This is a genomic window from Streptomyces lasiicapitis (assembly GCF_014646335.1).
GTDB classification, from domain to species: Bacteria; Actinomycetota; Actinomycetes; order Streptomycetales; family Streptomycetaceae; genus Streptomyces; species Streptomyces lasiicapitis.
This window is the reverse complement of the sequence record NZ_BMNG01000001.1, coordinates 280,577-338,247: the sequence shown is the minus strand read 5'-3', so window position 1 is coordinate 338,247 and position 57,671 is coordinate 280,577. Positions and strand designations below refer to the sequence as shown.

Sequence of the window (57,671 nt, the reverse complement as noted above, 5' to 3'; positions counted from 1 at the left end):
GTCGTCCGGCTGCATCAGGGTGAGCAGGCGCTCCTTGTCGTCCTCCGGGAGCTCGGCGAGGAGGTCGGCGGCGTCGTCGGGGTCCATGGCCTCCAGGACGTCGGCGGCGCGCTCCTCCTTGAGCTTGCCGAGGATCTCGATCTGGTCGTCCTCCGGGAGCTCTTCGAGTACGTCCGCGAGCCGGTCGTCGGCGAGCGCGGCGGCGACCTCCACGCGCCGCTTCGGCGTCAGGTGGTGCAGCACGTTGGCGAGGTCGGCGGGGCGCAGCTGCTCGAAGGTGGCGAGCAGGCTCTCGGCGCCCTGCCCGTGCTCCTCCAGCGAGAAGCCGTCCACGGCCGACCAGTCGACGGTCAGCGTCTCGCCCTTGCGCCGGAACGCCCCGCCCTTGCCCTTGCGTACGAAGACCCGGTCCACCTCCCAGTCCCGGCGGGCCGGGAGCTGCCGCACCGAGACGTCGAGGACGGTGACCTCCTCGCCGGTCTCCACCAGGCGCACCCTGCGGTCGAGCATCTCGCCGAGTACGAGCCGCTCGGTGGGGCGCTGCTCGAAGCGCTGCACGTTCAGCACGCCGGTGGTGATGGCCTGACCGGACTCGATACCGGTCACCCGGGTGATGGGCAGGAAGATGTGGCGGCGGGTGGCGAGCTCCACGACGAGGCCGAGCAGCCGGGGCGGCCTGCGGCCGACGCGGAGCGTCGCGACGAGGTCGCGCACCCGGCCCACCTCGTCGCCGTTCGGGTCGAAGACGGCGGTGCCTGCCAGGTGCGAGACGAAGATCCGGGGCGCGCTCTTGGCCATGCGTCGCGCCTCCCTGCCGCCGTGCGCTACTCGTTCCGCTTCGGTCCGCTGATCGGTGTCGCTGTTTGCGGGCATTTATACGATCTTTCGTACGGGCTTCAGGCTAGCCCGTACCGGACGCATCCGGCCTGGTGGGACGTCCGGACGGACTGGCTCCGAGGCACGTCCGCCGCACCGGTACGCTGCGGTACGCCAGGCCCCGTGGCGTGCCACGGCCGGGGCAGTGGAGCAAGCCGTAGAGGACGTCCGCACGAGAGGCAGCGCCACCTGTGACTGCGATGCGACAGGCCCGCCGTACCCGAAGGACCGTCCTTGTGACGACGGTGTGCGCGGGGATCGTGGTGGGCGGCGCGGGCCTGACGGGATGCGGCGGCGGGGGCGAGGACCCGGACGCGGGCACGAACGGCGTGGCCAAGCTGTCGGCGACGAAGATCCAGAGCAAGACGCGGGCTGCCGCCAAGGGCGCCACCGCGGTCCGCCTGTCCGGCACGCTCGTCAGCAAGGGCCAGACGTACAAGCTCGACATGCGCCTCAAGGGCGCGGGCGGCACGGGCGAGGTCACGTCCAAGGGTGGAACGTTCCGGCTGCTGCGCGTCGGCGAGCACCTGTACCTGAAGGCCGACTCGGGCTTCTGGACGCACCAGGACGAGTCCGGCGGGCAGGGCGGCGGCTCCCCGGCGGACGATTCCGCGGCGGCGAAGCTCGACGGCAAGTACGTGAAGGTGCCCGCGGGCGACCCTTCGTACCAGCAGCTCAGCGGCTTCACGGACAAGGACGTGCTGCTCGACGGCACGCTCACGCTGCACGGCGCGCTGTCCAAGGGCGACCGGGCCGAATCGGCCGCCGGGCGCGTCATCAAGATCGCCGGCGACGAGGGCGCGGGCGGCACCCTGGAGGTGTCCCTGGAGGGCAAGCCCTACCCGCTGCGACTCCAGCGCGCGGGCGACGCGGGCACCCTGCGGCTCACCGAGTGGGGCAAGGACTTCCCGCTGGAGGAGCCGGGCAAGGACGAGACGGTGGACTACGGGAAGCAGCTGCCGAACTCCTAGGGCGTCGGCGGCGCGCCTAGCGCTTCGGCTTCTTCTTGCGCCCGAGCAGCAACCGCGGCAGCCCCGCCGGGATCGGCTGACGGGTCGTCGCCGTGGTCGGCAGCGGGGCCGCCGCAAGGGACCCGTCCGGCAGATCCGTACGCGCCTCGCCCGGCGTCAGCCGCAGCACGCGGCACTCCTCGGCCCAGCGGTCCACCATCCGCTCGCCGTCGGGCGCGTTCAGGCGCTTGCCCTTGAGTTCGGCGACGGCCGCCTCCCAGGCCTCGGAGCGCGGCGCGAGCTCCGTCACCGCCGCCGTCCAGGCGATGACGCGGCCGCCCTTGTCCTTGCTGCGCACGGTCACTTCGGCGCTCGCGCCGTCGACGAGGTCGGGCAGCGGCTGCTCGCCGGGGCCGTCGCCGACGATGTGGGCCGCGCCGTCGATCCAGACGTGCCACAGCGCGCGCACGGGGCCGGTGCCGCGCACCCAGATGAGGCCCGACTTCTTCGTGGCCTCCTCGACGAGGGCGCGGTCAAAAAGCGCGTCAGCAGTCATGCGGAGCAGCTTAGCGACCCAGCCCTCAGGCGCCGGAGGGGCATTTCATAGCCCGTCCGGCGATTGAGGACGAGCGCGCAGCGCGATGCGGCGCCCAAGGCTCACAGCCAGCCGTTGCGCTTCAAGGTGCGGTGGATCGAGTAGCAGACGACGCCGATGAAGCCGAGCACCATCGGGTAGCCGAAGCGCCAGTGCAGTTCCGGCATGTGGTCGAAGTTCATGCCGTAGACACCGCACACGGCCGTCGGCACGGCGATGATCGCTGCCCAGGACGTGATCTTGCGCATGTCCTCGTTCTGCGCGACGGCGGCCTGCGCGAGGTTGGCCTGGAGGATCGAGTTGAGCAGTTCGTCGAAGCCGATGACCTGTTCCTGGACGCGCGCGAGGTGGTCGGCGACGTCGCGGAAGTACTTCTGGATGTCGGGGTCGACGAGCCGCATCGGCCGCTCGCTGAGCAGCTGCATGGGCCGGAACAGCGGCTGCACCGCGCGCTTGAACTCAAGCACCTCGCGCTTGAGCTGGTAGATCCGCCCGGCGTCGACGCCCCGCGAGCCGCCCTTGCCGGTGGCCGCGAACACCTCGTTCTCGACGTCGTCGATGTCGACCTGCATGGCGTCGGCGACCGCGAGATAACCGTCGACGACGTGGTCGGCGATGGTGTGCAGGACCGACGAGGGGCCCTTGGCGAGCAGCTCAGGCTCCTCCTGGAGGCGCCGCCGCAGCGCGCGCAGCGACCCGTGGCCGCCGTGCCGCACGGTGATGAAGAAGTCCCGCCCGGTGAAGCACATGACCTCGCCGGTCTCGACGACCTCGCTGGTGGCGGTGAGTTCGGCGTGCTCCACGTAGTGGATGGTCTTGAAGACCGTGAACAGCGTGTCGTCGTAGCGCTCCAGCTTGGGCCGCTGGTGGGCGTGCACGGCGTCCTCGACGGCGAGCGGGTGAAGGCCGAACTCGGCGGCGATCCCGGCGAACTCGGCCTCCGTCGGCTCGTGCAGGCCGATCCACGCGAAGCCGCCGTCACGGCGCACCTGGAGCATCGCCTCGTGCGGCGTGAGGGTGTCGTCGCAGGCGACGCGGCGACCGTCGCGGTAGACGGCGCAGTCGACGACGGCGGATGCGGCGCTGGGGTCGCGGGTCGTGTCGTACGAGTACGAACTGGAGGAGGTGCTGTCCTTGCGCAGGGGCGGGCGGACGGCGTCACGCAGGTCGCGGATCATCGACATGGGCAGGCTCCTTCGACGAAAGGGCCGCCTGCGACGGGTGGAACTGCCCGGAATGGGGACGTCCTGCTGCGGGTTCTGGCACGTCCTCAAAGCGGGGAGCACCGCACTGTCGCGGTGGCAGCAACGCTACTGATGCAGATCAGGTGAAACGCGGTGCTCTTCCGTCTCGCACGGCACACGCCGGTTACGAAGGCGACGTACCCAGAAGCCGTGCGAAGAGCCGCAGCGACGCTGCTGCGGGGTATTCAGCGGGCGGAAGAGCGAGTGGTACTGCACGGTCGACTTCGATCCACTGCAGCCCCACCTCCTCCGGCCGGTCCCCCGTAGGGGAAGTCCCAGGCGCGACTAGGCGCCGTCTCCTGCGTCCGGGCTTGAAGGCGACGCTTCTGCGTGCTGCCCGGGCCAGCGGCCAACAGTATCAGCCGACTGGTGCGTCAAACCCCCACCTTTACCCATCACTGACGAGTTCTATGCTCGCGTCATGGCTGATGTTCTTGCTCTGGTCGAGGCCCGGCTCCACGGTGGCCTGGGGGAACCGGACGCGCGCGCGGCGGTGACGTTCCTCGGTACCGACCGCGTCGAAGTGCTGCGCTTCACGGACGGGGACGTCGTGCGGTACGCCACGCTCGGCATGTCCGCCCGCCCGATGACCGACCCCACGGCCGTGCTCGCCGACCCGGTGCAGGGCCCGCGCGCGGAGCTCGTCCTCTCCGTACGCGGCGGGCTCGTCGACACCGACAAGGTGCTGCGCCCGCTGGCCGTGCTCGCCGCCTCCCCGCAGGTGGAGGGGCTCGTGGTCGCGCCGGGCGCCTCCCTGGACGTGGGCGAGCCGCTGTGGCCCGGCGCACCGTTCACCTCGGTCCTGGTCGCCGAGCCGGGCGGCCTCGTCGAGGACCTGGACCTGGACGCGCCCATGGACCCCGTCCAGTTCCTGCCGCTGCTCCCGATGACGCCCAACGAGGCGGCGTGGAAGCGGGTGCACGGCGCGGCCGCGCTCCAGGAACGCTGGCTGAACGGCGGCACGGACCTGCGCGATCCACTGCGCAAGTCCGTGGCGTTGGACTGAACGTCCGCCTCGTCGGAGCGAGTTGGCGTCAGCCGGCGAACACGGTCACGCTGTCCTCCGTCGCGTGCCGGGTCTCCAATTCCTCGGCCTCGTGAGTGAGTGCGCTCCGGCGCACCCACACCACCACCGCGCCCAGCACCGCCGTGACGGCCGCGACCACGAACGGGATGTGGATGTCGCTCCACTCCTCGATCTTCGGCGCGAAGTAGGGGGCCGCCGCGGCGGCGAACCAGCGTACGAAGTTGTAGCCGGCGCTCGCCACGGGCCGCGGTGCGTCCGAGACGCCGAGCGCGAGCTCCGTGTAGACGGTGTTGTTCACACCGATGAAGGCGCCGGACAGGATGGTGCAGACGACGGCGGCGGTGTGGCTGCCGTACCCCAGCACGAGTACGTCCGCGGCGAGCAGCACCAGCGAACCGCCGAGCACCTTCAGCGAGCCGAACCGCCGCTGGAGCCGGGGCGCGACGAGCACCGAGAACACCGCGAGCAGCACGCCCCAGGCGAAGAACACCGCACCCGACTTGTACGGGGTCATGTTCAGGACGAACGGCGTGAAGGCCAGGACCGTGAAGAACGTGTAGTTGTAGAAGAACGCCGACGCGGCCGCCGAGGCGAGGCCGCCGTGGCCGAGGGCCTTGATGGGGTCGAGCAGTGACGTCTTGCGCGCGGGCTTGGGCTGCTCCTTCAGGAACACCGTGACGCACAGGAAGCCGACGGCCATCAGGGCCGCGGTGCCGAAGAACGGGTAGCGCCAGCTCGCGTCGCCGAGGAGGGCGCCGAGCAGCGGCCCGCAGGCCATGCCGAGCCCGAGCGCGGACTCGTACAGCAGGATCGCCGCCGCGCTGCCGCCCGCTGCCGCGCCCACGATGACGGCGAGCGCGGTCGACACGAACAGCGCGTTGCCGAGGCCCCAGCCGGCCCGGAACCCGACGAGTTCGCCGACCGACCCCGACGTACCGGCGAGGGCGGCGAACACGATCACAAGCGCCAGCCCGGCGAGCAGCGTCTTCTTGCCGCCGATGCGGCTGGAGACGAAGCCGGTGACCAGCATGGCGACGGCGGTGATCAGGAAGTACGAGGTGAACAGGAGCGAGACCTGGCTGGGCGTGGCCTGAAGTCCCTGGGCGATGGACGGCAGGATCGGGTCGACCAGGCCGATGCCCATGAACGCCACGACCGACGCGCCCGCCGTGGCCCACACCGCCTTCGGCTGCCGCAGCAGGCCGCCCGCGCCGGCGTCGAATGGGTCGCCTTCGGCGGGCTCTGCCGTCTCTCCTCGCGTGTGGGTGGTCATCCGCCGCTCCTTCATGCGTGTCTTCCGGGCGCTTCCCGGGGCAGATCGTTGACGTATACACACAATAAGTTAGATGAGCTAATTAATGCAAGCTACATCTAGTTTTGCCTGGTGGTGGGTACGTGGGGAGAGGCGGGGGAGCGGAGAGGAGGCGGCCTCCGGACGGGTGATCGTCCTTGACGGGGGGCCGAGTGGGGAGGACCGTTGGGCGCTATGAGGGGCGAACCCAGTTGCCCGAAGTGTGGTGGCCGGGTCAGGGCTCCCGGTCTCTTCGCCGACTCCTGGCAGTGCGGTGTGCACGGGACGGTGCACCCGCTTCAGCCCGTGATCCCGCCCAGCGTCGAGGCGCTCCAGGTCGTGGTGCACCGGGCCCAGGTGCCCGTGTGGATGCCGTGGCCGCTGCCCGTCGGGTGGCTCTTCACCGGGGTGGCCTGCGCCGGTGACGACCGCAGTGGTGGGCGTGCCACCGCCGTGGCGTGCTCGGGGCCCGCCCCGCTCGGGGGTGTCGGTGAACTCGTCCTCGTCGCCGAGGAGTTGGGCATTGGCCTTGGTGCGCGGTACGCCGGGATCGACGGGCCCGACCCTGGGCCCTCCATGAGTGCCGGCAAGCCTGCCCAGGCCAAGGTCCTTGCGGCCGGGCGGCCCACTGCCATGTGGCATGTGCCGGGGGCGCCGGACGACCGGGCCGTGTTCGCGGGTGAGGCTCGTGGGCTGTGGCTGTGGGCGATCGCCTGGCCCGAGCAGTCGGGGCTCCTCATGTACGACGAGCTCGTCCTCACGGATTTGCGGGACGCGGGCGCGGAGGTCGACCTGGTGCCTTGCGGGGCGCTGTCGCCGCGGCTGCTGATGCCGTAGGGGGCGGGTGCGGGTCCTCGCGGGGCGCCCCAGTCCCACCCCTTCCCGTAACCAGGGGCTGCCGCCCCTGGACCCCGCAATCGCCGCTTCGCGGCTCGTCCTCAAACGCCGGACGGGCTAAGACATCCAGTCGCACCGGCAGGGTTTAGCCTGCCCGGCGTTTGAGGGCGAGGCGCGGAGCGCCGAAAAGGGGGAGAGGGGCGGAGCCCCAGACGGGGAGCGGTGGCGCGGGCTGATGGGGGAGACAGCCCCTCCGGCGTTTGAGGAGTGGGGTCTGGGGCGGAGCCCCAGGAGGGAGGCGGGGCACGGGGTGCGGGCCGTTATTCTTGGGGGGTACCCCGTCCGTCCCGAGAAGCGTGGAGCCCTGCGTGCGAATTGATCTGCACACCCACTCCACCGCCTCCGACGGCACGGACACCCCCGCGGACCTGGTCCGCGCGGCGGCCGCCGCCGGCCTGGACGTGGTCGCGCTGACCGACCACGACACCACCCGCGGCCACGCGGAGGCGATCACCGCGCTGCCCTCCGGGCTCACCCTCGTCACCGGCGCCGAGCTGTCCTGCCGCCTCGACGGCGTGGGGATGCACATGCTGGCGTACCTCTTCGACCCCGAAGAGCCGGACCTCGCCCGTGAGCGCGAGCTCGTCCGCGACGACCGCGTGCCGCGCGCCAAGGCGATGGTCGGCAAGCTCCAGGAGCTCGGCGTGCCCGTCACCTGGGAGCAGGTCGCGCGCATCGCGGGCGACGGCTCGGTCGGCCGCCCGCACGTCGCGGAGGCGATGGTCGAGCTCGGCGTCGTACCGACGGTGTCGGACGCCTTCACGCCCGACTGGCTCGCCGACGGCGGCCGCGCCTACGCCGAGAAGCACGAACTGGACCCCTTCGACGCGATCCGCCTGGTCAAGGCCGCGGGCGGCGTCACCGTCTTCGCGCACCCGGCCGCCGCCCAGCGCGGCCGCACCGTGCCCGAGTCGGCGATAGCCGAACTCGCCGCCGCGGGCCTCGACGGCATCGAGGTCGACCACCCGGAACAGCTCGCGTACGCACCCGAGTCCGGCCCCCGCCTGCGCGCCCTCGCCGCCGACCTGGGCCTGCTCGTCACCGGGTCGAGCGACTACCACGGCACCCGCAAGACGTGCGTGCTCGGCGAGTACACCACCGACCCCGAGATCTACGGCGAGATCACCCGCCGGGCCACGGGAGCCTTCCCGGTTCCCGGCGCGGGCGGAGGCCCGGCCGCGTAACGCGCCACCGTCCGCTGTCTGTTGTCCGTACTCCACTGCCGTACCTCACGGCCGTGGACGTACTCCGCTCTCTGTACGACCCTCTTCTGCAAGGCCATCACTGTGTTCGACGTCGCCGTCTTCGGATCCCTCTTTCTCACCCTTTTTGTCATCATGGACCCCCCTGGGGTCACGCCGATCTTCCTCGGACTCACCGCGGGCCGGCCCGCCAAGGTCCAGAAGAAAATGGCCTTCCAGGCGGTGTGCGTGGCCTTCGGGGTCATCACCGTCTTCGGCATCGTCGGCCAGCAGATCCTCGACTATCTGCACGTCTCCACGCAGGCGTTGATGATCGCGGGAGGTCTGCTGTTGCTCCTCGTCGCCCTCGACCTGCTCACCGGCAAGAACGACGAGCCGCAGCAGACCAAGGACGTGAACGTCGCCCTGGTGCCGCTCGGCATGCCGCTGCTCGCGGGGCCGGGCGCGATCGTGCAGGTCATCCTCGCCGTGCAGCACGCCAAGGGCATGGAGCAGGTCTCGGTGTGGGTGGCGATCCTGGCCATCCACGTCGTGCTGTTCCTGGCGATGCGCTTCTCGCTGCTGATCATCCGTGTCATCAAGGACGGCGGAGTGGTGCTCGTGACGCGGCTCGCCGGGATGATGCTGTCGGCGATCGCGGTGCAGCAGATCATCAACGGCGTCACGCAGGTGATCCGGGGCGGTTGAGCCGCCCGGGTGACCCCGACAACGTACAGAGCCCTGTACGGCACCGGATCCACCGGTGGCGTACAGGGCTCTGAAGTGTGTGATGAGGCCGTTCGGCGCCGTTATGAGGCCGAGGCGTCGGCCGGACGGATGTAGAGGCGCTGCCCTATGGCGGCGGCTTTCTGCACGATCCGGTTGACGGAGGCGGCGTCCACGACGGTCGTGTCCACGGCGGTGCCGTCGACGTCGTCGAGTCGCATGATTTCGAAGCGCATGGGCTTCTCCCTTCGTCTGGTGATCCTCCTGAGGAGAACTGCTTTCTGCTTGCTACATACAGGTCCAACGGCTTGACTCGTTGAAACATTCCCTACGCTAAAGAAAATTTTCGCGAGGCTAATGAACGCCTTGTTTCGTGACTGTATCGCGGCTGGTTGTGTTCGCTGAGTGACAGCCACCGGTTGTGCCCGCCGAGTGACGGACGGGACAATGCGTTCCGTATGGACATGGACGAGACCATTGACGAGACCGGTGAGATCAGCGCTCGCCTCGCACGCACCAACGGACTGCTGGAGCGGATGCTCGCCGAGGTGGCGAAGACCCCGTCCACCCACGCGATCTTCGTCGACGCCGGCTATCTGTACGCGGCCGCGGGGCGCCTCGCGGCGGGCACCGAGGACCGGCGCGCCTTCGACCTCGACGCCGAAGGGCTGATCGAGGCGCTGATCGACAAGGCGCGCACGATCTTCGCGGACAGCCGTCTGCTGCGTGTGTACTGGTACGACGGCGCCCGGCGCCGCATCCATACCTCGGAGCAGCAGACGATCGCGGAGCTCCCGGACGTCAAGGTGCGCCTGGGCAACCTCAACGCCAACAACCAGCAGAAGGGCGTCGATTCGCTGATCCGCTCCGACCTGGAGTCCCTGGCGCGGCACCGCGCCATCAGCGACGCGGCGCTGATCGGCGGCGACGAGGACCTGGTGTCGGCGGTCGAGGCGGCGCAGGGGTACGGCGCGCGGGTGCATCTGTGGGGCATCGACGCGCCGGACGGCCGCAACCAGGCGGAGCCGCTGCTGTGGGAGGTCGACAGTCAGCGCACGTTCGACTCGGACTTCTTCAAGCCGTTCGTGACGCGCCGCCCCGCCGTGCCGTACGAGGGCCTGCCGACCGCGCCCCGGCCCTCACGGGACGACGTGCGCTTCGTCGGCGCCCAGATCTCCGCGAAGTGGCTCTCGGCGCGGGGCCGGGAGGCGCTGGTGAGCCTGCTGCCCGGCCATCCCTACCTGCCGGGCTCGGTCGACCAGGAACTCCTGGTGGAGGCGGAGCGGCTGCTCGACTACTCGCTGCGGGGGCAGTCGGACCTGCGGCGGGTGCTGCGGGACGGCTTCTGGGACCACTTGCAGCAGTGCTACTGAGCCCCCTGCCGCGCCGACTCCCAGAAGGCGGCGAGGGCGAGGGCCGTTTCCTTCGGGCGGTCGGTGTTGGGGGAGTGCTCCGCGCCGGTGATCACGGTGCGGCGGGCGCCGAGGCGGCGCGCCATGTCGTCCAGGAGCGGTACGGGCCAGGTGTCGTCGCGTTCGCCGGAGACGACGTGCTTGGGCAGGGGGAGGGCGGCGAGCTCGTCCACGCGGTCCGGCTCGGCGCACAACTGCTTGCCGGTGGCGATGAGTTGGGCCGGATTGTTGCGCAGCCAGCGGGCGCGCAGCTCGGCACCGTCGATGTCGGCGTCCTCGGGAGGCCCCATCGCCTGCATGGCATCCCACACCACCTCCATCGGGTGGGCGGCGACGGCGTCCGTGAGGAGCTTGGCGCGGGCCTGCTGCGGCGGGGTGACGTGGGCCGGGCCTGAGGCCATGAGGGTGAGCGAGGCGAAGGTGGCGGGCGGCGCGAGGAGGACTGCGGCGCGGGCGACCAGGCCGCCGAGGGAGTGGCCGAGCAGGTGCGGGGGCTCGTCGCCGGGCTCACGTACGGCGGTTGCCTGAGCCAGCACATCCTTCGCCAACTCACCCTGGGCGTACGCCGATTCATCATCCGGCCCGTCGGATTCGTACTGCCCGCGGCCGTCGACCGACACCGTCCGATAGCCCGCGGCGGCGAGCGGCTCGAGCAGCGCGACGAAGTCCTCCTTGCTCCCCGTGAACCCGGGAAGCAGCAGGGCGGTGCCCCTGACCTCGCCGGTCGGCCGGGTGTCCAGCACGGCGAACTCACCACGGGCGGTACGGAGTGGGTACGCGAGGGTGCCTTCGGGCGGGATGAAGGTGGGCGGCCTGCTCATGTGGTCGAGGCTACTGGCTGGCCGGGGGCCCCGGGTGTGGGGTGCGGCGACGCCTACCTGTGGGGTGTCCCGGTGGGGGTACGACGACGCCCACCCGTGCCCGGGGCTGGTGCTCCGGGTGCGGGTGGGCGTGCGTGCGTGGGTCGGGCTAGCTGTCGGCGGAGTCCGCGGGCTTGCGGGTGCGGCGGCGGCGCGGCTTGGCCACGGGGGCCTCCTCGGCGTTCGCGGTCTCCGGCGCGGCAGCGGTCACCGCGGTGGTCGCGGCCGACTCGCCACCCGCACGGGTGCGGCGGCGACGTCGCGGCGTACGCGGCGCCGTCTCCTCGGCGGCGGCAGGCGCGGGGGCCTCGGCCACGGCGGTGGCGGCTCCAGCGGTCGCGGCGACGGCGGTCGCGGCTCCGGTGGACGCGGCCACGGCGGCCTCGGTCCCGGCCTCGGCAGCGTCCTGCGTCACCGCGGACGCGTCGAGCGGAGCACCCGCGCGCGTGCGGCGCCGGCGGCGCGGCGTGCGCGCGGGGCGCTCGGTCTCCTCGGCCTGCGCCTGGTCACGGTCCTGCGTGCGGCCGACGGCGGCACGCTCGCCACGACGCGGCGCGCCCCCACGCGAACCCGAGCCCCCGCGAGATCCGCGGCCACCCGTCTCGCCCAGGTCCTCGACCTCTTCGGCGTCGAGCCCGGCCCGGGTGCGCTCCGCGCGCGGCAGGACACCCTTCGTACCGGCCGGGATGGAGAGCTCCTCGTACAGGTGCGGGGAGCTGGAGTACGTCTCGACCGGGTCGTTGAACTTCAGGTCGAGCGCCTTGTTGATGAGCTGCCAGCGCGGGATGTCGTCCCAGTCGACGAGCGTGATCGCGATGCCCTTGGCGCCCGCGCGGCCGGTGCGGCCGATGCGGTGGAGGTACGTCTTCTCGTCCTCCGGCGACTGGTAGTTGATGACGTGCGTGACGCCCTCGACGTCGATGCCGCGGGCGGCGACGTCGGTGCACACCAGCACGTCGACCTTGCCGTTGCGGAACGCCCGCAGGGCCTGCTCGCGCGCGCCCTGGCCCAGGTCACCGTGCACGGCGCCGGACGCGAAGCCGCGGCGCTCGAGCTGCTCGGCGATGTCGGCGGCAGTCCGCTTCGTACGGCAGAAGATCATCGCGAGTCCGCGGCCGTCGGCCTGCAGGATGCGGGAGACCATCTCCGGCTTGTCCATGGAGTGCGCGCGGTAGACGAACTGCGCGGTGTTCGCGACGGTCTGGCCCTCGTCGTCCGGCGCGGTGGCGCGGATGTGCGTGGGCTGCGACATGTAGCGGCGGGCGAGGCCGATGACGGCGCCCGGCATCGTCGCGGAGAAGAGCATCGTCTGACGCTTCACCGGAAGCATGTTGATGATCTTCTCGACGTCGGGCAGGAAGCCCAGGTCGAGCATCTCGTCGGCCTCGTCGAGGACGAGGCACTTGACGTGCTTCAGGTTCAGCTTGCGCTGTCCGGCCAGGTCGAGCAGGCGGCCCGGGGTGCCGACGACGACGTCGACGCCCTTCTTGAGCGCCTCGACCTGCGGTTCGTAGGCACGGCCGCCGTATATGGCGAGGACGCGGACGTTGCGCGCCTTGCCGGCGGTCAGCAGGTCGTTGGTGACCTGCTGGCACAGCTCGCGGGTGGGGACGACGATGAGGGCCTGCGGCGCCTCGGTCAGCGCCTCGGGCTCGGCGCGGCCCGCCTCGACGTCCGCGGGGACGACGACGCGCTCAAGGAGCGGAAGGCCGAAGCCCAGCGTCTTGCCGGTGCCGGTCTTGGCCTGGCCGATGACGTCGGTGCCGGAGAGCGCTACGGGGAGCGTCATCTCCTGGATGGGGAAAGGGTTGATGATGCCGACGGCCTCAAGGGCCTCGGCCGTCTCGGGAAGGATTCCGAGCTCTCGGAAAGTCGTAGTCAGGGCAATGCCTCTTCTGTGAGACGCGGCGCGAGGCGAACGCTGGGGGTCGTGACCGTGCCGGGGACTGCCGGCCGCCTAATGGGGAACGAGCCGGGCGAGCCGGGTGGCACGGGACCACTGCCGACGCTCGAGCGCTCACACCGCTGAGGGGGTCCCTCCGCATGCCGTACGCACGGTGCGCACCGCCCTGGAGGGCTGTCTGGTCGGAGCCGATCGGGCCACCGACCGGGCATCCTCATTCATGCGGCCCGTCGAATATTCGGCGGGCGCATTACCACTGTACCCCGGAATCTCGCATGCGTGTCCGGCGATTTCGTCACGTCGTGGTCGTCACAGTGGCTGACCAGGCCCTTACGCCCTACGGCAGGCGGGCTATTGTGCGCTTCATGGAGACGCCTGACACCGCCGCGCAGCCCCCCGAAACTCCCGAATCCGCAGAATCCGCCGAAGGCGCCGAGACCCCCACCGGGGTCGCCGCACAGACCTGGGTGAAAGCTTCCGCCGAGCCGCAGTACCGCGCCGCCGTCGTGGACCTCCTCGGCGCGCTCGCGTACGGCGAGCTCGCGGCGTTCGAGCGGCTCGCGGAGGACGCGAAGCTGGCGCCGACGCTCGCCGACAAGGCGGAGCTGGCGAAGATGGCGTCCGCCGAGTTCCACCACTTCGAGCAGTTGCGGGACCGGCTCGCGGCGGTCGGGCAGGAGCCGACGGAGGCGATGGAGCCGTTCGTCGAGGCGCTCGACGGCTTCCACAAGCAGACGGCGCCGTCCGACTGGCTCGAGGGCCTGGTCAAGGCGTACGTCGGCGACTCGATCGCCAGTGACTTCTACCGCGAGGTCGCGGCGCGGCTCGACGTGGACACGCGTCAGCTCGTCCTCGGTGTCCTCGACGACACCGGGCACGCCAGCTTCGCCGTGGAGAAGGTGCGGGCCGCGATCGACGCCGATCCGCGGGTCGGCGGGCGGCTCGCGCTGTGGGCGCGGCGGCTCATGGGCGAGGCGCTGTCGCAGTCGCAGCGCGTGGTCGCCGACCGGGACGCGCTGTCGACCATGCTGGTCGGCGGCGTCGCGGACGGCTTCGACCTCGCGGAGGTCGGGCGGATGTTCTCCCGGATCACCGAGGCGCACACCAAGCGGATGGCCGCGCTGGGCCTGGCGGCCTAGCCCTCTGGGGCGCTCGGGCTTGGCTTCCCCGGACCACCGCCAGGGGCCCTATGCGGGTACCTGGCGGCGGTGCAGGCGGCGGGTGGGGCGGAGCAGCAGGGACTGCAGCGCGGCCGAGACGGCGAGGGCGCCGACGAGGGTCGCGGGGGTGTGGCCCGAGCCCAGTGCCATGTGCGTGATGAACGCTCCGATCAGCGCTCCGCCGGTCCCGGTCGCGAGCACCAGCGTCCGTGCGGGCAGCCGGTGGGGCAGACGGCGGGCCGTCGCCCAGGCCAGGGCGAGGCCGATGAGTGCGGAGCCGAGCGCTTCGAGGATCACGGTGTGTTCCCTCCCTCGTGGCCAGGTGCAAAACGGTCGTAGCCGGTCTTACCCCCGCCCGTCGGAACGCAATCCTCCACGCACCGGCGTCCGGGGGTGTGTTGAGGAGCGCGGCACCACGCGTTCACGAGTACGGCCATACATACGGAACGGCCCGGTGGCAGTCGCCACCGGGCCGTTCCCCTGTGCTTGAGCGTGCGCGGTCCTACAGCGCGCCGAAGCCCACCTTGCGCACGGTCGGCTCGCCGATCTCCACGTACGCGAGGCGGTCGGCGGGCACCAGGACCTTGCGGCCCTTGTCGTCCGCCAGAGCCAGCAGCTTGGCCTTGCCCGAGAGGGCGTCGGCCACCGCGCTCTCGACCTCCTCGACGCTCTGACCGCTCTCCAGAACGATCTCGCGAGGCGCGTGCTGCACGCCGATCTTGACCTCCACGCTTTGTCCCTCCGACGGTCAGTGATGTGCGCGGCCGCCCGCGCCGTACCCAGCACAGATTAGCCCGGAGAGGCGACGGGAACGGCTCCGGCCGTGCACGCCAGGAGCGAACACGGCGCGCTCAGTGACCTTCGGCGCCGTGCAGCGGGAAGCCGGCGATACCGCGCCAGGCCAGTGAGGTGAGCAGCTGCACCGCCTTCTCGCGGGGTACGCCGCCGTCGCTGTGCAGCCAGTAGCGCGCGACGACCTGGGCGAGGCCGCCGAGGCCGGAGGCAAGCAGCATCGACTCGGCCTTGGACAGGCCGGTGTCCTCCGCGATGACCTCGCAGATCGCGTCCGCGCACTCCAGGGTGACCTTGTCCACGCGCTCGCGGACCGCGGGCTCGTTCGTCAGGTCCGACTCGAAGACGAGGCGGAACGCGCCGCCGTCGTCCTCGACGTACCCGAAATAGGCGTCCATCGTGGCCGCCACGCGCAGTTTGTTGTCCGACGTCGACGCGAGGGCCGCGCGGACCGCCTGGAGGAGGTTCTCGCAGTGCTGGTCGAGCAGCGCGAGATAGAGGTCGAGCTTGCCCGGGAAGTGCTGGTACAGCACCGGCTTGCTGACGCCCGCCCGCTCGGCGATGTCGTCCATGGCCGCCGCGTGGTACCCCTGGGCCACGAAGACCTCCTGGGCCGCGCCCAGAAGCTGATTGCGTCGGGCACGGCGCGGCAGGCGTGTGCCCCGCGGGCGCGCCGCCTCTGTCTGCTCGATGGCTGTCACGCCGCCTCCCAAAGTCGTCCTTGTGCTGCGGTGTGCGCCGCGACGCCATCGTACTTTTCGGTAACTGTGATGTGCGCGGTGCGAGCGCAGAATTTCACGGACTGGATGCCCGTGGAAGCCGTACGTAATGGGGCGAACGCGGGCAGCAGCGATCCGGGCGCGTACGCCGGGTCAGCGATAGTCGTCCTCGTCGAGGGGCACCACGCGGGCCTGCTCGGCCAGGTCGGCCTCGTTGGCGACGTCCGGGTCGGCGTCCTTGAGGGAGTCGTCCTCCTCCGGTGCGAGGTCGGTGTGCTGTTCCGCTGAGTCGGCCTCCGGGGTCTCCGGGCCGCTCTCTTCCGTCTCGCTCTCTTCGGCCTGGAAGGTCTCGGGGTCGCTCGGGTCGACGCTCATGTGGACTCCTCGGCTCTCTTCCTTACGAGCCTAGGGAAGACCCGCGCGGGCCGCTACGCGATCCGTACGGGATCTGTGATGCCGAACACGCGATCCCACGCGTGATCGTCTCGTAACATTGCCCGCATGTCTTCGACCGAGTTGCCGGATGTGCTGGCCGCTGTCGCCGCCCCCAAGCCGGGCGCCGTCGCCGTCGCCGAGGGCGAGCGGCTCGACTCGGTCGCCCTTCCCGGGCTCACGCTGAACGTGCGCTCGCGGCCCTCGACGCGCTCCGGCCTGCCGCCCGCGCTGTACGTGCACGGGCTCGGCGGCTCCTCGCAGAACTGGTCGGCGCTGATGCCGCTGCTCGAGGACGTCGTGGACTGCGCGGCGCTCGACCTGCCCGGCTTCGGCGACTCGCCGCCACCGGACGACGGCGACTACTCGGTGACCGGGCACGCGCGCGCGGTCATCCGTTATCTCGACGCCAGCGGGCGCGGCCCCGTGCATCTGGTGGCCAATTCGATGGGCGGCGCCGTGTCGACGCGCGTCGCCGCGGTCCGGCCCGACCTGGTGCGCACGCTCACGCTGATCTCGCCCGCGCTGCCGGAGCTGCGGGTGCAGCGCACGGCGGTGCCGACGGGGCTGCTCGCGGTGCCCGGCGTCGTGGGCCTGTTCAACCGGCTCACCAAGGAGTGGTCGGCCGAGCAGCGGGTCCGTGGCGTGCTCGGTCTTTGTTACGGCGATCCGGCGCGGGTCACGCCCGAGGGGTTCCGGGCCGCGGTGCGCGAGATGGAGCGGCGGCTCGCGCTGCCGTACTTCTGGGACGCGATGGCGCGGTCGGCGCGCGGCATCGTGAACGCGTACACGCTGGGCGGTCAGCACGGTCTGTGGCGGCAGGCGGAGCGGGTGCTCGCGCCGACGCTCCTTGTGTACGGCGGCCGGGACCTGCTCGTGTCGTACCGCATGGCGCGCAAGGCGGCCGCGGCCTTCCGTGACTCGCGGCTGCTCACGCTGAGGGACGCGGGACACGTGGCGATGATGGAGTACCCGCAGACGGTCGCCGCCGCGATCCGTGAACTGCTCGCCGACGCAGGGGAGTTGGCCGTGGCCGATCCCCTGGCCGCCCCTGTGGGCGAAGCCGAGTCCGATGTCGTGGCTGATACAGATGAGGTGTCGGAGCCGGATGTGTTGAGTGATCCGCGTACTGTGCGCGATCGTGGCGCTGTGAGTGACCACCACGATTCCGGTTCGAGGAGCTGAGGCGCGGCGTGGGACGTCATAGCCGCCGGGGCCCGGCAGATACCTCGGACACCACCAGCACCTCCGGTATACAGCAGGCCGGTGCCGCGAAGGCGCAGCCCAAGGGCGCCGCCCCCGGCCCCGGCCGACGCAGGCGCGGTCCCGGCGCGCCGGACGCCACACCCGCCCACGGCGTACCGCAGGCGACTCCGCCGGGCGGGGTCCCGCAGCAGACGCCGCCGCACGGCATTCCCCAGCACACGCCTCCGCACGGGGTTCCCCAACAAACACCCCCGCACGGCGTCCCGCAGCACACACCCCCGCACGGCTTCCCTCAGCACACCCCGTCGCACGGCGTCCCGCACGTCCGTGGTGGTCACCCCGAGCAGCGGGAGGCCGGGGGCGGCTGGGGTGAGGTCGGGGGCACCGGGGCCGGGCCCCGGATGGGCGCTGGGTACGGCGTCGTGCCGCCGCAGCAGCGCGGGAGCGTGGCTCCCGGGCCCCGGCGGGACTACGTCGACGCGTTCGGCGCCGACGCGCTCGACGACCTGGACGACACAGATGTGTTCGCCGGCGGAGCGGCCGCCACGCGGCGCACGCCCCCGCGCGATCCGTACGAGTCCGTCACGACCTGGGACACGGACGGGCCCGGCGGTGGCGGGAACGACGGCGACGACGGCGACGACTTCGACGACGACGGGTCGTACGGCGACGACGGCCGGTCCGAAGCCGGCGCCGCCCGGAAACGCGAGAGGAACCGCGGCCGCACCGTCACCGGCATCGCCGCGGCCGCCGTCACCACCGTCCTCGCCGTCGTCGTGGCCGGTCAGGTCACCGACGGGTCCAAGGACGACGGATCGCCCGCGCGCGCCGCGGAGAAGGGCGAGAGCCGCGACGGCCAGGGCTCCGAGGCGTCCCGCTCGGACAACCGCCCCGCGCCGTCCAAGTCCGCGCCCGCGGCCCCGGCGACGTACGACCAGAAAATGGGCAAGAAGTACCCGCTGGACGCGAAACTCACCGCGGCCGGGAAATTCGACGCGGTCCGCGGATTCGACAAGGCGCCCGGCAAGGGGCAGAAATTCCGCTACCGCGTCGACGTCGAGAAGGGTATGGGCCTGGACGGCACCCTGTTCGCGCAGGCCGTGCAGAAAACCCTGAACGACGGCCGGAGTTGGGCGCACGGCGGCGGCCGGACCTTCGAGCGGATCTCCTCCGGAAAGCCAAATTTCGTCATTACGCTGGCGAGTCCGGGAACCACCGCGAAATGGTGCGCCAAATCCGGTCTCGACACCTGGCAGCAGAATGTGTCGTGCGATTCGGCCGCCACGGACCGCGTGATGATCAACGCCTACCGCTGGGCGCAGGGCGCCAAGACCTACGGCGACCGCATCCACCCGTACCGGCAGATGCTGATCAACCACGAGGTCGGCCACCGACTCGGCTACGGCCACGTCGACTGCCGCCGCGACGGCGAACTCGCCCCGGTCATGCAGCAGCAGACCAAGTTCCTCAACCATGACGGCATCCGCTGCAAGGCCAACCCCTGGGCGTTCCCGAAGAGTTGAGCAGGTCCCGTCCCGGTCCCGTCACCGGGACGGGGGACGAACCGGGCCTCGCGTTGACATTCCGCGCGGCATCATCCATATTTCTCCGCATGTCGATCCGTCACGCCTCCGCGAGCGCCGCCCTTGAGCTGGCGCTGTTCGGCGTGACCGCGCTCTGCGTGGCCGACATTCACTGTCGCTGACGCCCGCCCCCGGCGAGTGCGTCGCTTCTGCTTCGTTTTCTCTCGGCTCTGCCGCATTCCTCCCCGCTGTGTGCCCGAACCGCCTTGCTGCGGTGCGCGCGGCAGGGCGCGGCAGGTCCTGAGCAGGTCTTGAGCCGCATTCGGCGTGTGTCGCCCGGGGTGGGCTCTCGCGAATCCCTGAATCTTTCTCTTTCGCTTCCCGAGAGGCACTCCGATGCGTCTGCGTCGTCAGAAGTCCGTCATATCCCGTCGCGTGGCAGTGGCGTCCGCCACCCTGGTCGTGCTGTCCGTCGGCGCCGCCGCCTGCGCGGGCCCGGACGACAAGAACGAGGCGGGCGGCGGCGGCAAGCCGCAGCAGGGCGGCACGCTCACCGTCCTCAACAGCAACCCGCAGAGCGACTTCGACCCGGCGCGCCTCTACACCTCCGGCGGCGGCAACGTACCGAGCCTCGTCTTCCGCACCCTGACCACTCGCAACCGCGAGGACGGCGCCACCGGCACCAAGGTCGTCCCCGACCTCGCCGAGAGCCTCGGCAAGCCGAGCGAGAACGCCACGGTGTGGACGTACAAGATCAAGAAGGGGGTCAGGTTCGAGGACGGCTCGCCGGTCACGACCAAGGACATCAAGTACGGCATCGAGCGCTCGTTCGCCGCCGAACTGTCCGGCGGCGCGCCCTTCCTGCGGGACTGGCTCATCGGCGGCGACAAGTACCAGGGCCCCTACAAGGACAAGAAGGGCCTGGACTCCGTCGAGACGCCGGACGACCAGACGATCGTCTTCCGCCTCAACAAGCCCGTCGGCGACTTCGACTACGTGGCCACGCAGACGTCGTTCGCGCCCGTGCCGAAGGCCAAGGACGAGGGCACCAAGTACGAGGAGCACCCGGTCTCGACCGGCCCCTACAAGGTCGTCAAGAACAGCGGCGACGGCGAGCGGCTCCAGTTGGAGCGCAACCCGCACTGGTCCGCGAAGACCGACGCCGAGCGCAAGGCCTACCCCGACAAGATCGACGTGCGCTCCGGCCTCAACTCGTCCGTCATCAACCAGCGGCTCTCCGCGAGCCAGGGCGCCGACGCCGCCGCGATCACCACCGACACCAACCTCGGTCCCGCCGAACTCGCCAAGGTCAGCGGTGACAAGAAGCTCGCCGCGCAGGTCGGCACCGGACACTTCGGCTACACCAACTACCTCGCCTTCAACCCGAAGGTGAAGCCGTTCGACGACCCGAAGGTCCGCCAGGCCATCTCCTACGCCGTCGACCGCACCTCCGTCATCAACGCCGCCGGCGGCTCCTCGCTCGCCGAGCCCGCGACCACGTTCCTGCCGAACCAGAAGTCCTTCGGATACACGAAGTTCGACCACTTCCCGGCGGGCGCCTCCGGCAACGCCAAGAAGGCCAAGGAGCTCCTGAAGGAGGCCGGTCACAAGGACGGCCTGACCATCACGCTCACGCACTCCAACGACAAGAACTTCGAGACCAGCCCGGAGATCGCCACCGCTCTCCAGGACGCCCTGAAGAAGGCCGGCATCACCGTCAAGCTCCAGGGCCTGGAGGACAACGACTACGAGGACAAGGTCCACGACGCCAAGGACGAGCCCGGCCTGTTCCTCGCCCACTGGGGTGCCGACTGGCCCTCCGGCGGTCCGTTCCTGGCGCCGATCTTCGACGGCCGTCAGATCGTCAACGATGGATACAACTTCAACTCCAGCTTCCACAATGACAAGTCGGTCAATGCGGAGATTGATTCGATCAACAAGTTGACTGACCATGACGCGGCCGCCAAGAGGTGGGGCGCCCTCGACAAGAAGATCGGCGCCAAGGCCCTGAACGTGCCGCTGTTCCACCCGGTCTACAAGCGCCTGTACGGCAAGGACATCAAGAACGTCGTGATCAGTGACTGGACGGGCGTCCTCGACGTCTCCCAGGTCGCGGTCAAGTAGCGCGGACGAAGCACGGATTCAGGTCAATCTGTCATGAGTGAGGCCCTGTTGGCCTCGGAGACACCGGGGGCGGGTGCCACGAAGGCGCCCGTCCCCGCCTCCGGAGCCCGTCAGTTCTGGCGGCGGCTGCGCACACAGCGCGCCGCCCTCGTCGCGGCAGCCGTCGTCGCGCTGCTCGTCCTGGTCGCGCTCGCCGCGCCCCTGCTCACCGCCCTGGAGGGCCAGGACCCCACCTCGTACCACCCCGGTCTCGTCGACTCCGCGCGCGGCGGCGTGCCCGTCGGCTCATTCGGCGGCATCAGCGCCGACCACTGGCTCGGCGTCGAACCGCAGACCGGACGCGACCTGTTCGCACGGCTCGTCTACGGAGCACGCGTCTCCCTGGGTGTCGCCCTCGCGGCCACGCTGCTGCAGATCGTCCTCGGCGTCGCCGTCGGGCTCGCCAGCGGGCTCGGCGGGCGCTGGCTCGACCAGACGCTCAGCCGCGCCACCGACGTCATGGTGGCGCTGCCCCTGATGGTCTTCGCCCTCGCGCTGCTCGCCGTCATACCGAGCAGTGTCCCGAGGCCGGTGCTCGTCGCCCTGGTCGTCGGCTTCATACAGTGGGGCGGCGTCGCGAAGATCGTGCGCGCCGGGACCATCTCTCTGAAGTCGCTCGACCATGTGGCGGCGGCCCGGCTCAGTGGCTGGGGCGGGGTGCGGATCGCGCGCCGCGAGCTGCTGCCCGCGCTCGCCGCGCCCGTCATCACGTACGCGGCACTGCTCGTCCCCACCAACATCACCGTCGAGGCGGCCCTGTCCTTCCTCGGCGTCGGCGTGAAGCCGCCCACCGCGTCCTGGGGACAGATGCTGACCTCGGCCGACGTCTGGTACCAGGCGGCCCCGCAGTACCTGCTGCTGCCCGCCGCCGCGCTGTTCGTGACCGTGCTCGCGCTGACCGTCCTCGGCGACGGGGTGCGCACCGCGCTCGATCCGCGGGCGGCGTCGCGGCTGCGGATCGGCACCGGCCGGAAGCGGGAGGGGGGCTCATGACCACGACTGCGTCCGCTTCCGCGGCCACCTCTGTGGCCACCAAGGCTCGTAGGCTCACCGGCGGATTCGGCGGTCTGCTCGGTGGCGGCTTCACCGGGTTCGTCGTACGCCGCGCCCTCGGTGCCGTCGTCACCCTCTTCGTGCTGTCCGTCGTCATCTACGCCGTCTTCTACGTGGCGCCCGGCGACGTCGCCCAGATCACCTGCGGCCCGCGCTGCTCGCCGGCCCAAGTGCAGCAGGTCTCCGAGCAGTTGAAGCTCGACGACCCGATCCACACGCGGTACCTGGACTTCCTGAGCGGCATCTTCGCCGGCCACGACTACTCGACCGGCACCGGCGTGCTGCACTGCGACGCGCCCTGCCTCGGCCTGTCGTACCAGACCGACCAGCAGGTCACCGAGCTGATCCTGAACAAGGTGCCGGTCACAGGATCGCTCGCGATCGGCGCGATGGTGCTGTGGCTGATCCTCGGCGTCGGCACCGGCGTGCTCTCCGCCTGGCGACGCGGCCGCGCCACCGAGCGGATCCTGACCGGCGTCACCCTCGCGGGCACGGCCACGCCCGTGTTCGTCATCGGTCTGATCCTGATGATCCTGATCTGCGGCCAGTTGCAGTGGCTGCCGTTCCCGCAGTACGTGCCGTTCACCGAGGATCCGCAGCAGTGGGCGTGGAACCTGCTCCTGCCCTGGGTGTCGCTCGCGCTCATCGAAGCCGCCAAGTACGCCCGCCTGACGCGCGCCTCGATGCTGGAGACGCTCGCCGAGGACCATGTGCGCACCTTCCGCGCGTACGGCGTCAAGGAGCGGTCCATCGTCGGGCGGCACGCCCTGCGCGGCGCGCTCGCCCCCGTGATCGCGCTCAGCGCCAACGACTTCGGGTCGATGTTCGGCGGCGCCCTGCTCACCGAGACGCTGTTCGGCCTCCCCGGGCTCGGGCGCGAACTCGTGCAGGCGGTCCGGGTCGTCGACCTGCCGGTGGTCGTCGGCATGGTCATGGTCACCGGCTTCTTCGTGGTCCTCGCCAACGCCGTCGCGGATGTGCTGTACGCGGTGGCCGACCGACGGGTGGTGCTGTCATGAGCCCCGACCAGAGTCTCGAACAAGGTCTTGTCCAAGGTCTTGTCCAAGTGGACGACCTGAGCGTCGAGTTCGGCGACGTGCGCGCCGTGGACTCGGTCTCCTTCACGCTGGAGCGCGGCGGGGCCCTCGGCCTCGTCGGCGAGTCGGGATCCGGCAAGTCGACCGTCGCGTCCGCGCTGCTCGGGCTCCACCGGGGCACGGGCGCCCGCGTCACGGGCTCCGTACGCGTCGGCGGCACCGACGTCGGCGCGGCCACGGACGCCGAACTGCGGCGGCTTCGCGGCCCGGTCGCCGCGATGGTCTTCCAGGACCCGCTGTCCTCCCTCGACCCGTACTACGCGGTGGGCGACCAGATCGCCGAGGTGTACCGGACGCACTCCAAGGCCTCCCGGCGCGCCGCACGGGCCCGGGCCGCCGAGGTGCTCGACCGCGTCGGCATCCCCGACGCGGCCCGCCGCGCCCGCTCGCGCCCGCACGAGTTCAGCGGCGGCATGCGCCAGCGCGCCCTGATCGCCATGGCGCTCGCCTGCGAGCCGCAGCTGATCGTCGCCGACGAGCCGACGACCGCCCTGGACGTGACCGTGCAGGCGCAGATCCTCGACCTGCTGCACGAGCTGCGCGAGGAGACCGGCATGGGTCTGCTCCTGGTCACCCACGACGTGGGTGTCGCGGCGGAGAGCATCGACGACGTGCTCGTCATGCGGCACGGTCGCGTCGTCGAGAGCGGCGGCGTCGCCGATGTCCTGGCGGCGCCGCGGGAGGCGTACACCCGACAGCTCCTGAGTGCCGTGCCCCGGGTGGACGCCGCCCGCGAGGAGCGCCCCGGCGACCTGGGCGACGTCGTGGTCGAGGCCGAGGGGCTGCGGCGCGAGTTCGGGCGCGGCAGGGGGGCCTTCGCCGCCGTCGACGGGGTCTCGCTCAGCGTGCGGCGCGGCGAGACGCTCGGCATCGTCGGCGAGAGCGGCAGCGGCAAGACCACCCTCGGCCGGATGCTCGTCGGGCTCCTGGAGCCGACGGCCGGACTGCTCCGCCACGGGGGTGCGGAGAAGTCCGGCAAGGGTGTCGTGCCGGGGGTGCAGATGGTGTTCCAGGACCCCGTCTCGTCGCTCAACCCGCGGCGCTCGGTGGGCGAGTCGATCGCCGATCCGCTGCGTGCGCGGGGCGACCGCGACGAGAACGCGATCCGCACCCGCGTACGGGACCTCATGGAGCGCGTCGGCCTCGACCCGGCGCACTACGGCCGCTACCCGCACGAGTTCAGCGGCGGCCAGCGCCAGCGCGTCGGCATCGCGCGGGCACTCGCCGCCGAGCCCCGCCTGATCGTCTGCGACGAGCCGGTCTCCGCCCTCGACGTCACCACACAGGCGCAGGTCACGGCCCTGCTGGCCGAGCTCCAGCGGGAATTGGGGCTCGCGCTCGTCTTCGTGGCGCACGATCTGGCGGTGGTACGTCAGGTCAGCGACCGGGTCGCGGTGATGCGGCGCGGGCGGATCGTCGAGTACGGCTCCGTGGACGAGGTGTACGGCTCGCCGCAGGACCCGTACACGCGGCAGTTGCTCGCGGCCGTGCCCGCCCTTGATCCGGCGGCCGCGGCGGCGCGGCGCACGGCGCGGCGGGCCATTTCTCCGGGCGCGTCCGGAGCGGCGGGCAAGGAGCTGGCCGCAGCGTGACGTTGCGTCACGACGTCGGATCCCTCTTGGATGTTGACGTGGCATTTGCGGTGCTATCGGCCTGACCTGGGCCTGCTATAGCGCGACGGAACGCGACCGGCGCGGGAAAGTTACGGCTCTTCACCCCTTCTGGTGGCGCGATGGACAACCGTCCGTCGCGCCACCGTCATGTCCGCATACGTTCGTCCCGCTGCGAGCCGTCGGTCCAACGGCGGCTCCCCATATGGGAGATCGGGGGTGCACGCGTGCGCATTGGACTGCTTACGGAGGGTGGCTATCCGTATGTGGACGGTGAGGCCAGGCTCTGGTGCGACCGGCTCGTGCGCGGGCTCGGGCAGCACGAATTCGACGTGTACGCGCTGAGCCGCAGTGAGCGGCAGGAGGCGCGGGGGTGGGTGGAGCTGCCGGCGCAGGTGCGGCGGGTGCGGAGCGCTTCGCTCTGGGGGGCGGGGGGTGGTCTCGGCCTCGGCCGGCGGGTGCGGCGGAGGTTCGTCGAGTGTTTCGGGGAGCTGGCGGGGGTCGTGTGTGCCGGGGCGGATGACTCCGGCCAGTTGGCGGACCGTTTCGGCAGCGCTCTGTACGGGCTCGCCGAACTCGCCCGTGAGTCGGGCGGCCTGATCGGCGCCCTGCGCTCCGAGGCCGCCGTGCGCGCCCTGGAGAGCGCCTGCCGCGCGCCCGGCGCGCCGCGTGCCGTGCGCGCCGCCCGCGTGCCCGATCTGCTGGCCGTCGCCGCCGAGTTGGAGCGGGTGCTGCGGCCGCTGTCCCTGGACTGGTACGGGGACGACGAGCTGGGCGCGGTCGACCTCTGCCACGCCACGGCGGGTGGCGGTGCCGCGCTGCCGGGGTTGCTGGCCAAGCACTTCGCGGGGGTGCCGTTGCTGGTCACCGAGTATGGGGTGCAGTTGCGGGCGCACTATTTGGCTGGGGCTGGGGCTGGGGCTGGTTCGGCGGGTGTGCTCGGGGCGGGTGCGGCCGGTGCGGCCGGTGCGGGTTCGGGTGCGGCGGGTTCGGGTGCGCGTGCGGGTGGTGAGCCGGGGCTCGGCGCGCCCGCGCGGGCGCTGCTCGCCGCGTTCCACGGCCGGCTCGCCACCGAGGTGTACGGCCGGGCCACCGTCATCACGCCCGGCAACGCGCACGCGCGCCGCTGGCAGGAACGGTGCGGCGCCGACCGCGCGAAGCTGCGCACGGTCTACCCGGGCCTGCCCGCGGGACGCTTCGGCGAGGTCGGCGAGCGGGAGGACGCGGGGGAGCCGCAGACCCTGATCTGGGTCGGCCGGGTCGAGCCCGCGAAGGACCTGATCTCGCTCCTGCACGCCTTCGCCGAGGTCCGCAAGGAGGAGCCCAAGGCCCGCCTGCGCATCGCGGGCGCGCTCGCCGAAGGCCCGGAGGAGGCGGCCTACCTCGACCACTGCAGGGCGCTCGCCGCGCAGCTCTTCCCCGACGAGGCCGACGGCGCGCACGCCGTCGGCGACAACCCGGTCTCCTTCGAGGAGATCGGCGGCCCGGAGGTGCCCGACCTCCCGGACGCGTACGCGGCGGGCGGCGTGGTCGTCCTGTCCAGCGTCGTCGAGGGCTTCCCCATCAGCGTGATCGAGGCGATGCTCTGCGGCCGCGCGACCGTCTCCACGGACGTCGGCGCCGTGGTGGAGGTCATCGGCGGCACCGGGCTCGTGGTCCCGCCGCGCAATCCGCGGGCGCTCGCGCAGGCATGCGTGGCGCTCCTGCGCGACCCCGAGCGCCGCGCGCGCCTGGGGGCCGCGGCACGGGCACGCGCACTCGAACTCTTCACGGTCGAGCAGAACATCGCAGCATTTAACGGCATTTACCTGGAGATCGTCTCGCACTGCCCGGTCCGGCGGGAGGCCCTGAACGAGGCGGGCGAGCCGGTGCCGTTCGCGCACCCGGCCGAGGCGTATGTGCCGGGGCGGTGGGCGGCTCGGGGCGGGACGGGGGCCGGCGGGGGCGAGTCCGGGGTTTCGGGGCTGTCCGGTGCGGGCGGGGTTTCCGATGTGCCCGCGTCCACGGCCACGCCCGCCCCCGCGCCGAGCTGGGCCGCCGCCGCACGCCAACAGGGCGGCAAACGCCCCGGGTTGGGCCTCGGCCTGAGGGAGGCGTTGTCATGACGGCTCGGCCGGAACGATCGGTGGACGTGCCGCGGGCACCCGAGGGCGCGGAGGGCTGGGACGCGCGGTCGGAGGGGTTGGTGACCGGGGCCGAGGTCGGGGGCGCCCCTGCGGAAGCGGCAACTTCGCGACGTACGACCGAAGCAGCCTCCGAACGTACTCCCACGGCCGCCTCGGGACGTACCTCCACAGCCACTTCGGGACACACCCCCGCAGCGGCCTCCGAATGCACCTCCACCACCACCCCCCGCCGCGGCCCCGCCGACCCCGTCAAGGCCCTCATGCACCGCCACCGCGACCTCTGCGAGCGCGCCGTCGACCCGCTGGAGATCGCGGCGGGCCTGGAGGCGCACGGAGTCACCGACCGCACGGCCGCGCGGTTCCGGCACCGCGACGTGTTCGCGCTCGCGGAGGAGATGTACGCGCGTGCGCCGCAGGACAGCGCGGAGTGGGACGCCCTGGCCGACGCCACCGGTGACGTCCGGGGCGAGACCGGAGCCCAGGTCCCGCGCGGATGGGCGGTGTTGGCGTTGCTTCCCGGCGCCACCTGCGCCCTCGCGGTCGCCGGACTCGGCCCGATCGGCGGACTCGGCCCGGCCGCCGGCCACGCCCGCCTCGCGGTGGCTCTCGGCGGCGCCCTCGCTGTCGCCGCGGCCGGATGGGCTGCCCTGCGGTACGGCCCGCTGCGCGCCGCGCGCCCGGCAGGGCGGCTCACGCGCGCGTGGGTGTGCTGGCTGCTCGCGTACGCCCTGCTCGGCGACGGGCTGCTGCGAGCCGCGCTCGCGGGCGGACCGGACGACCTGGTCGGCCCGGACGGGCTGATCGCGGCGAACGGGCCCGCGGCACCCTCGGCCGCGGCCGCCCTCGTCCTCGCGGGTGCCGTCGCGCCCGCGCTGTGGTGTGCCCGGCTCTTCGCCGTCCGGGCGGGCGGACGGCTCGGCGCGAGCCGGGGACTCGCCGAATTCGCCGCGTCCGTACGGCCGTTGCTGATCGCGGTCTTCGCGCTGTACGCGTGCGCGGTGGGCGCGCTGCTCATCGGCGTGGGCGCCCTGCCGGTGCCGGGACCGGACGCGGCCCTCACCCTGACCGGCGCGGGCGCGCTGGCCGCGCTCCTCTGGCTCGGCCGGATGCTCCGCACCCACGGCTCCCGGCGCGCCCCCGCCCTCGTCTACGCGACGGTCGGCGCGGCACAAGTCGCGGCGGTGGCCCTGGTGTTCGCGGGCCGGCTGCCGGGATGCGGATTCCTCGCGGCGCCCGTCGAGCGCCTGGCCGAGGCGGGCGGCACCGGAGCGGTGGCCGCCCTCGCGTGCGCCGCCGGGACCGTGGTGCTCCTCGTCCGCGCGATCCGCGTCCTGGGCCGTGCCTCCGCGCACGCCACCGCACATGACCTGGGCGGGACCTCCGCACCCGGCTCGGGCGGCACCTCCGCTCACGCGACCCCGGGTGGTGCGCGGTGAGCGCGTTACCCCCGCCCCGTCGCCCCGGTGCGCCCCGCCACGCCGGAGCGCACCACCAACCGCGAGCGGCGCGACGCCTTCCCGGCGCGCCCCTCGACACCGTCCCGCGCCCCTGCCCAGGCAGGGGCGCCACGCGCGGCCGCAGTACAGGGCCGCCCCGGGGCCCCGCGCCCCGCCCCCAGACCACCAGTGCCCTGAACTCGGCAACACCCTGAAGGAGAAGCCCAGATGACCACCCCCAGCCTCCGAGCGTCCGTCCCGGGAGGCGCCCGATGAGGGTGCTGCTGATCGGAGCCAACGGATACCTCGGCCGCTTCGTGGCCGACCGGCTGCTCGCCGACCCGGCCGTGCAGCTCACCGCACTCGGCCGGGGCGACGACTCGGACGTGCGGTTCGACCTCGCGAGCGGCAGCCCCGGCGCGCTCACCCGCTTCCTGGACGCCGTGCACCCGGGCGTCGTCATCAACTGCGCGGGCGCCACGCGCGGCGGCGCCCGCGAACTGACCCGGCACAACACCGTCGCCGTCGCCACCGTCTGCGAGGCCCTGCGCCGCAGCGGCTGCGGCGCCCGCCTGGTGCAGCTCGGCTGCGGCGCCGAATACGGCCCCAGCCAGCCGGGATCGTCCACGGCCGAGGACGCCGTGCCACGCCCCGGCGGGCCGTACGGCGTCAGCAAGCTCGCCGCCACCGAACTCGTCCTCGGCTCCGGCCTCGACGCCGTCGTCCTGCGGGTGTTCTCGCCCGCGGGCCCCGGCACCCCCGCGGGATCGCCCCTCGGCCGCCTCGCCGAAGCCATGCGGCGCGCCATGCAGTCCGGCGACGGCGAGCTCAAACTCGGCGGACTCGGCGTCCAGCGGGACTTCATCGACGTGCGCGACATCGCCCGCGCCGTGCACGCCGCCTCGCTCTCCGCGGCCCAGGGCGTCGTCAACATCGGCTCCGGGCGCGCCGTGCGGCTGCGGGACGCGGCGGCCGTGCTCGCACGTGTCGCGGGCTACGGCGGCGCGCTGCACGAGCTCGACCAGCAGTCCCTGCGGCCCGCCATCGGCCACCCCCGCGCCGACCCCGACCACGTGGGACCGACCGCGTACCCCTACCCCGACGGCTGCGGCAGCTGGCAGCAGGCCGACGTGCGCACCGCGCGCGACCGGCTCGGCTGGCGGCCCCGCATCAACCTCGAAGAGTCCCTGGCCGACATCTGGATGGAGGCGGCATGCCGCATCTGAGCAGCACGGCCACGGGCGTCGCCCAGACCGACGTACGCGTCGGATTCGGCGTCCCCGGCTTCGCCCACCCCCTGCTCGCCCCCACCGAATGGACCGAACTCACCCGACCCGGCACCCCTTTGCACTGGGTTGTCCTGAATGTCGACAACGGTCCGGGCGACCGGCCCGACCCGCACTGCCTGGATGCCGCCGGACGGCTGCGGAACGCGGGCGTCCGGGTCCTCGGGCACCTCGATGTGACGTACGGCGCCCGTGGCTTCGGCGAGCTGGTCTCCGACGCCCACCGCTACCTCGACTGGTATCTGGTGGACGGCTTCTTCCTCGGCCGCTGCCCGACCGAGCGCGCGGCACTGCCGGAGGTCGCGCGCACGGTCACCACCCTGCGCGCCCTGCTCCGCGACGGGCCCGACGACGGGCACATCGTGTTCGGCCACGGCACCCACCCGTACCCCGGATACGCCGACGCCGCCGACCAGTTGGTGACCTTCGCCGGGCCCTGGAGCGCCTACCGCTGGTCGCAGGTCGCCGAGTGGACCGCCGACCACCCGCCCGAACGCTTCTGCCACCTCGTCCACGGCATGCCCCGCGGCCATCTCGACGAGGCTCTGCGCGTCGCCCGCTGGCAAGGGGCGTCGACGATCTACTTCACCGACCGCACCGAAGCGGGCCGGGCCGCCGACCCCTGGGAGGCCCTGCCCGGTTACTGGGACGAGATCGTCTCGCGGGTCGGACCAGGTGTCTCGGAATGAAGATGGCCATGGCAGTGTTACGAGGAGAACGAACGTCCCCCTCGCCGGCCGCGCCCGGCTCGGGGGACCCCGATCAAACTTCCGACCAACGGAGTCCCCGTGTCGCTGCCACCCCTGGTCGAGCCAGCATCTGAGCTCACCGTCGACGAGGTCCGCAGGTACTCCCGCCACCTGATCATCCCCGACGTCGGGATGGACGGGCAGAAGCGGCTGAAGAACGCCAAGGTGCTCTGTGTGGGCGCCGGCGGCCTCGGGTCACCGGCGCTCATGTACCTCGCGGCGGCGGGTGTGGGCACCCTCGGCATCGTGGAGTTCGACGAGGTCGACGAGTCGAATCTGCAGCGCCAGATCATCCACAGCCAGGCCGACATCGGCCGCTCCAAGGCGGCGTCCGCGAAGGACTCGGTCCTCGGCATCAATCCGTACGTGAACGTGGTCCTGCACGAGGAGCGGCTCGAGGCCGACAACGTGATGGACATCTTCAGTCAGTACGACCTGATCGTCGACGGCACCGACAACTTCGCCACGCGCTACCTCGTCAACGACGCCTGCGTGCTCCTCAACAAGCCCTACGTATGGGGCTCGATCTACCGCTTCGACGGCCAGGCCTCGGTCTTCTGGTCCGAGCACGGACCGTGCTACCGCTGCCTGTACCCGGAGCCCCCGCCCCCCGGCATGGTCCCCTCCTGCGCCGAGGGCGGCGTGCTCGGCGTGCTCTGCGCGTCGATCGGCTCCATCCAGGTCAACGAGGCCATCAAGCTCCTCGCGGGCATCGGCGAGCCGCTCGTCGGCCGCCTGATGATCTACGACGCCCTGGAGATGCAGTACCGCCAGGTCAAGGTCCGCAAGGACCCCGACTGCGCGGTCTGCGGCGAGAACCCCACCGTCACCGAGCTCATCGACTACGAGGCCTTCTGCGGCGTCGTCTCCGAAGAGGCCCAGGAGGCGGCGGCCGGTTCGACGATCACTCCCAAGCAGCTCAAGGAGTGGATCGACGCCGACGAGAAGATCGAGATCATCGACGTCCGCGAGCCGAACGAGTACGAGATCGTCTCCATCCCGGGCGCCAAGCTGATCCCGAAGAACGAGTTCCTCATGGGCACCGCCCTGGAGACGCTCCCGCAGGACAAGAAGATCGTCCTGCACTGCAAGACGGGTGTCCGCAGTGCGGAGGTCCTCGCCGTGCTCAAGTCCGCGGGCTTCGCGGACGCGGTGCACGTGGGCGGCGGCGTGATCGGGTGGGTCCACCAGATCGAGCCGGAGAAGCCGGTCTACTAGAGCAGTTCGCGGTTTTCCCGGGCCCCGCTCACCTTCCGGTGGGCGGGGCTTTCGGCTGCGCGGGCCGGCCCGCGCAGCCGGCCTCGGGCCACCCGTCGCTCAGGACTCGCAGACCTTGTTGTCGTCCGGGACCTTGCCGTCCAGCATGTAGTCGTTGATCGTGCCGTCGACGCAGTCGCTGCCGTTGCCGTACGCCCCGTGGCCCTCGCCCTTCCACGTCAGGTGGACGCCCACGCCCTTGCCCAGCTCGTCCGCCATCTTCCGGGCGCCTTCGTAGGGCGTGGCCGGGTCGCCGGTGTTGCCGACGACGAGGACGGGGGCGGCGCCGGGGGCGCTCACCTCGGGGCTCTCGTTCAGCCCGGCCACCGGCCAGTCGTGGCACCAGCCCGCCGTGTCCCAGCCCATGAAGGTGCCGAACAGCGGGGATATCTCGCGGAACCGGTCGAGGCGAGCCTTGGCCTGCTCCGGCGTCGGCCGCTCCTTGTCGTCACGGCAGGAGATCGCGCGCTGCGAGTGGCTCTGCGTGCTGTAACTCCCCGACGCGTCCCGTTCGTTGTACGCGTCGGCCAGTTGCAGCAGGGCCGTGCCGTTGCCCTTCTCGGCCTCTTCCAGGGCGTTGGTCAGGGCGGGCCAGGTCTGCTTGCTGTACAGCGTGACCGTGATGCCGGTCGTCGCGAGGGACTCGCTCAGCTTCCGGCCCGGCGTGTCCGTGCGCAGCGGCTTCGCGTCGATGCGGCGCAGCAGGTCGACGATCTTCTTGGTGCCCGCCTTCGGGTCCTGGCCGTTTGCCTTCAGGTAGTTGTCGAGGGCGCGCTGGAAGCCCCGCGCCTGGTTCTCGGCGTGGCCCACCGCGCCCGACGTCGGGTCCACCACCGCGTCGAGGGTGAGGCGGCCGACCTTCTTGGGGAACAAGTGGGCGTACGTACCGCCGAGTTCGGTGCCGTAGGAGATGCCGAAGTAGTGCAGCTTCTCGTCGCCGAGGACCTGGCGCAGCACGTCCATGTCGCGGGCCGCCTCGGCCGTCGAGACGTGCGGGAGCAGCTTCTTGGCGGCGCGCGCGCAGCCGGCGCCGAAGTCGGCCGCGTCCTTGAAGTACGCCTGCTCCTCGGCGGGGGTGTCCGGGGTGAGGTCGGTGTTCTCCGCGGCCTGGGTGTCCTTGTCGCTGCGGCAGCGCACGCCCTCGCTGCCCGCGACCCCGCGCGGGTCGAAGCTCACCAGGTCGTACCGCTCGCGCAGCTTGCCGTACGAGTCCCCGAAGGAGGGCAGCATGGAGACGCCGGAGCCGCCCGGACCGCCGAAGTTGAACAGGAGCGAGCCGATGCGGTCGCCCTTGCCGGTGGACCTGGCGCGGATCAGCGCGATGCCGATCGTCTCGCCGTCCGGCTTCTCGTAGTCGAGGGGGACCCTGAGCTTCGCGCACTGCCACTCGTCACCCGGCGCCGCGTCGCTGCCCGAGGCCTCGCAGCGGCCCCAGTCGAGCTTCTGCGTGGTGAGGGAGGCGGGCAGGGTGGAGGAGGGGTCGGGCCTCGGCGCCTGGTCGGGCCCGGTGGGCGCCGGCCGCTTCCCGTCGGCCTCGTCACCCTTGGCCCCCTTGTCATCGGACGAGCCGCCGCATCCCACGGCGAGCCCGGCCACCAGAACCCCTGCGGCGGCCAGAGCTGCTGACCGTACGAATCGCGGCACGACGCTTCCCCCCTCGGAAGACAGTCAGGCCATAGTAGGCAGGGCCACTGACAAGGCCCGTCGGCGGGCGTCCGATCAGGAGCAGATGGTGTTCGCCTTGGGCACCGTGCCGTTCAGCAGATAGCCGTCCACGGCACCGCGCACACACTTGTTCTTGCTGTCGTACGCCCCGTGCCCCTGGCCCTTGTACGTCAGCTCGACGCCGACGCCCTTGCCGAGGGCGTCCACCATCTTGCGCGCGCCCTCGTACGGCGTGGCCGGGTCGCCGGTGTTGCCGATGACGAGGACGGGCGCGGCGCCCGCGGCGCTCACGTCCGGGTGGTCCGCCTGGCCGTCGACCGCCCAGTCGGTGCAGTTGACCATGCCCCACGCGAGATAGTCGCCGAACAGCGGCGAGGCCTCGCGGAACTCGGGCAGCTTCGCCTCGACGTCGTCGGCCGTGTAACGCGGCTTGTCGTCGGCGCAGTTGATGGCGACGTTGGCCGCCTGGATGTTGCTGTACTCGCCGTCCTCGTTGCGTCCGTTCATCGAGTCGGACAGGACCATGAGGATCTTGCCGTTGCCGTCGTAGGCGTCTTCGAGGCCCTGGGTGAGGTAGGGCCAGAAGTCCTTGGAGTACAGGGCCTGCGCGATGCCGTTCGTCGCCGCGGTCTGCGTCAGCTCGCGCGGCGGCAGCGCGGGCAGCGGCTTCTTGTCGAGGTCCTTCAGGAGCCCCGCGATACGGTCCTTGACGTCCTGCTCGCTGTCACCGACGGGGCAGTCCTCCTCCTGCGAGGTGCAGTCCTTGGCGAAGTTGTCGAGCGCGAGCTGGAAGCCCTCGGCCTGCCCCAGGGAGCCCTCCTCGGGCGTCTGGGTGGGGTCGACGACCGCGTCGAAGACCGCGCGGCCCACCTTCTTGGGGAACAAGTGGGCGTACACGCCGCCGAGTTCGGTGCCGTAGGAGATGCCGAAGTAGTACAACTTGTCGTCTCCGAGCACCTGGCGCATCAGATCCATGTCACGGGCCGCGTCCGTGGTGCGCACATGGGGGAGCACCTTCTTGGAGTTCTTCTCGCACTCGCCGTTGAACTTCTTCACGTTGTCGATGAGCTCGGTCCGCTCGGCGTCGTCGTCGGGCGTAGCGTCCTGCTGGTAGTACGCGTCGAGCTGCTCGGCGTCCTCGCACTTGACGCCCGCGCTGCGGCCGACGCCGCGCGGGTCGAAGCTCACCAGGTCGTAGCGGGTGCGCAGCTTCGCGTAGTCCGAGCCGAAGGCGGGCAGCGTGGTGATGCCCGAGCCGCCGGGGCCGCCGAAGTTGAAGATGAGGGACCCGACGCGCTTGTTCTCGTTGCCGCTCGCCTTGGCGCGGATCAGCGCGATGTCCACCGTGTCGCCCTTGGGCTCGTCCCAGTCGAGCGGCGCCTTCATGGTGGCGCACTGCCACTCGGCGCCGCCGGGCAGCGGCGAGGGCGCCGTGCCGCCGCCCTCCGCCGCGGACGGGGCCGGGCAGTCCCGCCAGCTCAGCTTCTGGTCCGGCGACGCCCCGTCCGAGGAGTCGGAGCCGGAGTCCCCGCACGCCGCGAGCGCGGCGGTCAGCAGGACGGCGGTGGCGGACAGGGCCTTGGCGCGCGGCGGGAGCTTGGGCATGGCTCCATCCTGCGGGCGAGTCCGTCAAGGCGCCCCTACAACAGCCCCTTACGGGTGAGGTGGTTGAAGAACAGCCATCCGGGGAGCACCGGCAGCCACAGCGTGAGCAGCCGGTAGAGCAGCACCGCGGGCGCCGCCACGTCCTTCGGTACGCCCACCGCGATCAGGCCGAGCGTCAGCGTCGCCTCCACCGCGCCGATGCCGCCCGGCGTGGGGGCCGCCGAGCCGAGCGCGTTGCCCGCGAGGAAGACCACGGCCACGCTGGCCAGGCTCAGCGTGCCCATCTCCTCGCTCGCGAAGGCCCGCACCGAGGCGTCCAGGCACAGCACGAACAGGAACGTCAGGAGCAGCATGCCGCCGATGCCGGTGAGCAGCTTCTGCGGGCGCTGCAGGACGTCGAGCATGCGCGGTACGACACCGGCGAACAGCGACCGCACGCGCGTGACGACGAACTTCCGCAGGAACGGGATGGCGGTCACCACGAGCACGAGGACCGCGACCGTCAGCAGGCCCGCGATGACCGTCCTCGACGGCGTCAGGGTCGGCGTCTTCTGCGTACCCGTGACGTACCCGAACACCAGAAGGAGCAGGATGTGCGAGCCGAGGCCGAAGAGCTGGGAGGCGCCGACGCTCGCCACCGCGAGCCCGGAGCGCACGCCCGAGCGCTGGAGGAAGCGGGTGTTCAGTGCGACACCGCCCACCGCCGCGGGCGCCACCATCTTCACGAACGACCCGGCGACCTGCGCGGACACGGCCCGCAGGAACGGCACCCGCTCCGGCACGAAGCCGAGCAGGCTCATCGCCGCGGCGAAGTAGCTCAGCGCCGAGAACGCCATGGCCGCGGCGACCCAGCCCCACTCGGCCTCTCCGAAGATGGTGCCGAAGTCGACGTGCGTGAGCTGCGACAGCAGGAAGTACGCGCCGAAGGCGCCGGCGATGAAGCTGATCAGCGTGCGCGGCCTGATCCGCTCCAGCTGCGCCGGTTCCACGGGGGCCGTGGGCCGGATCAGGAGCACCTGGTGGCGGATCTGTGTGAGCAGGTCCTCCTCGCGGGCCTGCTCCAGAGCTTCGTCTATGGCCTGCTTCTCGGCCTGCTTCTCCGCGCGCAGGGACTTGCGGGCGGTGGCCGCTTCCGACTTCTGGGAGGCGGCGAGGACGGGTTTGCGCGGGGTGGCCTGATCCGGGTTCCCGGCGGCGGCCAAGTCCGGCTTGTCCGCAGTGGCCAGGTCCGGCTCGTCCGCGGCGGTCTGGTCCGGCTTGCCTGCGGTGGCCAGGTCCGGACTGTCGGTGGCCGTCTGGTCGAGGCCGTCCGTGGCGGCCGCCACGGTCCCGGCGGGCTCCTCGCCCGCCGCCTCCGCCTCGGCCTGCGCGCGCGCGAGCTTCGTCCTGCGTGAGGCTTCGAGGACGGCGTCGCGCTCCCGCTGGGCACGCTCACGGGCCCGCTTGCGCAGCGTCCCGCGCGTGGAGCGGGTCAGGGCGATCGGCTGGAGCAGCGGCATACAGTCCGCGACGGCGTCCGGGCCGAGGACGTCGACGGCCGTGGCGACCGCGCGCTCGGCACCCACGCGCAGCCCGAACGCCGTCAGGAGCTGGGCGATGTCCATGCGCAGGACCAGGTCGCCGGCCGCGATCTCGCCGCCGCGCAGATCGGTCAGGATCACCGTGCCGGAACGATCCACCAGGATGGCGTCACCGGCCAGCCTGCGGTGCGCGATGCGGCGCGACTGGAGCGCCTTGACCTGGCGCCAGGTGCCGCGCATGAGGTCGTCGGTGAGGGCCGTGTCCGGCAGCGAGTCCAGGGAGCGGCCGCCCGTGTGCTCGTACACGAGGATCACGGCGTCCGGGCCCAGCTCGGAGGTGGCGATCAGCTTGGGCGCGTTGGCGCCCGCCGCGATGGCCGCGTACGCGAGCAGGGCCTCCTGCTCCAGGGCCTGGCGCAGCGACTGGAGGCTGCGGCGCTGGGTGATGCCGCGCAGCGTGAGACGGCGCCACACGCGGTAGAAGAAGCCCTGCGCCTGCTGTTCGCGGTCGATGACCGTGACGTCCAGGGGTGGTCCTTCCTCCAGCGTCACGAAGTAGCGTCTGCCGCGGTTGTCCTGGTCGGAGGCCTCGCCGGACTCCTCGCGGGCCGCGCTCACCGGGCGGAAGCCGACGTGCCTGAGGCCCGCCAGCAGCGTCTGCCCGGTGGGCTGCACGTTGGGCGAGCCGACCGCGTACAGCGTGCCGTAGGCCACGGTCCAGCCGATGAGCACCGTCAGGATGATCGAGAACGGTGTCGTGTTGCCCGAGACCAGCATCGTGAAGGCTTCGAGCAGCAGCACCACGAGCAGGACGACGCGCCAGCGGGGTCTGCGGGACATGCCCACGGCGGTCATGTACGCGATGACCGGCGCGAGGTAGCCGTGCACCGGGTCCGTGAGGGAGTTGAGGCCCCCCGGGGAGGGCTGGGTGAGCGCGTCCTGGATGGACTCCGGGGCGGCCTTCGCCACCCACAGGTCGGTGGCCAGCGTCACGCCGTGCGCGAGGACGGCCGCGAGGACGCCGTCGGCGATGCGCAGCCCGTCCCGCTTGATCAGGCGCTCGATGGCGAACGCCACGGGGACCAGCAGCACGCCGATGCTCGCGGTGAGCCCGGCCAGCTTCATCAGCAGGTCCGGGGGCTCGCCCGTGCCCGCGTTGATGTCCTGCTCCAGGCCCGACGTCGTGCCGTGCGCGAACGCGGAGATCAGGAGCAGCGCGGCGATCGCCAGGATGCCGACGAGCAGCCGCATGAGGTCGGAGGGTCGGTGCACGCGCGCGGGGAGGAGGGGTTCGTCGCCCTCCACGCGCTCGGAGTGCGCGTCGTCGTCTGCGCAGTCGGGGAGGTGGTGGTCGAGGTCGTCCGCGGCGGGGTGGACGTGCTCACCGGTGTCCGGGCGTGCCGCGTCCGCAGGGGTGCCGGCCGTCTTGTCGGGTTGCACGCCCTGCTGCTCCGTCGCCTCTTCTTGATCTCGTATCACCAGTCACCGCCCGCATGATGGTGGCATGCCCCGCTGACAACGGGGGGCATCAGGGGGCAATCCGGGGGCGCGAAACGGTCACGATTTGCCACTTCGGCCCCTGTTGCCTGCGCTGTCGCACGCTCTGTCGCGCGGCCGTCACCGTGTCGGTGCCATGCGGCAGGATGGTCCGGATGAGCGAGGAGAGCCGACCGAAATCGGAGTTGCCGGCGGACGTCCCGGAGTACCCGGAATACGCCGAGCGCGTCCTGGACGTGGCGGAACGAATCCCTCCGGGCCGCGTGATGACGTACGGGGATGTCGCGGAGTGGTTGGAGGAGGGCGGGCCGCGCCAGGTCGGCCGCGTGATGGCGCTCTACGGAGGCGCGGTGCCGTGGTGGCGCGTGGTGCGCTCGGACGGCGTGCTGCTGCCCGGCCACGAACTGCGCGCCCTGGAGGCCTACCGCGCGGAGGGCACCCCGTTGCGGGAGGTGGGCCGCACGGCCGAGCGGAGCATGCCGCGCCTGGACATGCGCAGGGCGCGCTGGGACGGCGGCTCGGCGGACGTGACTCCGGAGGCTCACACCTGACAGCTTCCGCCATGCGCGGGACCCGCGGCGGACCGGTGGCCCGTACGGGGGAAGCCCCCCGTCCCGCGTATCCGCTGGCGTAGCGTCGACAGCACGCATTTCACACTCACCCCGCAGCTGTCGCGCAGCCGCACCTCGATCAGTACACCCACCAGGACCGGCGAACCACGTGAGCTCCACTTCATCCGCCCGGCACGCCCGGCACCCGTCGCACCCTCAGGTACGACAGGGGACCTCGGGTGCCTACCGACTGGTGCGTACCCCGCCGGTCCTCGCGGATCCCCCTCACCTGGACGCACGACAGCGCGCCGTGGTTGACCACGCGGGCGGTCCGATGCTCGTTCTCGCAGGTCCGGGCACCGGCAAGACCACCACCCTGGTCGAGACGGTGGCCGCGCGGGTGGCCAAGGGGACCGATCCCGAGCGCGTCCTTGTGCTCACGTTCAGCCGCAGGGCCGCCGTCGAGCTGCGCGACCGGATGGCGCACCGCATAGGCGCCGCCGACGCCCCGCAGGCCACCACGTTCCACTCGTTCTGCTACGCCCTCGTCCGCGCCCACCAGGACGCAGACCTCTTCGTGGAACCCCTCCGGCTGCTGTCGGGACCCGAGCAGGACGTGGCGGTACGTGAGCTCCTCGCCGGCCAGACCGACCTCGCCCGGGAGGGCCTCGCGCGGGTGCGCTGGCCGGACGAGCTGCGCGCCTGCCTCACCACGCGCGGCTTCGCCGACGAGGTGCGCGCCGTGCTCGCGCGCAGCCGCGAACTGGGCCTCGGCCCGGCGGCCCTGGACGCCTTCGCCCGGCGCGGCGGCCGCCCCGACTGGGGCGCGGCGGCGGCGTTCCTCGCCGAGTACCTCGACGTGCTCGACATGCAGGGAGTGCTCGACTACGCGGAGCTGGTGCACCGCGCGGTGCTGCTCGCCCGCCGCCCCGAGGTCGCCCGCGCGCTGGCGGCCCAGTACGACGCGGTGTTCGTCGACGAGTACCAGGACACGGACCCCTCACAGGTGCGCCTGCTGCACGCGCTCGCGGGCGGCGGCCGCGATCTCGTCGCCTTCGGAGACCCCGATCAGTCGATCTACGCCTTCCGGGGCGCCGACGTGAACGGCATCCTCCAGTTCCCGGCCGACTTCCCGCGCGCGGACGGCACGCCCGCGCCGGTCGAGGTCCTGACGACGTCCCGGCGGTCCGGGGCGCGACTCCTCGCGGCCACCCGCCTGCTCACCACGCGCATGCCGCTCACCCGGCTGCCCGCGGAGAAGGTGCGCGCCCACCGGGAGTTGACGGCCGCCAGGGACGGCGGCCGCGTCGACGTCCGTACGTACCCCACGGCCGGTACGGAGCTCGACAACATCGCGGACATCCTGCGCCGCGCCCACCTGGAGGACGGCATCCCCTGGAGCGAGATGGCCGTCCTCGTCCGCGCGGGCACCCGCACCATCCCGTCCGTCCGCCGCAGCCTCACCGCGGCGGGCGTCCCCCTGGACATAGACGGCGACGACATCCCCCTGCGCCACGAGCCGGCGGTGACGGCGTTGCTGACGGCACTTCGGGCGGTGGCTCGGGCGGAGTCGGGGGAGAACGTGGGGCCGGGGGAGTCGGGGGCTCCGGGTGGGCCGGGCGAGTCAGGTGTGTCGAGTGAGCTGGGCGAGCCGGGCGACGCGGGTGAGCTGAACGAGTCGGACGAGCCTGAGGAGCTGGGCGAGCCGGGGGAGTCGGACGAGCCGGGTGAGCCGGGTGAGCCGGGGGAATCGGACGAGCCGGATGAGGCAGAAGCCGCGCCCACCACCCCCGCCTGGCTCGACACCGAGACCGCCCTGACCCTCCTCACCTCGCCCCTCGCAAGCATGGACGCCGCCGACCTGCGCCGCCTCGGCCGGGCGCTGCGCGAGGAGGAGCGGGCCGGGGGCAACCATCTGCCGCCGCCCTCCGACGAGTTGCTGGCCCGCGCGCTCGCCGAGCCCGAGCGGCTCACCGCGCACGACCCCTCGTACGCGAAGGGCGCCCAGCGCCTCGGCGAGCTGCTCAGCCGGGCCAGGAAGCGCCTCGCGGACGGCGGCACAGCCGAGCAGGCGCTGTGGGACCTGTGGGCCGGCACGCCGTGGCCGCGCCGCCTGGAGCGCACCGCGCGGCGCGGCGGCGCGGCGGGCCGCAACGCGGACCGCGACCTCGACGCGGTCTGCGCCCTGTTCGCCACCGCGGCCCGCGCGGAGGAGCGCACCGGCGGGCGCGGCTCCCTCAACTTCCTCGACGAGATCGAGGCGCAGGACATCGCCGCGGACACGCTCACGCGCCGCGCCGTGCGCCCCGACGCCGTACGCCTGATGACGGCACACCGCTCCAAGGGCCTCGAATGGCGGCTCGTGGTGGTCGCCGGCGTCCAGGAGGGCCTCTGGCCGGACCTGCGCCGCCGCGGCTCCCTCCTGGAGGCGGACCGCATCGGACGCGACGGCATCGCCGAGCCGCTGACCCCCGGAGCACTCCTCTCCGAAGAGCGCAGGTTGTTCTACGTGGCCGCCACGCGCGCGCGGGAACGCCTCGTCGTGACGGCCGTGAAGGCGCCCGCCGACGACGGCGACCAGCCCTCCCGCTTCCTCACCGAACTCGGCGTCGAGCCGAAGGACGTGACCGGCCGCCCGCGCCGCCCGCTGTCGGTCTCCGCGCTCGTCGCGGAGCTGCGCGCCACCACTGTCGACCCGCACGTCTCGGACGCCCTGCGCGAGGCCGCCGCCCAGCGCCTGGCCCGCCTGGCCGCGCTCGGCGACGCCGACGGGCGCCCGCTGGTCCCGTCCGCGCACCCGCACCGCTGGTGGGGCATGTACGAGCCGACGGCCAGCGCGGTGCCCCTGAGGGACCGCGACAAGCCGGTCGTCCTCTCCGGAAGCGCGCTCGACCAGCTCGCCAACACCTGCGCCCTGCAGTGGTTCCTGGGCCGCGAGGTGAAGGCCGACGCCCCCGCGACGGCCGCGCAGGGCTTCGGCAACGTCGTGCACGTGCTCGCCGACGAGGTCGCCTCCGGACGCACGCCCGCCGACCTCGACGTCCTCATGGAGCGCCTCGACTCCGTCTGGGACGCCCTCGCCTTCGACGCCCCCTGGAAGTCGGACCAGGAGAAGGAGCACGCGCGCGTCGCGCTCGAACGCTTCCTCCAGTGGCACGTCAGCGGCGCCCACGCGGGCCGCACCCCGGTCGCCAGTGAGCACGCCTTCGACGTGACGCTCGAAGCGGGCCCCTACGAAGTGCGCGTACGCGGTTCCATGGACCGCGTCGAGCGGGACGGCGAAGGCCGCGCCTACGTAGTCGACTTCAAGACCGGCAAGCAGGCCCCGACCTCCGCCGACGTCGCCCGCCACCCCCAGCTGGCCGTCTACCAGCTCGCGGTGCGCGAGGGCGCCGCCGACGACCTCTTCGACGGCGTACGCCCCGACGCGGGCGGCGCCGAACTGGTCCAGCTGCGCCAGGGCGCCGCCAAGAAGGACGGCGGTGAGGCGCTGCCCAAGGTCCAGGCCCAGGAGCCGCTGTCCGGCGAGTGGATCGGCGACCTCCTCGCCACGGCCGCGGGCAAGGTCCTCGACGAACGCTTCACCCCGGCGACGGGCCAGCACTGCACACACTGCGCGTTCCGCGCGTCGTGCAGCGCCCGCGCGGAGGGCCGCCAGGTCGTGGAGTGACCCGCGCCGCACCGCCGCCGGTGGCCAACGTCACGTCCGGTCACCTGCGCGCATAGCACCCTCACAGGCCATCTAAAGTCTCGCTGAACCTGAACGTCTTTCCTAGGAGAAGCACACATGGCAGCCAACCGGAAGCTCCTGGCAGTGGCAGCCGCCTGCGCCGCCGTCGTCATCGGCGTCACGGGCTGCAGCGGCGACGACGGCGGCGACAAGGACCCCTTCGAGGGCATGAGCGCCGACAAGATCGCCAAGAAGGCTTCCAAGACCTCCAAGAACGCGGGCTCCTTCACGATGAAGAGCCAGGTCAAGGAAGACGGCGGGCAGGCCACCGGCGAGTTCTCCGTCGTCAAGGGCGGCGACTGCAAGGCCACGATCGACTCGCGCAAGTCCGGCCACTCCGAGATTGTCACCGTCGGCAAGTCCTCGTACATGAAGGCCGATGAGAAGTACTGGAAGACGGCCGTCGGCGCCACGCTCGCCGGACGCGTCAAGGGGCGTTGGGTGAAGTCGGAGCCCTCCCAGGGGCAGAGCTCGTGCGCCCTCGGCAACATGTTCGAGAGCAAGAAGTTCAAGGGTCTCAAGCGGGAGAAGGACGCCCAGGTCGACGGCAAGAAGGCCGCCGTCCTCGTCAAGAAGAAGGGCGACGAGACCACCACCTTCTATGTCGCCATGGAGGGCAAGCCCTACTTCGTGAAGGTCGCCAACGACGGTGACGAGAAGGGCACGGCGACCTTCAGCGGCTACGGCGAGCCCGTCGACGTCAAGGCCCCCGCGCCCGGCGAGGTCGTCGACCAGAAGGAGCTGGCCGGACTCTGATCCGCCCCGCTCCTGTGACGGCGGCCACGGACGTGGGCGGCGGCGACGGACGAACCGTCCCGCCCCCACTGTCAGTGGCCGCCGCTAGCCTCTCTGACGTGTCTCCTCGCCTCACCGACCCCGAGCAGCTCAAAGAGCTCCTCGGCATCCCGTTCACCCCGGAGCAGACGGCCTGCATCACCGCGCCGCCCGCCCCGCAGGTGATCGTGGCCGGAGCCGGGTCGGGGAAGACGACGGTGATGGCCGCGCGCGTGGTGTGGCTGGTCGGCACCGGCCAGGTCGCCCCGGAGCAGGTCCTCGGCCTGACGTTCACGAACAAGGCGGCGGGTGAGCTCGCCGAGCGCGTCCGCAAGGCCCTCATCAGGGCGGGCGTCACCGACCCCGAGGCCGCCGACCCGGACAACCCTCCGGGCGAGCCGGTCATCTCCACGTACCACGCCTTCGCGGGCCGCCTGCTCACCGACCACGGCCTGCGCATCGGCCTGGAGCCCACCGCCCGCCTCCTCGCCGACGCCACCCGCTTCCAGCTCGCCGCCCGCGTGCTGCGCGAGGCCCCCGGCCCGTATCCCGCGCTGACGCGCTCCTTCCCGGACCTCGTCAGCGACCTGCTCGCCCTCGACAGCGAGCTCGCCGAGCACCTTGTGGACCCCGGCAGGCTCCGCGCGTACGACAGCGAACTCCTGCGCACCCTGGCGGGCGCCAAGCTCACCAACGCCGACCTGCGCAGGGTCCCCGAGACGGCCACCGCCCGTCTCCAGCTCGCCGAGCTCGTCGACCGGTACCGCACCGCCAAGCGCGCCCGCGACCTCCTCGACTTCGGCGACCAGATCGCCCACTCCGCGACCCTCGCCCGCACCCGCGCGGACGTCGGCGCCATCCTGCGCGACGAGTTCCGCGTCGTCCTGCTCGACGAGTACCAGGACACGTCGGTGGCCCAACGCGTCCTGCTGTCCGGCCTGTTCGGCGGCGGCACCGGCCACCCCGTCACCGCCGTCGGCGACCCCTGCCAGGCCATCTACGGCTGGCGCGGTGCCTCCGTGGCCAACCTCGACGACTTCCCCGACCACTTCGCGCACGCCGACGGCCGCCCCGCCGCCCGCCACGCCCTCAGCGAGAACCGCCGCAGCGGCGGCCGCCTCCTCGACCTCGCCAACGGCCTCGCCGCGCCCCTGCGCGCCCTGCACGCGGGCGTGGAGGCCCTGCGGCCCGCCCCGGGGGCCGAGCGCGACGGCAGCGTGCGCTGCGCGCTGCTGCGCACGCACGGCGAGGAGATCGACTGGATCGCCGACTCCATCGCCCACCTCGTGGCCACCGGCAAGGCACCCGGCGAGATCGCGGTCCTGTGCCGCACGGCCGGCGACTTCGCCGAGATCCAGGGCGCCCTCGTGGCCCGCGACGTGCCCGTCGAGGTCGTCGGCCTGTCCGGCCTGCTGCACCTGCCGGAGGTCGCCGACCTCGTGGCCGTCTGCGAGGTCCTCCAGGACCCGGGCGCCAACGCCTCCCTGGTGCGCCTCCTGACCGGCCCGCGCTGGCGCATCGGCCCGCGCGACCTCGCCCTCCTCGGCCGCCGCGCCCGCCTCCTCGTGCGGCACGGGCACAGCGCGCCCGACGACCCCGACCGGCGGCTCGCCGAGGCCGTCGAGGGCGTCGACCCGTCCGAGGTGATATCGCTCGCCGACGCGCTCGACACCTTCCTGGAGGGCTCGGCCGACGCCTCCGGAGACGACGGCCTGCCGTTCTCCGCCGACGCGCGGGTGCGGTTCGCGCGCCTCGCCACCGAACTGCGCGACCTGCGGCGCTCCCTGGCCGACCCGCTGATGGACGTCCTGCACCGCGTCCTCGCCGTCACCGGCCTGGAGGTCGAGCTCTCCGCGTCCCCGCACGCCCTGGCCGCCCGCCGCCGCGAGACCCTGTCGAACTTCCTCGACGTCGCCGCCTCCTTCGCCGCCAACGACCCCTCGGCCTCGCTGCTCGCCTTCCTCGGCTTCCTGCGCACCGCCGCGCAGTACGAGAAGGGCCTCGACAACGCCCTGCCCGGCGGCGAGAACACCGTCAAGGTGCTCACGGCCCACAAGTCCAAGGGCCTGGAGTGGGACGTCGTCGCCGTGCCCGGCCTGGTCACCGGCACCTTCCCGAGCACCCAGGGCCGCGAGAAGTGGACGGCCCAGGCCAAGGTCGTCCCGCACGCCCTGCGCGGCGACGCCGACACCCTGCCCGACATCGACACGTGGGACGCCAAGGGCATGAAGGCCTTCCACGCGGACATGAAGGACCACCAGCACACCGAGGAACTCCGCCTCGGGTACGTGACGTTCACCCGCCCCCGCAGTCTCCTGCTCGGCTCGGGCCACTGGTGGGGCCCCACCCAGAAGAAGCCGCGCGGCCCGTCCGACTTCCTGCGGGCGCTGTACGACCACTGCGCGGCCGGCCACGGCGAGATCGAGGCCTGGGCGGACGAACCCGCCGAGGACGAGGAGAACCCGGCGCTGCAAGAGAAGACGGCCGACCAGGTCTGGCCGCTCCCGCTCGACGCCGCGTCCCTGACCCGCCGCCGCGCCGCCGCGGACACCGTCCTCGCCCACCTGGACCGCCTGACGGCGGACGACGCCCGCTCCCACGAAGAGGCCCACCCCGCCTCCGGCGAGGCCACGACCGCGTACGCCGCCGAACCTCCGGAGCACGCCGAGGACCCGGACTGGCCGCCACCACCGGACGACGAGACCCTGGCCGAAGCCGAAGAGGGTGTCTACGAAGACGACGTCCACGGAGGGGCCGCTTACGGAGAAGCTGCTTCCGGAGAGGCCGTCTACGGAGACGCCGCTTACGAAGAAGCCGCGCCCCCCGAGGACGAGGACCCCACAGCATGGGATTCCTGGCCCCGGCAACGCCCCACGCCCCGCGTCCCGCACACGCGACCCCACCTCACCCCGGAGGAGACCCGCACCCTCGCCTCCTGGGACCGTGACCTGGACGCCCTCACCGGCGAGCTCCTGCGCGCCCGCGAGAGCGTCCGCGACGTCCCGCTGCCCGCCACGCTCACCGCCTCCCAGGTGCTGAGCCTGGCCAGTGACCCGGACAGGCTGGCGCAGGAGCTGGCCCGCCCCATGCCCCGCCCGCCGCAGCCCGCGGCCCGCCGCGGCACCCGCTTCCACGCCTGGGTCGAGGCGCGCTTCGAAGAGCTGCGGCTGCCCATGCTCGGCCCGGAGGAACTGCCGGGCGGCGGCCCCGGCGAGGCGGAGATCGCCGACGAACGCGACCTGGAAGCCCTCAAGGAAGCCTTCGAGCGCACCGAGTACGCCCACCGCACTCCGTACCGCGTCGAGGCCCCCTTCCAGCTCGCCATCGCGGGCCGCGTCATCCGCGGCCGCGTGGACGCCGTCTACAAGACCGGTGACGGCGACGACACCACGTACGAGATCGTCGACTGGAAGACCAGCCGCACCCAGAACGCCGACCCCCTCCAGCTCGCCGTCTACCGCCTCGGCTGGGCCGACCAGCAGGGCGTCCCGCCGGAGTCGGTGGGCGCCGCCTTCCTCTACGTACGCAGCGGCGAAACCGTCCGCCCCACGGACCTGCCGGGCCGGGCCGAGCTGGAGCGGATTCTGCTGGGAGAGGACGGACCGGAGGGCCCGGACGCCGCAGACGGGGGCCGCGCGGGGCGTGGGACGGCGGCCGACCGGCCGCCCGACCGGACCGCTCCCGTGGGCCGCTAGGCTCGTGACCATGAGCAAGCCCGTCAGCAGCGCTGCCAGTGCAGTCAGCGCCGTACGCGCGTACATCGACGACCACCGCGCGGCCTTCCTCGACGACCTCGCCGAGTGGCTGCGCATCCCGTCCGTGTCGGCGCAGCCCGACCACGCCGCCGACGTGCGCCGCAGCGCCGACTGGCTCGCCGCGCGGCTCACGGCGACCGGCTTCCCGACGGCGGAGGTGTGGGAGACGGCCGGCGCCCCCGCCGTCTTCGCCGAGTGGCCCTCCGGCGACCCGGACGCGCCCACCGTCCTCGTCTACGGCCACCACGACGTGCAGCCCGCCGCCCTCGAGGACGGCTGGGACACCGACCCCTTCGAGCCCGTCGTCCGCGACAACCGCCTCTACGCGCGCGGTGCCGCCGACGACAAGGGCCAGGTCTTCTTCCACACCCTCGGCGTCCGCGCCCACCTCGCCGCCACCGGCCGCAGTGCCCCGGCCGTGAACCTGAAGCTGCTCATCGAGGGCGAGGAGGAGTCCGGCTCGCCGAACTTCCGCGCGCTGATCGAGGAGCGCCGCGCGCGCATCGCCGCCGACGCGGTGATCGTCTCCGACACCGGCATGTGGTCCAAGGACACCCCCACGGTGTGCACGGGCATGCGCGGCCTCGCCGAGTGCGAGATCGAGCTGTTCGGCCCGGACCAGGACATCCACTCCGGCTCCTTCGGCGGCGCCGTCCCCAACCCGGCGACGGCCGCCGCCCGTCTGGTCGCCGCGCTGCACGACGAGCACGCGCGCGTAGCGGTACCGGGCTTCTACGAAGGCATCGTCGAACTCACCGACCGCGAGCGCGAGCTCTTCGCGGAGCTGCCGTTCGACGAGGCCGAGTGGCTGCGTACGGCGAAGTCGCACGCGCCCTACGGAGAGGCCGGACACACCACCCTGGAGCGCGTCTGGGCCCGCCCGACCGCCGAGGTCAACGGCATCGGCGGCGGCTACCAGGGCGCCGGCGGCAAGACGATCATCCCGTCGAGCGCCCTCCTGAAGCTGTCCTTCCGGCTGGTCGCGGGCCAGGACCCGCAGCGCGTCGAGAAGGCCGTCACCGCGTGGGTGGCCGATCAGCTGCCCGCCGGGATCCACCACACGATCACCTTCAGCGGCGCGACGCGTCCCTGCCTGACGCCGCTGGACCACCCCGCCCTGCAGTCCGTAGCCCGCGCCATGGGCCGCGCCTTCGAGCAGGACATCCGCTTCACGCGCGAGGGCGGCTCGGGACCGGCCGCCGACCTCCAGGACGTCCTGCAGGCGCCGGTGCTCTTCCTGGGCATCTCCATTCCCTCGGACGGCTGGCACGCGCCGAACGAGAAGGTCGAGCTCGACCTGCTCCTCAAGGGCGTCGAAGCCAGCGCCTACCTGTGGGGCGACCTCGCGGAGCACTGGCGTGGAGCCCCCTGAGCCGGCGAACCGCACTGCCCCTCGCGTTGCACACTGCACAGATCCGCTCGCTGAACCACCCATTCCACCGGGGGAGTTGGAAGCACCAGTGACCACCTGGACCGACCGCGCCGCTGACCGTCCCGTCTCGCTCACCGCGCCGAGCGGCATCGACCGCGCGGCACACCACCGTCTCGACGAGGCCTGGCTCGCCGCCGCGTGGAGTCACCCGTCGACACGGGTCTTCGTGGTCTCCGGCGGCCAGGTGCTCATCGACGAGACCCCCGACGGCCGCACCGAACTCGTGATGACCCCGTCGTTCGAGGCGCCCCTCACCGAAGCCCACCGCTACTTCCTGGGGACCGACGAGGACGGCGTGAGCTACTTCGCGCTCCAGAAGGACACGCTGCCCGGCCGCATGGACGAGTCCGCGCGCGCGGCCGGCCTGCGCGAGGCGGGCCTGCTGCTGTCCCCGCGCGACGCGGGCCTGATGGTGCACGCCGTCGCCCTGGAGAACTGGCAGCGGATGCACCGCTTCTGCTCGCGCTGCGGCGAGCGCACCGTCATCGCGGCGGCGGGCCACATCCGCCGCTGCCAGGCCTGCGGTGCCGAGCACTATCCGCGCACCGACCCGGCCGTGATCATGCTGGTGACGGACAACGAGGACCGCGCGCTCCTCGGCCGTCAGGTCCACTGGCCCGAAGGCCGTTTCTCGACGCTCGCGGGCTTCGTGGAGCCGGGCGAGTCCATCGAGCAGTCCGTGCGCCGCGAGGTCTTCGAAGAGGCGGGCGTCACGGTCGGCGACGTCGAGTACGTCGCGAGCCAGCCCTGGCCGTTCCCCTCCAGCCTGATGCTGGGCTTCATGGCCCAGGCCACCTCTTCGGAGATCGACGTCGACGGCGAGGAGATCCACGAGGCGCGCTGGTTCTCCCGCGACGACCTGCGGGCCGCCTTCGAGTCCGGGGAGGTCCTGCCTCCCTACGGCATCTCGATTGCGGCCCGCTTGATCGAACTCTGGTACGGCAAGCCCCTGCCGAAGCCCGGAACGGTCGGCTAGCGCCTCAGGCGGCCAGCTTCTGCTTCACCTGGGCGAGCGAGGGGTTGGTCAGCGTCGAACCGTCGGGGAAGAGAACGGTGGGAACCGTCTGGTTGCCGCCGTTCGCCTTCTCCACGAAGGCCGCGGAGTCCGGGTCGTGCTCGATGTTGATCTCGTCGTACGTGATGCCCTCGCGGTCCATCTGGCTCTTCAGCCTGCGGCAGTAGCCGCACCACGTGGTGCTGTACATCGTCACAGTGCCCGGCATGTCTCTCGCGCTCCTTAAGGCTCGGGTTCGCGTCGTCGCACTTCGGGTGCGTCGTCGCACTGTCTCGAACGTACGTGACCCGGTCGCCATTCCCGCATTGGTACGACTGCGGGCGCCTCCCTGTGGACAACCGGCTCGCAGGCCCCTCGGGACCTGGCAGCATGGCGGGGTGACAGCAGCAACGCACTCCACCCTCTTCCCGCGGGACTCCGGCGGCTCCCAGTGCTCGGCGCCGCCGAGCGGGGCCGACGCGGTGCTCGACGGGCTCGACCCGGAGCAGCGCGAGGTCGCCACCGCCCTGCACGGGCCGGTGTGCGTGCTCGCGGGCGCCGGCACGGGCAAGACCCGCGCCATCACCCACCGCATCGCGTACGGGGTGCGGGCCGGGATCCTCCAGCCCACCAGCGTGCTCGCCGTCACGTTCACCAACCGCGCGGCCGGCGAGATGCGCGGCCGCCTGCGCCAGCTCGGCGCCACCGGCGTCCAGGCGCGCACGTTCCACTCCGCCGCCCTGCGCCAGCTCCAGTACTTCTGGCCGAAGGCGGTCGGCGGCCCGCTGCCCCGCCTCGTCGAGCGCAAGGTCCAGCTCGTCGCCGAGGCCGCGGCGGCCTGCCGCATCCGCCTGGACCGCAACGAGCTGCGGGACGTCACCGGCGAGATCGAGTGGTCCAAGGTCACCCAGACCGTCCCCGCGGACTACGCGGCAGCGGCCGCCAAGACGGGCCGCGACACCCCCCGAGCCGCCGCCGAGATCTCCCAGCTCTACGCGGCGTACGAGGACCTCAAGCGCGACCGCGCGGTCATCGACTTCGAGGACGTCCTCCTCCTTGCCGTCGGCATCCTCCAGGACCGCCACGACATCGCCGACCAGGTCCGCTCCCAGTACCAGCACTTCGTGGTCGACGAGTACCAGGACGTGAGCCCCCTCCAGCAGCGCCTCCTGGAGCTCTGGCTCGGCGACCGCGACAACCTCTGCGTCGTCGGCGACGCCAGCCAGACCATCTACTCCTTCACCGGCGCGACCCCCGACCACCTGCTGAACTTCCGCACCCGCCACCCGGGCGCGACGGTCGTGAAGCTCGTCCGGGACTACCGCTCCACCCCTCAGGTCGTCCACCTCGCCAACGGCCTGCTCGCCCAGGCAAGCGGCCGCGCCGCCGACCACCGCCTGGAACTGGTCTCCCAGCGCGAGCGCGGCACCGACCCCGTCTACACGGAGTACGCGGACGAGCCCGCCGAGGCCGAGGGCGCCGCCCGCCGCATCCGCGCCCTGATGGCCGACGGCGTCCCCGCCGGCGAGATCGCGGTCCTCTTCCGTACGAACTCGCAGTCGGAGATCTACGAACAGGCCCTGGCCGACGCAGGCATCGCCTACCAGCTGCGCGGCGCCGAGCGCTTCTTCGAGCGCACCGAAGTCCGCGAGGCCGGCGCCGCCCTGCGCGGCGCCGCCCGCTTCGGCGGCAACGACACCCTCCTGGACGACGTGGTCGACCTGCCCTCGCAGGTGCGGGCCGTGCTCTCCACCAAGGGCTGGACGACACAGCCCCCCGCGGGCTCCGGTGCGGTGCGCGACCGCTGGGAGTCCCTGGCGGCCCTGGTGCGCCTCGCGGAGGACTTCGCCGGGGCCAGGCCCGAGGCCACCCTCGCCGACCTGGTGGCGGAGCTCGACGAGCGCGCCGCCGTCCAGCACGCGCCCACCGTCCAGGGCGTCACCCTCGCCTCCCTGCACGCCGCGAAGGGCCTGGAGTGGGACGCCGTGTTCCTGGTCGGCCTGGCCGAGGGCATGATGCCGATCACGTACGCCAAGACCGACGAGCAGGTCGAGGAGGAGCGCAGGCTCCTCTATGTGGGCGTGACCCGCGCCCGCGTCCACCTGTCCCTGTCCTGGGCCCTCTCCCGGTCCCCGGGCGGCCGTCCGGGCCGCCGCCCCAGCCGGTTCCTGGACGGGCTGCGCCCCGGCTCGGGCACGGCCTCCGGGGCGCGCGCGGCGGGCGGACCCGGCGGCATCGAGCGCGGCACCGGCGGCAGCGAGCCCGGCGCCCCCCGCAGCAGACGCCGCGGCAGCCGCAGCCCGGCCCGCTGCCGCGTCTGCGGCCGCACCCTCACCGAGGCCGGTGAGATGAAGCTCATGCGCTGCGAGGACTGCCCTTCGGACATGGACGAAGGGCTCTACGAACGGCTGCGGGACTGGCGCGCGGGCCAGGCGCAGAGCCTCGGACAGCCCGCGTTCTGCGTCTTCACGGACAAGACCTTGATCGCCATCGCCGAGGCCGCGCCCGAGGAAGAGGGCGATCTGGCCCGCATCCCCGGGGTCGGCATGCGCAAGCTCAACCGATTCGGCGCCGACGTCCTCGCCATCTGTGCAGGTCAGGAGCTTGAGGCAGTCGATGAGGCGAACTGATTCAAACTCGTCGAAAAAATAGTTTGCGCATGCGCAAGGAAGACCCATAGGTTCTTAAGCACGGGAACGGCGGCTTCACCGAAGCCCTGGTCCCGTGCTGTACTTGTCAGTCCGCAGGATCGGTTCCGGCCGATCCCCTAGACGCCGAGAGGAGGCGAATTCCAGTGATCAGCATCAACGAGAGCTTCATCAGCGCCGTCAAAATGACCGATCGCTCGGTCGTCGCTTCCTGCCTGCTCGGCCTCTCGAACCCGGGCACCGGTCTGTCCGTCGGCAATGCCGCTCTGTCTGCTGGCAATGCCGCCGTGCGTCCGGCCGCCGCCTCCCTGCCTCTGTCGGGTCTTGAGATCCGTGAGGGCAATGAGCGACCGACCAAGGCACCGGAAGCAGTAGTGACGGCACAGGCACAGGCCTATGCACTCGCGGCCGCCGGTGCCGGATTCCGGAAGCAGACGACGCAGCACCACACGATGTGGGCCTTCCGTGGGCTCGAACCCTGGAGTGATCCAGCCTGATCTTCGATCAGGCCGGCGCCTTCAGGGCCGCGGAACCCCACCCGGGATCCGCGGCCCTTCTGTTTTCCCCAAAACGGGGAGACGGAGCGAAGGGGCCGAGCAAGACCCGGTACCAGCCGCCAACCGGCCGACCCCGGCCGGAACGACCAGACGAGGAAAACACCACCGTGCAACTCGAAGCGCACGCCCCGTCCGTACCGCCTTCAGACACTCTCCCGCCGCCCGCTCCCACGGAGGACCCGACCTTGACTCCCCTCACCGCGCTCACCGCGCTCGACGACGCCATCGAGAACCTCGGCGTACCCGTCCCCTGCCGTGCCTACGACCCGGAGGTCTTCTTCGCCGAGTCCCCGGCCGACGTCGAGTACGCCAAGTCCCTCTGCCGTACCTGCCCGCTGATGGAGGCCTGCCTGGCCGGCGCCAAGGAGCGGCGTGAGCCGTGGGGCGTCTGGGGTGGCGAGCTGTTCGTCCAGGGCGTGGTCGTGGCCCGCAAGCGGCCGCGTGGCCGCCCGCGGAAGAACCCGGTAGTGGCATGAGCACCGCCGGCACGATCGATCGCCCCCTGACGCACGACCCCAAGAAGCAGGCCCCGATGAAGGCACCCACGAGCGAGCCCAGCGGCTCGGCGACCCCAGACTTTTTCACCACCGGCGCGACCGGCTCGCGCCAGAACAGGACCCGCGAAATGCAACTCATCCCAGAAGCCCTGGCTCGTGCGCATATGCACGAACGCATGCGTGAGGCCGACGAGTACCGTCCGGCCGCCCGCCTGATCGCGGCCCGCCGCATGCAGCGCCGCGCCGAGCGCGCGTCCCTGCGTGCCCGGCGCGCGCTCGCCATGGCGGTCATGCAGTAGTCACGCGGCACCCGCGAGACTCACGGCACACACAGATGACGGAAGCTCCCACCGAGCTTCCCGGCAGTACCCCGCGGGGGCCGGTCCGAACGGACCGGCCCCCGCGGTGCGTTGTGCCCGCCCATCCCTCGGCGGCGGCGATATGGTCACCGGGTGGACCAGCAGCCTCCTGAACCTGCGGACGCCAAGAGCCTCGTGTGCTCCCGCTGCGGCACGGTCGCCGAAGGCCGTCCCCCGACTTGGACCTGCTCCGTGGAGAACGGCGTCCGGCACTACATCTGCGACACCTGCGCCCGGGACAACATCCGCGCGATCGAAGGCCGCCTCGACTCCGCTTGGTGGTGACCCGCCTGGTGGTGACCGGCCCCATCGGTGAGGCGCCGCCCCGCTCCGCCGGGGCGCACCCTCACGCCTCGGCCGCCGCCTCTTCCAGGCCGCCCGTCCGCTCGATGGCGTCCTCTTCGTTCGCCGTCTCCTCCGCGCCCTCCGCGTCCTCGATGGTCTCCGGCACGAACCCCGGCAGCCACTCCTCCAGTTCCTCGCGCATGCGGACCGTCGCGCCCAGCTGACACAGGACGCCGATGGTGCTCAGGGTGACGCGGTGTATCAGGAGATACGACGGCGGGAGGTTCAGGCGCTTGCCCAGTTGGTAGGCGGGGGAGCGGGGGTCGGCCACACGGGCCGCCTGGCTGCGCATCCAGCCGCGGGTGAAGGTGAACTCGTCGGCCACGGCCGGCTCGATGATCGGCAGCAGGTAGTCGAGGACGGCCTCGGGCTCCAGGTCGACCGTCTCCTTGACGAAGCCCTCCTCGCACAACATCTCGTAGACCGCGTCCGCCTCGCCCTCGACGGTCATCCGCAGGGAGTCGCCGATCGTCGGGGGCAGCCCGCCGGGCAGCCGGTCGACCGTGCCGAAGTCCAGGACGCCGAGCCGCCATTCGCCCTTGTCGCCGGGGAGCAGGCGGAAGTTGCCCGGGTGGGGGTCGGCGTGCAGCAGACCCGTGCGGGCCGGGCCGGAGAAGAGGAAACGGGTCAGCAGCTGTCCGGCCCGGTCCCGCTGCTCCTGCGTCCCCTCCGTGATCACCTCCGACAGCGGCACGCCGTCCATCCACTCCGTCACCAGGACCTGCTCGCTCTGGTGCACCACGTCCGGCACCACGACGTCCGGGTCGTCCGCGAACTCCTCGGCGTGCGCGTGCTGGGCCTGCGCCTCCAGCGCGTAGTCCAGCTCCTCGGAGACGCGGTCGCGCAGTTCGGCGATGAGGGGCTTGATGTCCATGCCCGGGATCAGCGGCCCGAGGACCCGGGCGAAGCGGCTCAGTTGATTCAGGTCCGACAACAGGGCCTCGCCCGCGCCCGGATACTGCACCTTCACCGCGACGTCGCGCCCGTCCGCCCACACCGCCCGGTGCACCTGACCGATCGAGGCCGCGGCCGCGGGCTTGTCCTCGAACTCCAGGAACAGCTCACGCCAGTCCGTGCCGAGCCGCTCCTCGAGCACCGCGTGCACGGTGCGGGTCGGCATCGGCGGCGCCGCTTCCTGCAGCTTCGTCAACGCCGCGCGGTAGGGCCCCGCGACCTCTTCCGGCAGGGCCGACTCGAAGACCGAGAGGGCCTGGCCGAACTTCATGGCACCGCCCTTCAGCTCGCCGAGCACCTTGAACAGCTGCTCCGCCGTGCGCTGTTGCAGCTCACGGCCGACGATCTCCGCCGACTTGCCGCCGATGCGTTTGCCGAGCCCCCAGGTCGCGCGGCCGGCGAAGCCGAGCGGCAGCGCGGCCAGTTTGGCGGTACGGGTTACCGCCTTCCGGGGAAGATCAGACATGCGCCCCTCCAAATCCCAGACAGCCGCGCCCTTTCAGGCGGTTACCCGGCCATTGTGTCGTGCGGCTCCCGATCCACGGAGGTGTGCTCCCCTTTAACTTGCTCACTCGCCCCACAGGGGCAGGAGGCGTGCGCCCGCTCACGCCGGCGGCGCCAGGCCAGGCCGGGCGCCGCGACCTCCCACCGGGCCCCGGCGAGCGTCGGCTCCGCACCGTCCAGAAAGGCCAGGGCGTGCGCCGCGGCGAGTCCGGCGACCGTGGTCGCGAGAGCCAGGTCGCAGGCGGGCACCTGGCGGCGTCGCCCCGAGCGCCACTGGGCCAGCATGCGCGGCCAGGCCGCGTCGGCGTCCGCGCGGTCCAGGGCGAGACATCCGGCGCAGGCGGTCGCGCCGGGCAGGACCAGCGGGCCGATCACCCCTGTGCCCTCGATCACGCCCGCGTACAGATGCGGGGTCCCGGCCGCGATCAGGGGCTCGGCGGCGAGCGGGTCGGGGGCGAAGGCCTCCAGGCCGTCGCGCGGGGCGAGGACGATCAAGGACAGCGGGCGCTCGCCGTCGCCCCTGTCCTCGGCGAGGCGAGGTGGGCTGCCCGGTGCCGCGCGCCGCACGGCCGTTCTTGCGGCGGCGTCCCTGCGCTGCCCGACCGACTCGGGCGGAAGCCCGCCCGGAGCGACGTCCCACGGCTCGACGCAGCCGCCGTCCATCACCTCGACCTGGCCCACTCCCGCGCCGGACAGGACCGAGGCGACGACCGCGCCCACCCGGCCCGTGCCCTGCACACGCACGCGGGTGGCCCGGCGCGCGGCCAGCCTGCGGATGCCCTGGCTCGGCTCCGGGGTGATCGCCGACAGCGCGGCGAGGTCGGGGCGCAGCCGGTCCATGACCTCCGTACGGGAACGCAGCGCGTCGGCCGCCGGGCCCCCGCCCGTCGCGTCGTCGAGGAGCCCGGCCCGGGCAAGGCGGTGCAGAAGCCGGTCCACATGCCCGTCGGGCAGGCCCATCCGCTGTCCCTCCTCGCGCAGCAGCGGCAGCCCGCGGGTGCCGTCGAGGAGTGTGAGGAAGCTGCCCGTCGCCGTGTCGACCGGGCCGAGAATCCGGGCGTGCGCCCGCGTCACCCCGCATTGGACGGTGTTCAGATCGCGCCAGCCCCGGCGCAGCGCCGGCTTGAGGATCGGATGCATGGTCGGCCCCCCGTTTCGTGTCCGCGTCGCCAGAATGCCCGCCCGATCGGAGGCGTGCGCGCGGTTGTCCACAGGCGGCGAATACTTGTCGTACTAATCGATCGCATGGGGAGTGGATCGGGACCGAACCGTCCCGGAGGCGGGACTTCCCCCACGCCAAGCGGGTAACGTCGAGGCGTGCCCGCCGACCCACTGCACCGCGCCACAGGCCCACAGCGCAGCGCGAACAGCCCGCCGTCACCCGGCTCGGCGGCGAGCGCGGTCGAGGTGCGAAGGAGCGCCCGCCGCCGCAGAACGGTCTCGGCCTACCGGGAGGGTGACCGCACCGTCGTCCTGATCCCGGCCCGCATGTCCGAGGCGGAGGAGCAGCGCTGGGTGAACGTCATGCTGGACAAGCTGGCGGCACAGGAGAGCAAACGCGTTCTGGGCGACAGCGAACTCTCCGAGCGGGCCCAGCGGCTTTCCGAGCAGTTCTTCGACGGCCGGGCACGGCCCACATCCGTTCGCTGGGTTACGAACCAGAACACTCGGTGGGGCTCGTGCACACCGTCGGAGGGCAGCATCCGCCTCTCGCACCGGCTGCAGGGCATGCCCGAGTACGTGGTGGACTACGTCCTGCTGCATGAGCTCGCGCACCTCCTCGTGCCCGGGCACGGCCCGCGGTTCTGGCGCCTCCTCGAGGCGTATCCGCGTACGGAACGGGCCCGGGGCTACCTCGAAGGAGTGGTCGCCGCGGACCGGCTGCCGCACCTGCCCGCCGCCCGCGAGGAATGAGAGGCGCCTGGTGCGCGCGTTGTGTACCGGGTCTGTACCGACTTGGTTCGTTGTCGGACTGAGCGGTTAGCCTGGCGCGACGCATTCACATTCGGGATGGGGGACGGTCGTTACGTATGGCCAGGGAATTCCAACGCGGCCACAAGGCCAAGATCAGTGACCTCACCGCGGGTACCGATCTGTACGTAGGCGTGCACATCGCTGCCCCCGGGGTGAGCTTCGACATCGGCTGTTTCGGTCTCGACGGGAGCGAGCGGCTCTCGGACGACCGGTACTTCATTTTCTTCAACCAGCCGAAGTCCCCCGAGGAGTCGCTTCAGCTCCTGGGCGCCCAGGCCGGCGACAACGAGTCCTTCCGCATCACGCTGGACCGCATCCCGCCGCAGATCCAGAAGCTGTCGTTCACCGCGGCGATCGACGGCGCCGGACAGATGTCGCAGATCGCCTCCGGCTACATCCGGATCGTGGCCGGCGGCGAGGAAGTGGCCCGCTACACCTTCTCCGGTGCGGAGTTCTCGACCGAGCGCGCCCTGATGCTGGGCGACTTCTACCTGAAGGACGTCTGGCGCTTCGCCGCCATCGGGCAGGGCTTCGACGGCGGCCTCGACGCGCTGATCAGGAACTTCGGCGGTGAGGTCGCCGCGGAGGAGGAGCCCGCGGCCCCGGAGCCGCAGGCGGCCCCCGGCTTCGCGCCGCCCGCCGGAGGAGCCGCGGCACCGCCCGCGTTCGGCGCGCCCGCAGGCCCGGCCACGCCGTCCCCGGCTCCCGTGCCGTCCCCGGCGCCCGCCCCGGCCCCCGC

At 72.1% G+C, this 57,671-nt stretch carries 49 protein-coding genes (1 of these 49 cut by a window edge); 32 read left to right on the top strand and 17 right to left on the bottom strand.

What is annotated here, in order from left to right; translation table 11 throughout:
- A protein-coding gene (locus IEY91_RS01520) for a magnesium transporter MgtE N-terminal domain-containing protein (RefSeq protein ID WP_164320973.1) crosses the window boundary here: on the bottom strand, positions 1-798 show its 5' portion. The gene continues 480 nt to the left of window position 1, outside the view; 798 of the gene's 1,278 nt are visible here — the first part of the coding sequence; its start codon is at positions 796-798; its stop codon lies off the left edge, out of view.
- A gap of 278 nt (positions 799-1,076) precedes the next feature.
- Between IEY91_RS01520 and IEY91_RS01515 the strand changes: the two genes are divergently transcribed.
- Positions 1,077-1,847, top strand: a complete 771-nt coding sequence (locus tag IEY91_RS01515; protein WP_189172771.1) for a hypothetical protein — start codon at positions 1,077-1,079, stop codon at positions 1,845-1,847.
- A gap of 16 nt (positions 1,848-1,863) precedes the next feature.
- On the opposite strand, the gene IEY91_RS01510 is transcribed toward IEY91_RS01515, so the two are convergent.
- Together IEY91_RS01510 and IEY91_RS01505 are read right to left on the bottom strand one after the other, a co-directional pair.
- The gene (locus tag IEY91_RS01510; RefSeq protein WP_189172514.1) at positions 1,864-2,382 is read right to left on the bottom strand and encodes a hypothetical protein; all 519 of its coding nucleotides are present in this window, start codon (positions 2,380-2,382) and stop codon (positions 1,864-1,866) included.
- 101 nt (positions 2,383-2,483) lie between these two features.
- Positions 2,484-3,605, bottom strand: a complete 1,122-nt coding sequence (locus IEY91_RS01505; RefSeq protein WP_164320968.1) for a magnesium and cobalt transport protein CorA — start codon at positions 3,603-3,605, stop codon at positions 2,484-2,486.
- A 481-nt stretch (positions 3,606-4,086) separates the two neighbouring features.
- Here IEY91_RS01505 and IEY91_RS01500 point away from each other — a divergent pair, with 481 nt between their 5' ends.
- Positions 4,087-4,671 carry a suppressor of fused domain protein gene (locus tag IEY91_RS01500; RefSeq protein ID WP_189172513.1) on the top strand — a complete coding sequence of 195 codons (585 nt, stop codon included), beginning with the start codon at positions 4,087-4,089 and terminating at the stop codon, positions 4,669-4,671.
- Between the two features lie 28 nt (positions 4,672-4,699).
- On the opposite strand, the gene IEY91_RS01495 is transcribed toward IEY91_RS01500, so the two are convergent.
- Positions 4,700-5,965 (bottom strand): MFS transporter, encoded by a 1,266-nt coding sequence (locus tag IEY91_RS01495; protein WP_164320964.1) that lies wholly within the window; start codon positions 5,963-5,965, stop codon positions 4,700-4,702.
- Between the two features lie 213 nt (positions 5,966-6,178).
- Between IEY91_RS01495 and IEY91_RS01490 the strand changes: the two genes are divergently transcribed.
- The 3 genes from IEY91_RS01490 to IEY91_RS01480 all read left to right on the top strand — a co-directional run bounded on the left by IEY91_RS01490 (position 6,179) and on the right by IEY91_RS01480 (position 8,769).
- Entirely contained in the window at positions 6,179-6,820 is a 642-nt protein-coding gene (locus IEY91_RS01490) for a DUF6758 family protein (RefSeq protein ID WP_189172512.1), read from the top strand.
- 368 nt (positions 6,821-7,188) lie between these two features.
- On the top strand, positions 7,189-8,064 hold the full coding sequence (locus IEY91_RS01485) for a PHP domain-containing protein (protein WP_189172511.1): 876 nt from the start codon (positions 7,189-7,191) through the stop codon (positions 8,062-8,064).
- A 102-nt stretch (positions 8,065-8,166) separates the two neighbouring features.
- Positions 8,167-8,769, top strand: coding sequence for a MarC family protein (locus IEY91_RS01480; protein ID WP_164328199.1), 603 nt, complete (start codon positions 8,167-8,169; stop codon positions 8,767-8,769).
- 101 nt (positions 8,770-8,870) lie between these two features.
- Here IEY91_RS01480 and IEY91_RS01475 read toward each other — a convergent pair whose 3' ends face one another.
- Entirely contained in the window at positions 8,871-9,023 is a 153-nt protein-coding gene (locus tag IEY91_RS01475; protein WP_189172510.1) for a DUF8834 family protein, read from the bottom strand.
- A 222-nt stretch (positions 9,024-9,245) separates the two neighbouring features.
- Here IEY91_RS01475 and IEY91_RS01470 point away from each other — a divergent pair, with 222 nt between their 5' ends.
- Positions 9,246-10,160, top strand: coding sequence for an NYN domain-containing protein (locus IEY91_RS01470; RefSeq protein ID WP_189172509.1), 915 nt, complete (start codon positions 9,246-9,248; stop codon positions 10,158-10,160).
- Here IEY91_RS01470 and IEY91_RS01465 read toward each other — a convergent pair.
- Positions 10,154-11,020: an alpha/beta fold hydrolase gene (locus IEY91_RS01465; protein WP_164320956.1), complete on the bottom strand. Its 867-nt coding sequence runs from the start codon at positions 11,018-11,020 to the stop codon at positions 10,154-10,156. The genes IEY91_RS01470 and IEY91_RS01465 overlap by 7 nt on opposite strands.
- A 148-nt stretch (positions 11,021-11,168) precedes the next feature.
- Entirely contained in the window at positions 11,169-12,848 is a 1,680-nt protein-coding gene (locus IEY91_RS01460) for a DEAD/DEAH box helicase (protein ID WP_189172508.1), read from the bottom strand.
- Between the two features lie 470 nt (positions 12,849-13,318).
- Here IEY91_RS01460 and IEY91_RS01455 point away from each other — a divergent pair, with 470 nt between their 5' ends.
- On the top strand, positions 13,319-14,101 hold the full coding sequence (locus tag IEY91_RS01455) for a ferritin-like fold-containing protein (protein WP_373287879.1): 783 nt from the start codon (positions 13,319-13,321) through the stop codon (positions 14,099-14,101).
- Positions 14,102-14,149: 48 nt separating this feature from the next.
- Here the strand turns inward: IEY91_RS01455 and IEY91_RS01450 are convergent, their stop codons facing one another.
- The 4 genes from IEY91_RS01450 to IEY91_RS01435 all read right to left on the bottom strand — a co-directional run bounded on the left by IEY91_RS01450 (position 14,150) and on the right by IEY91_RS01435 (position 16,008).
- Positions 14,150-14,419, bottom strand: coding sequence for a hypothetical protein (locus IEY91_RS01450; protein WP_164320950.1), 270 nt, complete (start codon positions 14,417-14,419; stop codon positions 14,150-14,152).
- A 205-nt stretch (positions 14,420-14,624) separates the two neighbouring features.
- Positions 14,625-14,852 (bottom strand): DUF3107 domain-containing protein, encoded by a 228-nt coding sequence (locus tag IEY91_RS01445; RefSeq protein ID WP_164320948.1) that lies wholly within the window; start codon positions 14,850-14,852, stop codon positions 14,625-14,627.
- Between the two features lie 121 nt (positions 14,853-14,973).
- Positions 14,974-15,615, bottom strand: a complete 642-nt coding sequence (locus IEY91_RS01440; RefSeq protein WP_164320946.1) for a TetR/AcrR family transcriptional regulator — start codon at positions 15,613-15,615, stop codon at positions 14,974-14,976.
- 171 nt (positions 15,616-15,786) lie between these two features.
- On the bottom strand, positions 15,787-16,008 hold the full coding sequence (locus IEY91_RS01435) for an Rv3202a family protein (protein ID WP_164320944.1): 222 nt from the start codon (positions 16,006-16,008) through the stop codon (positions 15,787-15,789).
- Positions 16,009-16,134: 126 nt separating this feature from the next.
- Between IEY91_RS01435 and IEY91_RS01430 the strand changes: the two genes are divergently transcribed.
- From IEY91_RS01430 to moeZ, 12 genes are all read left to right on the top strand, one after another.
- The gene (locus IEY91_RS01430) at positions 16,135-17,250 is read left to right on the top strand and encodes an alpha/beta fold hydrolase (protein WP_189172506.1); all 1,116 of its coding nucleotides are present in this window, start codon (positions 16,135-16,137) and stop codon (positions 17,248-17,250) included.
- An 8-nt stretch (positions 17,251-17,258) separates the two neighbouring features.
- The gene (locus tag IEY91_RS01425; protein WP_189172505.1) at positions 17,259-18,794 is read left to right on the top strand and encodes a DUF3152 domain-containing protein; all 1,536 of its coding nucleotides are present in this window, start codon (positions 17,259-17,261) and stop codon (positions 18,792-18,794) included.
- 89 nt (positions 18,795-18,883) lie between these two features.
- Complete coding sequence (locus IEY91_RS42565) at positions 18,884-18,976, top strand: Ms4533A family Cys-rich leader peptide (protein WP_310592296.1); 93 nt, start codon at positions 18,884-18,886, stop codon at positions 18,974-18,976.
- A 214-nt stretch (positions 18,977-19,190) separates the two neighbouring features.
- Entirely contained in the window at positions 19,191-20,918 is a 1,728-nt protein-coding gene (locus tag IEY91_RS01420) for an ABC transporter substrate-binding protein (protein WP_189172504.1), read from the top strand.
- A gap of 33 nt (positions 20,919-20,951) precedes the next feature.
- Complete coding sequence (locus tag IEY91_RS01415; protein WP_164320936.1) at positions 20,952-21,950, top strand: ABC transporter permease; 999 nt, start codon at positions 20,952-20,954, stop codon at positions 21,948-21,950.
- A complete protein-coding gene (locus IEY91_RS01410; protein WP_373287865.1) occupies positions 21,947-23,029 on the top strand; it encodes an ABC transporter permease in 1,083 nt (360 codons plus the stop codon). The genes IEY91_RS01415 and IEY91_RS01410 overlap by 4 nt, the downstream gene beginning before the upstream one ends.
- Positions 23,026-24,699, top strand: a complete 1,674-nt coding sequence (locus tag IEY91_RS01405; RefSeq protein WP_189172503.1) for a dipeptide ABC transporter ATP-binding protein — start codon at positions 23,026-23,028, stop codon at positions 24,697-24,699. Before IEY91_RS01410 ends, IEY91_RS01405 begins: the two co-directional genes overlap by 4 nt.
- A gap of 245 nt (positions 24,700-24,944) precedes the next feature.
- A complete protein-coding gene (locus IEY91_RS01400) occupies positions 24,945-26,822 on the top strand; it encodes a glycosyltransferase (RefSeq protein ID WP_189172502.1) in 1,878 nt (625 codons plus the stop codon).
- Positions 26,819-28,279, top strand: coding sequence for a hypothetical protein (locus tag IEY91_RS01395; RefSeq protein WP_189172501.1), 1,461 nt, complete (start codon positions 26,819-26,821; stop codon positions 28,277-28,279). Before IEY91_RS01400 ends, IEY91_RS01395 begins: the two co-directional genes overlap by 4 nt.
- 272 nt (positions 28,280-28,551) lie before the next feature.
- Positions 28,552-29,505 carry an NAD-dependent epimerase/dehydratase family protein gene (locus tag IEY91_RS01390; RefSeq protein ID WP_164320931.1) on the top strand — a complete coding sequence of 318 codons (954 nt, stop codon included), beginning with the start codon at positions 28,552-28,554 and terminating at the stop codon, positions 29,503-29,505.
- On the top strand, positions 29,493-30,254 hold the full coding sequence (locus IEY91_RS01385) for a spherulation-specific family 4 protein (RefSeq protein ID WP_164320929.1): 762 nt from the start codon (positions 29,493-29,495) through the stop codon (positions 30,252-30,254). The genes IEY91_RS01390 and IEY91_RS01385 overlap by 13 nt, the downstream gene beginning before the upstream one ends.
- A gap of 99 nt (positions 30,255-30,353) precedes the next feature.
- Complete coding sequence (gene moeZ, locus IEY91_RS01380) at positions 30,354-31,532, top strand: adenylyltransferase/sulfurtransferase MoeZ (RefSeq protein WP_164320927.1); 1,179 nt, start codon at positions 30,354-30,356, stop codon at positions 31,530-31,532.
- 99 nt (positions 31,533-31,631) lie between these two features.
- On the opposite strand, the gene IEY91_RS01375 is transcribed toward moeZ, so the two are convergent.
- The 3 genes from IEY91_RS01375 to IEY91_RS01365 form a co-directional block, all read right to left on the bottom strand.
- A complete protein-coding gene (locus IEY91_RS01375) occupies positions 31,632-33,215 on the bottom strand; it encodes an alpha/beta hydrolase (protein WP_189172500.1) in 1,584 nt (527 codons plus the stop codon).
- Between the two features lie 75 nt (positions 33,216-33,290).
- Positions 33,291-34,841: an alpha/beta hydrolase gene (locus IEY91_RS01370; protein ID WP_189172499.1), complete on the bottom strand. Its 1,551-nt coding sequence runs from the start codon at positions 34,839-34,841 to the stop codon at positions 33,291-33,293.
- A gap of 35 nt (positions 34,842-34,876) precedes the next feature.
- The gene (locus IEY91_RS01365) at positions 34,877-37,840 is read right to left on the bottom strand and encodes a lysylphosphatidylglycerol synthase transmembrane domain-containing protein (RefSeq protein ID WP_189172498.1); all 2,964 of its coding nucleotides are present in this window, start codon (positions 37,838-37,840) and stop codon (positions 34,877-34,879) included.
- Between the two features lie 173 nt (positions 37,841-38,013).
- On the opposite strand from IEY91_RS01365, the gene IEY91_RS01360 reads away from it, so the two are divergent.
- The 6 genes from IEY91_RS01360 (at position 38,014) to nudC (ending at position 49,076) form a co-directional block, all read left to right on the top strand.
- A complete protein-coding gene (locus IEY91_RS01360) occupies positions 38,014-38,409 on the top strand; it encodes an MGMT family protein (protein WP_164320918.1) in 396 nt (131 codons plus the stop codon).
- Positions 38,410-38,743: 334 nt separating this feature from the next.
- Positions 38,744-42,079 (top strand): ATP-dependent helicase, encoded by a 3,336-nt coding sequence (locus IEY91_RS01355; RefSeq protein WP_373287864.1) that lies wholly within the window; start codon positions 38,744-38,746, stop codon positions 42,077-42,079.
- Between the two features lie 117 nt (positions 42,080-42,196).
- Positions 42,197-42,895, top strand: coding sequence for a hypothetical protein (locus IEY91_RS01350; RefSeq protein ID WP_164320914.1), 699 nt, complete (start codon positions 42,197-42,199; stop codon positions 42,893-42,895).
- A gap of 98 nt (positions 42,896-42,993) precedes the next feature.
- Positions 42,994-46,608, top strand: coding sequence for an ATP-dependent DNA helicase (locus IEY91_RS01345; protein ID WP_189172496.1), 3,615 nt, complete (start codon positions 42,994-42,996; stop codon positions 46,606-46,608).
- A gap of 10 nt (positions 46,609-46,618) precedes the next feature.
- Complete coding sequence (locus IEY91_RS01340) at positions 46,619-48,040, top strand: dipeptidase (RefSeq protein ID WP_189172495.1); 1,422 nt, start codon at positions 46,619-46,621, stop codon at positions 48,038-48,040.
- Positions 48,041-48,128: 88 nt separating this feature from the next.
- Complete coding sequence (gene nudC, locus IEY91_RS01335; protein ID WP_164320908.1) at positions 48,129-49,076, top strand: NAD(+) diphosphatase; 948 nt, start codon at positions 48,129-48,131, stop codon at positions 49,074-49,076.
- 4 nt (positions 49,077-49,080) lie between these two features.
- Here the strand turns inward: nudC and IEY91_RS01330 are convergent, their stop codons facing one another.
- Positions 49,081-49,323, bottom strand: coding sequence for a mycoredoxin (locus IEY91_RS01330; RefSeq protein WP_164320905.1), 243 nt, complete (start codon positions 49,321-49,323; stop codon positions 49,081-49,083).
- Positions 49,324-49,411: 88 nt separating this feature from the next.
- On the opposite strand from IEY91_RS01330, the gene IEY91_RS01325 reads away from it, so the two are divergent.
- The 5 genes from IEY91_RS01325 (at position 49,412) to IEY91_RS01305 (ending at position 53,440) form a co-directional block, all read left to right on the top strand.
- Complete coding sequence (locus IEY91_RS01325; protein ID WP_373287878.1) at positions 49,412-51,724, top strand: ATP-dependent DNA helicase UvrD2; 2,313 nt, start codon at positions 49,412-49,414, stop codon at positions 51,722-51,724.
- Between the two features lie 164 nt (positions 51,725-51,888).
- Positions 51,889-52,239, top strand: coding sequence for a hypothetical protein (locus IEY91_RS01320; RefSeq protein ID WP_164320904.1), 351 nt, complete (start codon positions 51,889-51,891; stop codon positions 52,237-52,239).
- Positions 52,240-52,406: 167 nt separating this feature from the next.
- Positions 52,407-52,775: a WhiB family transcriptional regulator gene (locus tag IEY91_RS01315; RefSeq protein ID WP_030359819.1), complete on the top strand. Its 369-nt coding sequence runs from the start codon at positions 52,407-52,409 to the stop codon at positions 52,773-52,775.
- The gene (locus tag IEY91_RS01310; RefSeq protein ID WP_164320901.1) at positions 52,772-53,095 is read left to right on the top strand and encodes a putative WhiB-interacting protein; all 324 of its coding nucleotides are present in this window, start codon (positions 52,772-52,774) and stop codon (positions 53,093-53,095) included. Before IEY91_RS01315 ends, IEY91_RS01310 begins: the two co-directional genes overlap by 4 nt.
- A gap of 153 nt (positions 53,096-53,248) precedes the next feature.
- Positions 53,249-53,440 carry a hypothetical protein gene (locus IEY91_RS01305; RefSeq protein ID WP_164320899.1) on the top strand — a complete coding sequence of 64 codons (192 nt, stop codon included), beginning with the start codon at positions 53,249-53,251 and terminating at the stop codon, positions 53,438-53,440.
- 61 nt (positions 53,441-53,501) lie between these two features.
- Here IEY91_RS01305 and IEY91_RS01300 read toward each other — a convergent pair whose 3' ends face one another.
- A complete protein-coding gene (locus IEY91_RS01300) occupies positions 53,502-54,920 on the bottom strand; it encodes an ABC1 kinase family protein (RefSeq protein WP_164320897.1) in 1,419 nt (472 codons plus the stop codon).
- Between the two features lie 41 nt (positions 54,921-54,961).
- Positions 54,962-56,098, bottom strand: coding sequence for a ThiF family adenylyltransferase (locus tag IEY91_RS01295; protein ID WP_189172494.1), 1,137 nt, complete (start codon positions 56,096-56,098; stop codon positions 54,962-54,964).
- Between the two features lie 177 nt (positions 56,099-56,275).
- Here IEY91_RS01295 and IEY91_RS01290 point away from each other — a divergent pair, with 177 nt between their 5' ends.
- The gene (locus IEY91_RS01290; RefSeq protein WP_164320893.1) at positions 56,276-56,872 is read left to right on the top strand and encodes a M48 metallopeptidase family protein; all 597 of its coding nucleotides are present in this window, start codon (positions 56,276-56,278) and stop codon (positions 56,870-56,872) included.
- Positions 56,873-56,988: 116 nt separating this feature from the next.
- Positions 56,989-57,671, top strand: a 683-nt coding sequence (locus tag IEY91_RS41490) for a TerD family protein (RefSeq protein WP_229696617.1), incomplete at its 3' end; no start/stop codon positions are given.

Bases quoted from the DNA above. Each gene is read 5' to 3' on its own strand.
- IEY91_RS01515 (WP_189172771.1), top strand. From the start codon at position 1,077: ATGCGACAGGCCCGCCGTACCCGAAGGACCGTCCTTGTGACGACGGTG.
- IEY91_RS01510 (WP_189172514.1), bottom strand. From the start codon at position 2,382: ATGACTGCTGACGCGCTTTTTGACCGCGCCCTCGTCGAGGAGGCCACG.
- IEY91_RS01505 (WP_164320968.1), bottom strand. From the start codon at position 3,605: ATGTCGATGATCCGCGACCTGCGTGACGCCGTCCGCCCGCCCCTGCGC.
- IEY91_RS01500 (WP_189172513.1), top strand. From the start codon at position 4,087: ATGGCTGATGTTCTTGCTCTGGTCGAGGCCCGGCTCCACGGTGGCCTG.
- IEY91_RS01495 (WP_164320964.1), bottom strand. From the start codon at position 5,965: ATGACCACCCACACGCGAGGAGAGACGGCAGAGCCCGCCGAAGGCGAC.
- IEY91_RS01490 (WP_189172512.1), top strand. From the start codon at position 6,179: ATGAGGGGCGAACCCAGTTGCCCGAAGTGTGGTGGCCGGGTCAGGGCT.
- IEY91_RS01475 (WP_189172510.1), bottom strand. From the start codon at position 9,023: ATGCGCTTCGAAATCATGCGACTCGACGACGTCGACGGCACCGCCGTG.
- IEY91_RS01470 (WP_189172509.1), top strand. From the start codon at position 9,246: ATGGACATGGACGAGACCATTGACGAGACCGGTGAGATCAGCGCTCGC.
- IEY91_RS01465 (WP_164320956.1), bottom strand. From the start codon at position 11,020: ATGAGCAGGCCGCCCACCTTCATCCCGCCCGAAGGCACCCTCGCGTAC.
- IEY91_RS01460 (WP_189172508.1), bottom strand. From the start codon at position 12,848: ATGACGCTCCCCGTAGCGCTCTCCGGCACCGACGTCATCGGCCAGGCC.
- IEY91_RS01435 (WP_164320944.1), bottom strand. From the start codon at position 16,008: ATGAGCGTCGACCCGAGCGACCCCGAGACCTTCCAGGCCGAAGAGAGC.
- IEY91_RS01430 (WP_189172506.1), top strand. From the start codon at position 16,135: ATGTCTTCGACCGAGTTGCCGGATGTGCTGGCCGCTGTCGCCGCCCCC.
- IEY91_RS42565 (WP_310592296.1), top strand. From the start codon at position 18,884: ATGTCGATCCGTCACGCCTCCGCGAGCGCCGCCCTTGAGCTGGCGCTG.
- IEY91_RS01420 (WP_189172504.1), top strand. From the start codon at position 19,191: ATGCGTCTGCGTCGTCAGAAGTCCGTCATATCCCGTCGCGTGGCAGTG.
- IEY91_RS01415 (WP_164320936.1), top strand. From the start codon at position 20,952: ATGAGTGAGGCCCTGTTGGCCTCGGAGACACCGGGGGCGGGTGCCACG.
- IEY91_RS01410 (WP_373287865.1), top strand. From the start codon at position 21,947: ATGACCACGACTGCGTCCGCTTCCGCGGCCACCTCTGTGGCCACCAAG.
- IEY91_RS01405 (WP_189172503.1), top strand. From the start codon at position 23,026: ATGAGCCCCGACCAGAGTCTCGAACAAGGTCTTGTCCAAGGTCTTGTC.
- IEY91_RS01395 (WP_189172501.1), top strand. From the start codon at position 26,819: ATGACGGCTCGGCCGGAACGATCGGTGGACGTGCCGCGGGCACCCGAG.
- IEY91_RS01390 (WP_164320931.1), top strand. From the start codon at position 28,552: ATGAGGGTGCTGCTGATCGGAGCCAACGGATACCTCGGCCGCTTCGTG.
- IEY91_RS01385 (WP_164320929.1), top strand. From the start codon at position 29,493: ATGCCGCATCTGAGCAGCACGGCCACGGGCGTCGCCCAGACCGACGTA.
- IEY91_RS01370 (WP_189172499.1), bottom strand. From the start codon at position 34,841: ATGCCCAAGCTCCCGCCGCGCGCCAAGGCCCTGTCCGCCACCGCCGTC.
- IEY91_RS01360 (WP_164320918.1), top strand. From the start codon at position 38,014: ATGAGCGAGGAGAGCCGACCGAAATCGGAGTTGCCGGCGGACGTCCCG.
- IEY91_RS01355 (WP_373287864.1), top strand. From the start codon at position 38,744: ATGCTCGTTCTCGCAGGTCCGGGCACCGGCAAGACCACCACCCTGGTC.
- IEY91_RS01350 (WP_164320914.1), top strand. From the start codon at position 42,197: ATGGCAGCCAACCGGAAGCTCCTGGCAGTGGCAGCCGCCTGCGCCGCC.
- IEY91_RS01340 (WP_189172495.1), top strand. From the start codon at position 46,619: ATGAGCAAGCCCGTCAGCAGCGCTGCCAGTGCAGTCAGCGCCGTACGC.
- IEY91_RS01330 (WP_164320905.1), bottom strand. From the start codon at position 49,323: ATGCCGGGCACTGTGACGATGTACAGCACCACGTGGTGCGGCTACTGC.
- IEY91_RS01310 (WP_164320901.1), top strand. From the start codon at position 52,772: ATGAGCACCGCCGGCACGATCGATCGCCCCCTGACGCACGACCCCAAG.
- IEY91_RS01300 (WP_164320897.1), bottom strand. From the start codon at position 54,920: ATGTCTGATCTTCCCCGGAAGGCGGTAACCCGTACCGCCAAACTGGCC.
- IEY91_RS01295 (WP_189172494.1), bottom strand. From the start codon at position 56,098: ATGCATCCGATCCTCAAGCCGGCGCTGCGCCGGGGCTGGCGCGATCTG.